Origin of the sequence: Phaeobacter sp. JH204B (assembly GCF_048055755.1) — a bacterium.
In the GTDB taxonomy this organism is placed as follows: Bacteria; Pseudomonadota; Alphaproteobacteria; order Rhodobacterales; family Rhodobacteraceae; genus Phaeobacter; species Phaeobacter bryozoorum.
Window position 1 is genome coordinate 56,774 of record NZ_JAYMXF010000010.1, and the last position, 55,749, is coordinate 112,522.

General features: G+C 60.1%; 56 protein-coding genes (2 of these 56 only partly in view). 26 read left to right on the forward strand and 30 right to left on the reverse strand.

The annotated features are described in order from the left end of the window. The 3 genes from VXL81_RS05835 to VXL81_RS05845 all read right to left on the reverse strand — a co-directional run. Window positions 1-171 carry the beginning of a DUF427 domain-containing protein gene (locus VXL81_RS05835; RefSeq protein WP_416553289.1) on the reverse strand. Its footprint begins 1,407 nt before the window's first position, so 171 of the gene's 1,578 nt are visible here — the first part of the coding sequence; the start codon lies at window positions 169-171; the stop codon falls past the left edge of the window. A gap of 175 nt (window positions 172-346) precedes the next feature. Further along, complete coding sequence (locus VXL81_RS05840; protein ID WP_340546961.1) at window positions 347-1,048, reverse strand: winged helix-turn-helix domain-containing protein; 702 nt, start codon at window positions 1,046-1,048, stop codon at window positions 347-349. Next, on the reverse strand, window positions 1,020-1,325 hold the full coding sequence (locus VXL81_RS05845) for a hypothetical protein (protein ID WP_340546960.1): 306 nt from the start codon (window positions 1,323-1,325) through the stop codon (window positions 1,020-1,022). Before VXL81_RS05845 ends, VXL81_RS05840 begins: the two co-directional genes overlap by 29 nt. Before the next feature lie 167 nt (window positions 1,326-1,492). Here VXL81_RS05845 and VXL81_RS05850 point away from each other — a divergent pair, with 167 nt between their 5' ends. The 4 genes from VXL81_RS05850 (at window position 1,493) to VXL81_RS05865 (ending at window position 5,488) form a co-directional block, all read left to right on the forward strand. Then, the gene (locus tag VXL81_RS05850) at window positions 1,493-1,990 is read left to right on the forward strand and encodes a hypothetical protein (protein ID WP_340546959.1); all 498 of its coding nucleotides are present in this window, start codon (window positions 1,493-1,495) and stop codon (window positions 1,988-1,990) included. 110 nt (window positions 1,991-2,100) lie between these two features. Further along, window positions 2,101-2,718, forward strand: coding sequence for a ribonuclease HII (locus tag VXL81_RS05855; protein ID WP_416553291.1), 618 nt, complete (start codon window positions 2,101-2,103; stop codon window positions 2,716-2,718). 110 nt (window positions 2,719-2,828) lie between these two features. Beyond that, complete coding sequence (locus VXL81_RS05860) at window positions 2,829-3,932, forward strand: site-specific DNA-methyltransferase (protein WP_416553293.1); 1,104 nt, start codon at window positions 2,829-2,831, stop codon at window positions 3,930-3,932. Window positions 3,933-4,111: 179 nt separating this feature from the next. Beyond that, window positions 4,112-5,488: an adenylate/guanylate cyclase domain-containing protein gene (locus VXL81_RS05865; RefSeq protein ID WP_416553295.1), complete on the forward strand. Its 1,377-nt coding sequence runs from the start codon at window positions 4,112-4,114 to the stop codon at window positions 5,486-5,488. Between the two features lie 7 nt (window positions 5,489-5,495). On the opposite strand, the gene VXL81_RS05870 is transcribed toward VXL81_RS05865, so the two are convergent. Then, complete coding sequence (locus tag VXL81_RS05870) at window positions 5,496-6,659, reverse strand: alkane 1-monooxygenase (RefSeq protein WP_416553297.1); 1,164 nt, start codon at window positions 6,657-6,659, stop codon at window positions 5,496-5,498. Between the two features lie 73 nt (window positions 6,660-6,732). Further along, window positions 6,733-7,797 carry an A/G-specific adenine glycosylase gene (gene mutY, locus VXL81_RS05875; protein WP_416553299.1) on the reverse strand — a complete coding sequence of 355 codons (1,065 nt, stop codon included), beginning with the start codon at window positions 7,795-7,797 and terminating at the stop codon, window positions 6,733-6,735. 84 nt (window positions 7,798-7,881) lie between these two features. On the opposite strand from mutY, the gene VXL81_RS05880 reads away from it, so the two are divergent. Together VXL81_RS05880 and VXL81_RS05885 are read left to right on the forward strand one after the other, a co-directional pair. Next, a complete protein-coding gene (locus tag VXL81_RS05880; RefSeq protein ID WP_416553301.1) occupies window positions 7,882-8,409 on the forward strand; it encodes a DUF721 domain-containing protein in 528 nt (175 codons plus the stop codon). After that, a complete protein-coding gene (locus tag VXL81_RS05885; RefSeq protein WP_416553303.1) occupies window positions 8,406-9,077 on the forward strand; it encodes a DsbA family protein in 672 nt (223 codons plus the stop codon). Before VXL81_RS05880 ends, VXL81_RS05885 begins: the two co-directional genes overlap by 4 nt. Before the next feature lie 114 nt (window positions 9,078-9,191). Here VXL81_RS05885 and lpxK read toward each other — a convergent pair whose 3' ends face one another. The 5 genes from lpxK to VXL81_RS05910 form a co-directional block, all read right to left on the reverse strand. Continuing rightward, the gene (gene lpxK / locus VXL81_RS05890) at window positions 9,192-10,196 is read right to left on the reverse strand and encodes a tetraacyldisaccharide 4'-kinase (protein WP_416553305.1); all 1,005 of its coding nucleotides are present in this window, start codon (window positions 10,194-10,196) and stop codon (window positions 9,192-9,194) included. Next, complete coding sequence (locus VXL81_RS05895; protein WP_340546950.1) at window positions 10,183-11,379, reverse strand: 3-deoxy-D-manno-octulosonic acid transferase; 1,197 nt, start codon at window positions 11,377-11,379, stop codon at window positions 10,183-10,185. The genes lpxK and VXL81_RS05895 overlap by 14 nt, the downstream gene beginning before the upstream one ends. A 29-nt stretch (window positions 11,380-11,408) precedes the next feature. After that, entirely contained in the window at window positions 11,409-12,212 is an 804-nt protein-coding gene (locus tag VXL81_RS05900) for an inositol monophosphatase family protein (RefSeq protein ID WP_416553307.1), read from the reverse strand. Beyond that, window positions 12,199-13,545 (reverse strand): TldD/PmbA family protein, encoded by a 1,347-nt coding sequence (locus tag VXL81_RS05905; protein WP_416553309.1) that lies wholly within the window; start codon window positions 13,543-13,545, stop codon window positions 12,199-12,201. The genes VXL81_RS05900 and VXL81_RS05905 overlap by 14 nt, the downstream gene beginning before the upstream one ends. Before the next feature lie 123 nt (window positions 13,546-13,668). Continuing rightward, window positions 13,669-15,192, reverse strand: a complete 1,524-nt coding sequence (locus VXL81_RS05910; RefSeq protein ID WP_416553311.1) for a DUF2125 domain-containing protein — start codon at window positions 15,190-15,192, stop codon at window positions 13,669-13,671. 132 nt (window positions 15,193-15,324) lie between these two features. Between VXL81_RS05910 and VXL81_RS05915 the strand changes: the two genes are divergently transcribed. Both VXL81_RS05915 and VXL81_RS05920 read left to right on the forward strand, forming a co-directional pair. Then, complete coding sequence (locus VXL81_RS05915; protein ID WP_416553313.1) at window positions 15,325-16,074, forward strand: SDR family oxidoreductase; 750 nt, start codon at window positions 15,325-15,327, stop codon at window positions 16,072-16,074. After that, window positions 16,071-16,688: an enoyl-CoA hydratase/isomerase family protein gene (locus VXL81_RS05920; RefSeq protein ID WP_416534460.1), complete on the forward strand. Its 618-nt coding sequence runs from the start codon at window positions 16,071-16,073 to the stop codon at window positions 16,686-16,688. The genes VXL81_RS05915 and VXL81_RS05920 overlap by 4 nt, the downstream gene beginning before the upstream one ends. A gap of 11 nt (window positions 16,689-16,699) precedes the next feature. Here the strand turns inward: VXL81_RS05920 and VXL81_RS05925 are convergent, their stop codons facing one another. Further along, on the reverse strand, window positions 16,700-17,008 hold the full coding sequence (locus VXL81_RS05925; protein ID WP_340546944.1) for an HNH endonuclease: 309 nt from the start codon (window positions 17,006-17,008) through the stop codon (window positions 16,700-16,702). A 90-nt stretch (window positions 17,009-17,098) separates the two neighbouring features. Between VXL81_RS05925 and VXL81_RS05930 the strand changes: the two genes are divergently transcribed. Then, window positions 17,099-18,322: a TIGR03862 family flavoprotein gene (locus tag VXL81_RS05930; RefSeq protein WP_416553315.1), complete on the forward strand. Its 1,224-nt coding sequence runs from the start codon at window positions 17,099-17,101 to the stop codon at window positions 18,320-18,322. Here the strand turns inward: VXL81_RS05930 and VXL81_RS05935 are convergent. The 5 genes from VXL81_RS05935 to VXL81_RS05955 form a co-directional block, all read right to left on the reverse strand. Then, a complete protein-coding gene (locus tag VXL81_RS05935) occupies window positions 18,295-18,885 on the reverse strand; it encodes a glutathione S-transferase family protein (RefSeq protein WP_416542623.1) in 591 nt (196 codons plus the stop codon). The genes VXL81_RS05930 and VXL81_RS05935 overlap by 28 nt on opposite strands. Window positions 18,886-19,004: 119 nt before the next feature. Continuing rightward, a complete protein-coding gene (gene holA / locus VXL81_RS05940; protein WP_416542622.1) occupies window positions 19,005-20,033 on the reverse strand; it encodes a DNA polymerase III subunit delta in 1,029 nt (342 codons plus the stop codon). Continuing rightward, a complete protein-coding gene (gene lptE / locus VXL81_RS05945) occupies window positions 20,030-20,572 on the reverse strand; it encodes an LPS assembly lipoprotein LptE (protein ID WP_340546940.1) in 543 nt (180 codons plus the stop codon). Before lptE ends, holA begins: the two co-directional genes overlap by 4 nt. Beyond that, window positions 20,559-23,132 (reverse strand): leucine--tRNA ligase, encoded by a 2,574-nt coding sequence (leuS, locus tag VXL81_RS05950; protein ID WP_340546939.1) that lies wholly within the window; start codon window positions 23,130-23,132, stop codon window positions 20,559-20,561. Before leuS ends, lptE begins: the two co-directional genes overlap by 14 nt. A 105-nt stretch (window positions 23,133-23,237) precedes the next feature. Continuing rightward, complete coding sequence (locus VXL81_RS05955) at window positions 23,238-23,726, reverse strand: DUF3576 domain-containing protein (protein ID WP_340546938.1); 489 nt, start codon at window positions 23,724-23,726, stop codon at window positions 23,238-23,240. Between the two features lie 280 nt (window positions 23,727-24,006). On the opposite strand from VXL81_RS05955, the gene VXL81_RS05960 reads away from it, so the two are divergent. After that, the gene (locus tag VXL81_RS05960) at window positions 24,007-24,951 is read left to right on the forward strand and encodes a porin (protein WP_340546937.1); all 945 of its coding nucleotides are present in this window, start codon (window positions 24,007-24,009) and stop codon (window positions 24,949-24,951) included. Between the two features lie 112 nt (window positions 24,952-25,063). Continuing rightward, a complete protein-coding gene (locus tag VXL81_RS05965) occupies window positions 25,064-25,720 on the forward strand; it encodes a YggS family pyridoxal phosphate-dependent enzyme (RefSeq protein WP_416542620.1) in 657 nt (218 codons plus the stop codon). Between the two features lie 19 nt (window positions 25,721-25,739). On the opposite strand, the gene VXL81_RS05970 is transcribed toward VXL81_RS05965, so the two are convergent. Together VXL81_RS05970 and ribA are read right to left on the reverse strand one after the other, a co-directional pair. Continuing rightward, complete coding sequence (locus VXL81_RS05970) at window positions 25,740-26,231, reverse strand: L,D-transpeptidase family protein (protein WP_416553392.1); 492 nt, start codon at window positions 26,229-26,231, stop codon at window positions 25,740-25,742. A gap of 35 nt (window positions 26,232-26,266) precedes the next feature. Beyond that, window positions 26,267-27,355, reverse strand: a complete 1,089-nt coding sequence (gene ribA / locus VXL81_RS05975; protein ID WP_416542619.1) for a GTP cyclohydrolase II — start codon at window positions 27,353-27,355, stop codon at window positions 26,267-26,269. A gap of 194 nt (window positions 27,356-27,549) precedes the next feature. On the opposite strand from ribA, the gene VXL81_RS05980 reads away from it, so the two are divergent. From VXL81_RS05980 to VXL81_RS05990, 3 genes are all read left to right on the forward strand, one after another. Further along, a complete protein-coding gene (locus VXL81_RS05980) occupies window positions 27,550-28,236 on the forward strand; it encodes a response regulator transcription factor (RefSeq protein ID WP_340546934.1) in 687 nt (228 codons plus the stop codon). A 283-nt stretch (window positions 28,237-28,519) separates the two neighbouring features. Further along, window positions 28,520-29,308: an exodeoxyribonuclease III gene (locus tag VXL81_RS05985; protein ID WP_416553317.1), complete on the forward strand. Its 789-nt coding sequence runs from the start codon at window positions 28,520-28,522 to the stop codon at window positions 29,306-29,308. Between the two features lie 127 nt (window positions 29,309-29,435). After that, entirely contained in the window at window positions 29,436-30,023 is a 588-nt protein-coding gene (locus VXL81_RS05990; RefSeq protein WP_340546932.1) for a transglycosylase SLT domain-containing protein, read from the forward strand. A gap of 78 nt (window positions 30,024-30,101) precedes the next feature. Here the strand turns inward: VXL81_RS05990 and VXL81_RS05995 are convergent, their stop codons facing one another. The 4 genes from VXL81_RS05995 to VXL81_RS06010 form a co-directional block, all read right to left on the reverse strand. Further along, on the reverse strand, window positions 30,102-30,689 hold the full coding sequence (locus tag VXL81_RS05995; RefSeq protein ID WP_416553319.1) for a LolA family protein: 588 nt from the start codon (window positions 30,687-30,689) through the stop codon (window positions 30,102-30,104). A gap of 67 nt (window positions 30,690-30,756) precedes the next feature. Then, window positions 30,757-33,891, reverse strand: a complete 3,135-nt coding sequence (locus tag VXL81_RS06000; protein WP_416553321.1) for a DNA translocase FtsK — start codon at window positions 33,889-33,891, stop codon at window positions 30,757-30,759. Between the two features lie 115 nt (window positions 33,892-34,006). Beyond that, window positions 34,007-35,185: an aminotransferase class I/II-fold pyridoxal phosphate-dependent enzyme gene (locus VXL81_RS06005; protein WP_416553323.1), complete on the reverse strand. Its 1,179-nt coding sequence runs from the start codon at window positions 35,183-35,185 to the stop codon at window positions 34,007-34,009. A 108-nt stretch (window positions 35,186-35,293) separates the two neighbouring features. Then, window positions 35,294-36,622 (reverse strand): amidase, encoded by a 1,329-nt coding sequence (locus VXL81_RS06010; RefSeq protein ID WP_416534468.1) that lies wholly within the window; start codon window positions 36,620-36,622, stop codon window positions 35,294-35,296. Window positions 36,623-36,711: 89 nt separating this feature from the next. Here VXL81_RS06010 and VXL81_RS06015 point away from each other — a divergent pair, with 89 nt between their 5' ends. Continuing rightward, complete coding sequence (locus VXL81_RS06015) at window positions 36,712-37,938, forward strand: FAD-dependent monooxygenase (protein ID WP_416553325.1); 1,227 nt, start codon at window positions 36,712-36,714, stop codon at window positions 37,936-37,938. A gap of 97 nt (window positions 37,939-38,035) precedes the next feature. On the opposite strand, the gene VXL81_RS06020 is transcribed toward VXL81_RS06015, so the two are convergent. From VXL81_RS06020 to VXL81_RS06030, 3 genes are read right to left on the reverse strand one after another with little or no spacing between them, the layout of a single operon-like run. After that, a complete protein-coding gene (locus VXL81_RS06020) occupies window positions 38,036-38,242 on the reverse strand; it encodes a Trm112 family protein (protein ID WP_340546926.1) in 207 nt (68 codons plus the stop codon). Continuing rightward, window positions 38,239-38,880, reverse strand: a complete 642-nt coding sequence (locus VXL81_RS06025) for an LON peptidase substrate-binding domain-containing protein (protein WP_416534470.1) — start codon at window positions 38,878-38,880, stop codon at window positions 38,239-38,241. Before VXL81_RS06025 ends, VXL81_RS06020 begins: the two co-directional genes overlap by 4 nt. A gap of 27 nt (window positions 38,881-38,907) precedes the next feature. Then, complete coding sequence (locus VXL81_RS06030; protein ID WP_340546924.1) at window positions 38,908-39,843, reverse strand: tetratricopeptide repeat protein; 936 nt, start codon at window positions 39,841-39,843, stop codon at window positions 38,908-38,910. A 246-nt stretch (window positions 39,844-40,089) separates the two neighbouring features. Here VXL81_RS06030 and hspQ point away from each other — a divergent pair, with 246 nt between their 5' ends. Beyond that, on the forward strand, window positions 40,090-40,416 hold the full coding sequence (gene hspQ / locus VXL81_RS06035) for a heat shock protein HspQ (protein ID WP_340546923.1): 327 nt from the start codon (window positions 40,090-40,092) through the stop codon (window positions 40,414-40,416). 100 nt (window positions 40,417-40,516) lie between these two features. On the opposite strand, the gene VXL81_RS06040 is transcribed toward hspQ, so the two are convergent. From VXL81_RS06040 to VXL81_RS06050, 3 genes are all read right to left on the reverse strand, one after another. Next, entirely contained in the window at window positions 40,517-42,091 is a 1,575-nt protein-coding gene (locus VXL81_RS06040) for a gamma-glutamyltransferase family protein (protein ID WP_416553327.1), read from the reverse strand. Window positions 42,092-42,348: 257 nt separating this feature from the next. Then, on the reverse strand, window positions 42,349-42,795 hold the full coding sequence (locus VXL81_RS06045; RefSeq protein WP_340546921.1) for an ATP-binding protein: 447 nt from the start codon (window positions 42,793-42,795) through the stop codon (window positions 42,349-42,351). 35 nt (window positions 42,796-42,830) lie between these two features. Continuing rightward, a complete protein-coding gene (locus tag VXL81_RS06050) occupies window positions 42,831-43,175 on the reverse strand; it encodes an STAS domain-containing protein (protein ID WP_340546920.1) in 345 nt (114 codons plus the stop codon). Between the two features lie 93 nt (window positions 43,176-43,268). Between VXL81_RS06050 and VXL81_RS06055 the strand changes: the two genes are divergently transcribed. From VXL81_RS06055 to rarD, 9 genes are all read left to right on the forward strand, one after another. Beyond that, on the forward strand, window positions 43,269-44,441 hold the full coding sequence (locus VXL81_RS06055) for a thiolase family protein (RefSeq protein WP_416534473.1): 1,173 nt from the start codon (window positions 43,269-43,271) through the stop codon (window positions 44,439-44,441). 95 nt (window positions 44,442-44,536) lie between these two features. Beyond that, the gene (locus tag VXL81_RS06060; RefSeq protein ID WP_416553329.1) at window positions 44,537-44,995 is read left to right on the forward strand and encodes a GAF domain-containing protein; all 459 of its coding nucleotides are present in this window, start codon (window positions 44,537-44,539) and stop codon (window positions 44,993-44,995) included. Between the two features lie 189 nt (window positions 44,996-45,184). Beyond that, window positions 45,185-45,754, forward strand: a complete 570-nt coding sequence (locus VXL81_RS06065; RefSeq protein ID WP_416553331.1) for a helix-turn-helix domain-containing protein — start codon at window positions 45,185-45,187, stop codon at window positions 45,752-45,754. Continuing rightward, on the forward strand, window positions 45,754-46,383 hold the full coding sequence (locus tag VXL81_RS06070) for a LysE family translocator (protein WP_416553333.1): 630 nt from the start codon (window positions 45,754-45,756) through the stop codon (window positions 46,381-46,383). Before VXL81_RS06065 ends, VXL81_RS06070 begins: the two co-directional genes overlap by 1 nt. After that, window positions 46,380-46,751: a GFA family protein gene (locus tag VXL81_RS06075; protein ID WP_416553335.1), complete on the forward strand. Its 372-nt coding sequence runs from the start codon at window positions 46,380-46,382 to the stop codon at window positions 46,749-46,751. The genes VXL81_RS06070 and VXL81_RS06075 overlap by 4 nt, the downstream gene beginning before the upstream one ends. Before the next feature lie 15 nt (window positions 46,752-46,766). Further along, complete coding sequence (locus VXL81_RS06080) at window positions 46,767-49,214, forward strand: GcvT family protein (protein WP_416553337.1); 2,448 nt, start codon at window positions 46,767-46,769, stop codon at window positions 49,212-49,214. Next, window positions 49,195-50,223 (forward strand): GlxA family transcriptional regulator, encoded by a 1,029-nt coding sequence (locus VXL81_RS06085; RefSeq protein ID WP_416546603.1) that lies wholly within the window; start codon window positions 49,195-49,197, stop codon window positions 50,221-50,223. Before VXL81_RS06080 ends, VXL81_RS06085 begins: the two co-directional genes overlap by 20 nt. Before the next feature lie 95 nt (window positions 50,224-50,318). Further along, window positions 50,319-52,769 (forward strand): GcvT family protein, encoded by a 2,451-nt coding sequence (locus VXL81_RS06090; protein ID WP_416553339.1) that lies wholly within the window; start codon window positions 50,319-50,321, stop codon window positions 52,767-52,769. Window positions 52,770-52,948: 179 nt separating this feature from the next. After that, complete coding sequence (gene rarD / locus VXL81_RS06095) at window positions 52,949-53,842, forward strand: EamA family transporter RarD (protein ID WP_416553341.1); 894 nt, start codon at window positions 52,949-52,951, stop codon at window positions 53,840-53,842. Here the strand turns inward: rarD and VXL81_RS06100 are convergent. Next, complete coding sequence (locus VXL81_RS06100) at window positions 53,803-54,522, reverse strand: SGNH/GDSL hydrolase family protein (RefSeq protein ID WP_416553343.1); 720 nt, start codon at window positions 54,520-54,522, stop codon at window positions 53,803-53,805. The two genes, rarD and VXL81_RS06100, sit on opposite strands and share 40 nt — an antisense overlap. Window positions 54,523-54,566: 44 nt before the next feature. Then, a complete protein-coding gene (locus VXL81_RS06105; RefSeq protein ID WP_416542605.1) occupies window positions 54,567-54,980 on the reverse strand; it encodes a nuclear transport factor 2 family protein in 414 nt (137 codons plus the stop codon). Between the two features lie 132 nt (window positions 54,981-55,112). On the opposite strand from VXL81_RS06105, the gene VXL81_RS06110 reads away from it, so the two are divergent. Further along, on the forward strand, window positions 55,113-55,749 hold the 5' portion of the coding sequence (locus VXL81_RS06110) for an RluA family pseudouridine synthase (protein ID WP_416553345.1). Its footprint extends 17 nt past the window's final position; 637 of the gene's 654 nt are visible here — the first part of the coding sequence; the start codon lies at window positions 55,113-55,115; the stop codon falls past the right edge of the window.

The following is a 55,749-nucleotide window of genomic DNA, read 5'->3' on the forward strand; positions in this document are numbered from 1 at the left end:
GATATCGTCACGGGGAAAATAGATGGCAGCAGGTCGGCGGGTCTCATACATCACCTTGGCACGGGTGCTCTGGGCGATGATCCTGCCACCTAGCCGCGCCGTAACCGGGCCGCGCAGCTCCTCTACCATAATTCCATATGCGGGTCTTGCGGTGCTGGCGCGCATGTTCATGAGGGCTGTTCCCGGGTGGACTGACAACAAGGGATCCATGTTGCCTGGTTTTCTACTATGTGGTGGTTTCCCGGCAAAATGCCAGAGCTGCACAGGGAATTGATCCATTGGATAAGGGCAGAGGGCCCTGTCAGTATGCGGTGGCGGGATTGGTGACCTCCCTGCGCACGGGGGGTCACACCATGCGGATCACATCCTTGCTGATCGACAGGACATAGCCGCGCTTGGCGATATTCTTGACCAGAAGCTCGCTGACCATCTGATTGCCCAATGTATCGCGCAGCCGCTTTATCCGTGTCGCTCCTGCGGCCTCTTCGCAGTCAACAGAGGGGCGGCCAGATATCATCGCCTCGATCTCCGCACCGGAGAGGACATCGTCATCAAGCCGGGCCTCGGCCAGAACTGCGAGCGTTTCCATCGCTGCGGCGGTCAGTTTGAAGCCCATGGTATTGAGGTAGACGGTGTTTTCTTCGCGGCTGATCAGCAGTTCAGTCACTTGGATGCCTGCGCGTTCGATCTGGACCATGCGCCGGTTCAGCATGACCAGCATGGCCAGAACCACCAGCGCAGCCACCATCATCATGGTGGCAAAGACCATCAGCACAAAAATTACCATCCGATAGCTGGTCAGCGTATCGGCAAAGGCCGTGCCGGACTGGGCGAGGATCTCAAGCAGCTTGATCTCGGCCTGCGTGGTAAGGTCGTTTTCCACAAAGACCCGCTCGACCCTTGCGTTGAAAGCGTTGGCATCGGGAAGCGTCAGCAGCAGCACGGTACCGGCAATCGCCAGCAAGGCAACGATGGCAGTGATCCCCAATGCGATGACGCGGCTTCCCGCCGCGCGCACCTCAGAAACGGAGAAAATAGGGTCCGGCATCTGTTTTCCTTTGTTCCAGCCCGTCGGGACCAAAAATGGACAGAACATTGAGCAAGGTCCAGCCCGCTGCCAACAGCCGGTCGGAGATTTCGGCCTTGGCGGCCGGCTTGCTGCAGCCGCCGCCAAGCTGGATCACGCCGTAATGCAGCCGCAGCGGGGCATCCTGTTTCGCCTTGTAATCGGCGTAACACTCGGCCGCTGCGGCCGGGCTCGTATCGCTGAGCATACCAATGGCAAGACCGGCAATCAGAGCTGTGGAGATAAGGAGGTTTTTCATACCCTCACACTGCGCATTTGTCGCGGGATATTCAATAACAACAGGCGATTGCGGGTGGTGATATTCGATAACAAGGCGCCGTTATTGCCTGTCCGCACGGTTCCGAACCAGGCTGATTGCATCGGCCATTTGGCCTCATGTTTTCAGAACTTCAGGAAGGACATCCCATGTTTCGCAGCAGTCGCATTGATGTAAATGCCAAACCGCATCGCAAATTCATCACGCTGATCGTTGCCGCAGCAGTCGCGGTGACCGGGTTTTCCGCGGCGCCTGCACGGGCGGATGAGGATGTTGCCAAGGTGCTGGCGGGTCTCGCCGTGCTTGGCATCATCGGTGCAATCGTGAAGAACAATCGCGATGATGATCAGCCACAGGTCACCCGTCCGCATCGTCCGTCACATGGCAAGCCGTATCGGCCTCATCATCCCAGACCGCTTCCGCCGCATGTGGCGCGCTATGATCTGCCGGCACAATGCGTGCGCTATTTCCCGCGCTACAGCCAAAGCCGGACTTTGATGGGGCAGGGCTGTCTGCGCAAACAGTACGGATTTGAGCACACCCTGCCGCGCGCCTGCCAGGTGACCTTCTGGAATGGCAAACGCAATCGTGTCGGCTATCGCCCGGATTGCCTCAAGGACCGCGGCTATCGCATTACCCGTCGCTGAGGTCGGCGGGACCTGGGTTCGAGCAGACTTGGGGGCTTCGGCCCCCTCTTTTTTGCGCGGTATATGCGGTCGGACTTGAAACCCGGCTTAAAACCCGGTCAGACCAAGGGATGGATTATCCCGATTACACATTGGAAGCGGCCGCCCGTGCGCGTGGCCATATACGTATTGCAGGCGTGGATGAGGTTGGTCGTGGCCCGCTCGCCGGACCGGTGACCGCCGCCGCGGTCATCCTGGACGCCGACAATATTCCCGAGGGGCTGAACGATTCAAAGAAGCTAAGCGCCAAGCGGCGCGAGGCGGTCGAAGCGTCGATCTTTGCGCAGGCCGAGGTTGCGATTGCTCATGGCAGCGTCGAAGAGATTGATTCCCTGAACATTCTGCGCGCCTCGCATCTGGCAATGGAGCGGGCCGTTGCAGCCCTGGATCCGGCGCCGGATTATTTGCTGATCGATGGCAATCTGATCCCCAAGGGTCTGCTCCAGACGTCGGAGTTCGTGATCAAGGGAGACAGCAAATCAGTCTCCATCGCGGCGGCATCCATCGTGGCAAAACTGGCCCGTGACCGGATCATGGTGGATTTGGCGCAACAGTTTCCCGGCTATGGCTGGGAGAAAAACGCAGGCTACCCGTCCAAACAGCACCGCGACGCCCTGGTGAACCTGGGCGTGACCCCACATCATCGGCGTTCCTTTAAGCCTGTCCACAACATATTGTATCAAGAGTGAACCTCATCACCTTGTTCTAAAAAACAAATTGACCTCGAATCCACGATGACTCATCCTGTGGACAACCAAAATGAGCGCAAAAATGCGCCGTGGTTATCGAGGCAGAGCAAATGAACAAAACACTTACACGGGGCGCCGCGGCGCTCCCGCTAAACGCGATCCTTGACGGTGACTGTATCGACGTGATGTCCGGTCTGCCGTCAAATTCGATTGATCTGATTTTTGCGGATCCCCCCTATAACCTTCAGCTGAAGGGGCAATTGCATCGTCCTGACAACAGCAAGGTCGATGCGGTCGATGACCACTGGGATCAGTTTTCCAGCTTTGGCGTCTATGACGAGTTTACCCGTGCCTGGCTTAAACAGGCGCGCCGTATCCTGAAGCCAAACGGCTCCATCTGGGTGATCGGATCGTACCACAACATCTTCCGAGTCGGCACAGCGGTGCAGGACGAAGGCTTCTGGATCCTCAACGATGTGATCTGGCGCAAGTCGAACCCAATGCCGAATTTCCGGGGCAAGCGTTACACCAACGCGCATGAGACGATGATATGGGCCTCAAAATCCGAAGGCGCAAAATATACCTTCAACTATGAGGCGCTGAAAGCGCTGAACGAAGGTTTGCAGATGCGTTCGGATTGGGTCATGCCGATCTGTACCGGCCATGAGCGGCTGAAGGATGAGGCCGGCAATAAGGCGCATCCGACGCAGAAACCCGAGGCGCTGCTGCACCGCATTCTCGTTGGCTCGACGAATCCGGGTGATGTGGTGTTGGACCCGTTCTTTGGCACCGGCACTACGGGCGCCGTGGCAAAGATGCTGGGCCGTGAATTTATCGGAATCGAGCGCGAAGCCGCCTACCGTGAAGTTGCCGAAAAGCGCATCCAATCCGTACGCAAGTTCGACCGCGAAGCGCTGCAGGTCTCTGCCAGCAAACGTGCCGAACCGCGCGTCCCCTTTGGTCAGCTGGTCGAGCGCGGCATGTTGCGCCCGGGCGACGAGCTTTATTCGATGAACCGTCGGCACAAGGCAAAAGTGCGCGCAGACGGCACGCTGATCGGCGACAATATCAAGGGATCAATCCATCAGGTCGGAGCGCATCTGGAAAACGCGCCCTCCTGCAATGGCTGGACCTACTGGTGTTTCAAGCGGGACGGAAAGACCGTGCCCATCGACGTGCTGCGCCAGCAGATTCGGGCAGAATTGCAAAACTGACCCCACCCTTTCACAACCTGTGTGAAACCGCAGGCGCTGTCGCATTGTCGACGGCGCCAACCTTGCCCCGCCGTCATGGCGGGGTCTTTTCGTTTCAGCGCTGTCGGTTCAAGGGGTGCATCCGTTGGCAGCTGCCGTTAGTTTGACGCAAGACCGGCGCCAATGGATGGATACATATCATGGCAGTAACCGCCTCCGCCCCCGCTCCTGCCTTGGATAGCGACGAAGCCATTTTCAGACAGGAGAGCCCATATGCGCTGGATGCGCTAACAGAGCACAAACGCAATGGGCTGGAGCTTGCGGTGCGGGCGCGCTGGATCGCCATGGCCGTAACGGCGGTTTTTCTGATCTATGTGAACCCCAAATGGGATGTGCTGTATTATCACTTTATCCTTGCGTTGCTATGTCTGAACGGCTGGCTGATCCGCCGGGTTGGACGGGTTGGGCAATCACGGCTTGAGATGCTGCTGATTTTTGCCGATCTGTCGATCATGACCATCGGAATGGTTCTGCCAAATCCGCTGAGTGTCGACGATACGCCGCTGCCAATTCAGTATCGGTTTGGAAATTTCATCTATTTTTTCATCATACTTGCCGCGGGGACTCTGGCCTATTCCTGGCGCACGGTGGTTGCCATCGGCATCTGGACCGCAGTCATCTGGCTATTTGCGGCGATCATGGTCTGGTGGCTGACGGATCCGGTGCCCGGCCTAACCGAACGGGTGCTTGAGGTTGTGGGCTATGATCCGACCATGGCTGAATTTCTCGATCCGAACAGCTTTCTCCTGCATCAGCGCCTGCAGGAGGTTATCGTGTTCTTTCTGGTGGCAGTGACGCTGGGTATATCCTCAAAACGGCTCTACGCGCTGATCCAGAATAATGCTGGTCTTGAGCGTGAACGGGCCAATCTGTCACGGTATTTCTCGCCCAATGTGGTGCAGCAGCTGTCGCAAAATGATGAACCGCTGAAGCAGACCCGCCGTCAGGACGTGGCCATTCTGTTCATTGACATTGTCGGGTTCACCCGCCTGGCGGCCGAGCGCGACGCCTATCAGGTGATTGACCTCTTGCGCGATTTTCATGGCCGCATGGAAAAGGAGGTGTTCCGTCATCACGGCACGCTGGACAAGTATCTGGGCGATGGTTTGATGGCGACCTTTGGTACACCGCTGGCTGGTCCGAGGGACGCAAGTAACGCCCTGGCTTGCGGGCGGGCCATGCTGGCGTCGGTAGCGGAATGGAATGCCGAGCGACGCGGCTACGGCGAGGCAGAAATCCGCGTTGGCATCGGTGTTCACTATGGTGAGACGGTGATTGGCAATATCGGCGCAAACCGGTTGGAATATGCGGTGATCGGTAACGCGGTGAATATTGCAGCCCGACTGGAGGAGCGCACCCGCGAGATGAACGCTCAGATGGTGATCAGCGAGACCCTGCGGCAGCGTGTGGAGGACGAAGGCGGGGCCAGAGATCTGCAGGCAGGTTTCGTGCAGCACGGCGCATCTGAACTGCGTGGGCTGACCCGACCGATGACACTATGGGCGCTGCCCCGCTAGGTCTCAGCTAGGCGCGCGGGCCTGCCGGTGTCGGGTCGGGGCGGTCTTCGGGGCAACGGGCCGCATTGTAGGCGCTCCAATCGGTGATGTCAGGATAATACATCTGCCGCCAGCGCCGCACTCGCGGGTTCATGATCCGCCGCCACAGCGGTGGTATCATCGCCGCAACTGTCATGACCGGATAGCCGTAGGGTAGCTGGGGAGCATCGGCTGATGTGTGATTCTGAAGCAGGGGAAAGCGACGATCGGGTTTGTAGTGGTGGTCGGAATGGCGTTGCAGGTTGATCAACAGCCAGTTTGACGCCTTATGGGCTGCATTCCACGAATGGCGCGGCATCACAGGCTCAAATTTGCCCCCGCCCAAGTATTTGCGCGTAAGACCGTAGTGTTCAACGTAGTTCACCAGTTCCAGCTGCCAGATCGCGACACCCGCCTGGACCAGGAACAACCCAACGCCGAGCATCCCGCCCAGCACAAGGGCCATCAGCAGAAACGCGGCTTGCAGCGCCCAATAGCGAAAGAACGGGTTGCGCCGGTCAGTCCAAGGTAGGTTGCGGCGCGCCAGTTGTGCTCTCTCAGCCCGAAACGCAGACCGCCAGCATTGCCACAGAACACGCGGATAGAAACGATGGAAGCCCTCGTTGTAGCGCGCTGTGACCGGATCGCGGGGTGTGCCGACATGGCGATGATGCACGAGCAGATGCTCGGATCTGAAGTGAGAATAGAGCACCATTGCCAGCAGGATATCCGCCAGCCAACGCTCCAGTCTGCTCTTCTGGTGCATCAATTCGTGGCTGTAGTTGATCCCTATTGTGCCGCTGAGGACGCCAACACCGAAGAATACCCCGAATTTCTCCGCACCCGAGAGATGATCGGCGCCAGGCACGTAGATTAGCATGGCAATCAGGAGCAGGACCTGCACCGGAACCCAGGCAATGGTCAGTGAAGAATACCAATGAAGATCTTCTTCGGGTGTGAGCGGATCCGCGTTTTCAAGATTAAGCCCGAAGACCCCGTCCAATGCCGCAAAGAGATACCAGGTGACGAAGGGCGGCAGCAGGATGAGCCAGCCACCATAAAGAGCGGCGAGCCCCACCAGCGGCACCAGCAGAAAGGACAACCAAAAGGGCAGGGCGGCCTGCCAGCTGCGCAGAGTCTTGGCGGATATCATTCCAGTACAGCCTCATTCAAGTCGGGCGCGTTCGTGGTCGACTATGCGCCCTGCCCGGATAAAAGAGAAGGCATCAGCGCCCCTTCCAGAGATCGAAGGCCTTGCGCATCACCGTCGGCAGGTCGGTGGGTTTGAAGTCATGTCGTTTTATCACGCGCTGACTGTCCTGCGGTGTGAAACCCGGTGGCAGCTCCGCCAGCATGACCTGCAGGACCAGGTGAAAATGGGTGAAGGTGTGACGCACCTCCGCCCCCAGATCCTGCCAATCGGCCTCAAACGGTGGGATTGGGGCCGGATCGTCGTTCCAATCACTGCCCGGCCAGCCCAGCATACCGCCCAGCAACCCCTTGTCCGGGCGCTGCTCCAGCAACCAGTCGCCATCGCAGCTGCGTGCCAGATAGACGATGCCAAGGCGGGTTGGCTTGGGTTTCTTGGGGGTTTTCTTTGGCAGTTCCAGAGCTGTGCCAGCCGCACGGGCAGCGCAGGGGCTGCGCCATGGGCAGATGCCACAGGCCGGATTGCGCGGTGTGCAGATCGTCGCGCCGAGATCCATTACCGCCTGAGCGTGGTCGCCCGGGCGCATTGCTGGGGTCAAGGCTGCAGCTTTCTCTTTCAGCTGGGGTTTGGCCGCTGGCAGGGGAGTATGGATATCGTAAAGCCGCGCCATCACCCGCTCGACATTGCCGTCCAGCACGGTTTCCGGGCGGTCAAATGCGATCGCCGAAATGGCGGCGGCGGTATAGGGGCCGATGCCGGGTAGGGCGATCAGCCCGTCATAGGTATTCGGAAAGGTGCCACCGTGTTCCTCGGCCACGACGCGCGCGCATTTCAGCAGATTGCGTGCCCGTGCGTAATACCCAAGACCTGCCCATTCCCCCATGACATCTGCATCCGCCGCCGCCGCGAGATCTGCCACCGTCGGCCAGCGGCTGGTGAACCGGTGGAAGTAGTCCTTGACGGCAGCCACAGTGGTTTGTTGCAACATGACCTCGCTCAGCCAGATGCGGTAGGGATCGGGCCAGATACCGGCGGCGCGATCCGACGGGCTGACACGCCAGGGCAGGCTGCGCGCGTGCTGGTCGTACCAGTCCAGCAAATCACGGCTCTGCGGGTGGCTCTCGCTGTTGAGGTCACGCATTCTTTATCCTTTATGGCCCGGTTTCGCTGGTTCTCGCTTGGCAGCCCTTTACAATAGGGCGAGCAGTCTAGCAAAACCACGGTCATGGCAGTGCAACGGACAAAATCTCGCGGGTTCAAGCGAACATCGCAGCTTCTGAACGATCAGATTCGCAAAGCCGGCGAAAGCCGGGGCTTTGCGGTGTCGCGCCTGCTCACCCATTGGGAAGAAATTGCCGGTCCCGACATCTCCTCTATCGCGCGCCCGGTCAATGTGCACTACGGGCGCGGTGGATTTGGAGCGACGTTGACGTTGTTGACCACCGGTGCCCATGCGCCGATGCTGGAAATGCAGAAAGAGCCTCTGCGCTGCAAGGTGAACGCGGTTTACGGCTATAACGCAATTTCCAAGGTCCGGATTACCCAGACCGCGCCCACTGGCTTTGCCGAGGGGAAGGTTTCCTTTAAATACGCTCCGAAGGTCCGCAAACCCCAGGCGCCTGATCCGAAGGACGTGGCGGCGGCAGCCGAGGCTGCGACCGGGGTCGAAAGTGATGAATTGCGCGCAGCGCTTGAACGGCTTGGGCGCAACGTGCTGACGAAACAGAAAACTCTTAGAAAGGGGTATGAATGACCCGTTTGATGTCCGGCATCTTTGCCTCCGCTGTCGTTGCGGCGGGTATCTATGGTTATGCCGCATTGCAAGGCGGCACCTCTCTGCCCGGCAACCCGCTGGTTGGGGCGGCCTACGCGCAAGATGCAGAGGTTGATACCTCCACCATCGTCGAGATGGTGCAAGGTGCCGAAGATGCTCCGGTAACGCTGATTGAATATGCGTCCTATACCTGTCCGCATTGCGCGAATTTCCACCAGGGTGCGTACAAGCAGCTGAAGCAGGATTACATCGACACCGGAAAGGTGAAGTTCATCTACCGCGAGGTCTATTTTGATCGCTATGGCCTTTGGGCGTCGATGATTGCGCGCTGTGGAGGACCTGAGAAGTTCTTCGGGATCAGCGACCTGATCTACAAGGGGCAATCTGATTGGGCCCGAGCGGGTGGCGCGACTGAAATCGTTGATGCGCTGCGCAAGATCGGGCGGCTCGCAGGTCTGGAAGAGGAACAGCTGGAGGCCTGTCTTCAGGATGGGACCAAGGCCCAGACCCTCGTCAACTGGTATCAGGAAAATGCGACAGAGCATGGCATCGAGTCCACGCCGTCGTTCATCCTGAACGGCAAGAAAGTGGAAAATCAGTCTTATGAGGCGTTCAAAGCGCTGATCGACGCCGAACTCGACGGCTGATACCCCTTCCTTTGGGAAAATGCAGATAGGAAAACCCGCCCGGTGACCGCGGCGGGTTTTTTGCAATCTGCTGCCAGACTGGATGAGAGTGCACCGCGTCTTCTTGCCCGAGTGTTATGGAGGCGGTGGAGCGACCTTGCGGATTTGGGCCAGAAGCGCGTCATCCTTGTCGATCTGCAGGCGCACCGGTAGCGTGATCACCTTGTTGCGAAAACTCTCCGGCAGCCGGACCGCGTCTTTTTCGGTGGTGACCATCTGGGCACCGATCAGCTTGGCTTCGGTTTCCAGCCGGGACATCAGGGCAGTGGACAGGGGTTGATGATCGTCCAACGCTTCACTACGGCGCAGATCCGCGCCAAGGTCACGCAGCGTCTCGAAGAATTTCCGTGGATGACCAATTCCTGCGAATGCCAGCACCGGCGTCCCCTGCCAGGGCATTCCGGTTTTCAAAGGCTCCAGTGCGCCGGAGTAATGTGGGCATGTCGTCAGGGCATCGCTCCAGGCTGACTGGAACCGTGCCTGCGCCTCGGGTCGGCCCAGCGACAATACCAGATCGGCGCGCGCAAGGCCCGTCGCCACCGGCTCACGCAGTGGACCGGCGGGCAGGCAATGGCCATTGCCAAACCCACGCTCCGCGTCGACGACGACCACGGAAAGATCCTTGTGAACACTCGGGTTCTGAAAGCCGTCATCGAGCAGTATGACGGTCGCACCCGCCGCGGCAGCCGCCTGCGCACCAGCGGCGCGATCCTCAGCTTTCCAGACCTCTCCAAAGGCCGCCAGGAGCAGGGGTTCGTCGCCAACCTGACTGGCGCGATGACGGCCCGGATCGACCTGCACAGGACCGGACAGAGAGCCGCCATAGCCACGGGTCACCACATGTGGCTCATGCCCCATATCCCTGAGCCGTTCGAGAAACCAAATGACCGTTGGCGTCTTGCCGGTGCCACCGGCGTTGATGTTGCCGACACAGATCACCGGAACAGCCACCCGTAGCGCGGCGCCCTGCGCCAGGCGTCTGGCGGTGGCATATGCGTAGATCCGGCCAAGCGGCGCCAGCAAGGTCTTGCGAATATCGAAGTCTCCGGCGGGCTTGTGCCAGAAGTCAGGAGCTTTCATATCGGTCCTCTCGCTTGTCCAGCAACTCCTGGACGCGATCCATAAGGTGGTCGGTCATATCGGCGCCTTCTGTGACGATCTGCCAGCCGGCAAGCGCCATCTCCGCCGCCCGATCAGGGGCCGACAGGCTGAGCACGCCCTGCGCAAGATCTTCGGCATCGTTGATTTTCAGCGCGGCACCAACCTCTGTCAGCCGCTCATATAAGGCGGCATATGTGCCAAGACCCGGCCCATGCAGGATCGCCGACCCGAGTGCTGCGGCATCCAGCGGGTTCTGTCCGCTTGCGTGGCGGGGCAGACTGCCGGCCAGCAGACACAGCGGCGAAAGCCGGTACCAGAGACCGGTGTCTTCGGAAGAGCTGAGCAGGACTTGAGTGTATTCATCAGGCTCTTCGCCGCTGTCCCAATCGGCCAGCTGTAGGCCGCTGGCGATGATCGCATCGCGGGCCTCTGCGAGGTCCTGTTCATCGCGGATCGCGATTACCAGAAGCAACCGATGCAAAAGCCGCAGTACGCTGCGATGTGCCGTCAGGATGGTTGGTAGATCACCCAGCTCGGTCTGCGCAGAGAACCAGACCGGACGGCTCCCCAGCTGGGCCTGCATATGGGTAAGCTCATCGCTGTTGCAGCCAGGGGGCGTGGCGGACAACCGCAGGGGATTGGTCTGTTGGATCCGATCTGCAGCGACACCGAGCCGGAGCATCTGCGCTCGGGCCTCATCCGACGGGGTCATGATTTCGCTGAAGCGGTCGAAAAGCCGACGGCGCTGGTCCGGCAACCAACGACTGGTGCGATCGGGTAATTCTCTCGCTTCGATATCAACCAGTAGGCTGTCGATCTGACGTTCGCTCATCTGGCGCATCAGTCCACGACGGAGGTCTCCCCCCGACCAGATAAGCAGATCGGGGCGCCAGTGATCGAGAAACATCCGCACGTCGGCCGGGGTGTCATCTGGCGGTGGTCCCGCAGCGAGGTCGCAGCCCTCGACCAGTGGCCTGTTCGTGATGTCGCGGCTCCACGTCACCAAAACAGACAGATCGGGTCGAAGCGATTTCATACGGTTCCCGACATCGCCGAGAGCCATGTAGCGCTCTGTCGTGGAAGCGTGGATCCACAGCACTTCGCCTGCGGGACGGGCAGGCCAGCGGAGGCTGCGGTCGGATGCGGCGGAAGGTCTCGACATGGCTACGGTTTTCCTGCTGCGCGCGGCTGTCAGAGCGGGCGAAGGCCGGGACCCTTCGGATCGAGCGCGGCAATCAGTTGTTCGTGCAGTCGCGGCGGCGCAGCGACAACGCCGTTGAGCGTAGGGTGAGGGTTGTTGAACCGCAAGCCGACGCCGAACCTGTCGCTGCACAGCCCTCCGGCCTCGCGCAGGATCAGGTCACCCGCTGCGATGTCCCATTCCCAACTGGGGCGGAGGGTCAGCATGGCATCAAAGCCCGCATCCGCGACCCGCGCCATTCGGTAGGCAAGCGAAGGGCGATGACTGCGATTGAACGCGGGTACAATGCCATTGTGCCAGTGTTCGGGGTCCTGCAGCGGTCTTGCCGCCAGAACATTTGCGGCGTTGAGGTCATCCTGTCGGGAAACCTCGACTGCTGTGCCATTGCAGGTCGCGCCTTGTCCAAGTGCTGCGCAATACATCAGCTCGCGCTGGGGCAGGTAGATGACTGCCGCCGTGATCGTCCTGTTATGCGCAACCGCCAGCGAATGGGCCCAGGTCCGAGATCCTTCGGCGAAACTGCGGGTGCCGTCGATAGGATCGACGATAAAGATCTTTTCACGGTTCAGACGTGTGCTGGTGTCTTCGCTTTCTTCAGACAGCCAGCCAAAATCCGGGCGGGCGCCGGGCAGCACGTCGGCAAGCAGCTCGTTGACGGCGATATCAGCTTCCGTCACTGGCCCGCCACCGTCTGGTTTCTCCCATTTCTGCGCTTCGGGCCCAGAGTAGCGACAGGCGATATCGCCTGCCTGCTCTGCTGCGCGGATCAGCAGGGAAAGATCAGTTTCCGGCAAGGGTCATCCCCTCGACCAGCAACGAGGGCACAATGCGGGACAGATGGGTTCGCGCGTCATTGGCTGGAACAATACCGCGCAGCATGTCGCGCAGATTGCCTGCAATCGTGCATTCATTGACGGGATAGGCAATCTCACCGTTTTCCACCCAGAAACCGGCGGCCCCGCGAGAATAATCGCCGGTATTCGGGTTGATGGTGGATCCAATCATCGACGTGACCAGAAGGCCGGTGCCCATATTGGCAATCAGATCGGCGCGGCTATCGGGACCTTGGGTCAGCGCGATATTCCACTGCGATGGGGATGGCACCGAGCCGACACCGCGTGCAGCGTTGCCAGTGCTTTGCATTTCCAGCTTGCGGGCCGATGCGAGATCGAGCGTCCAGCCGGTCAGCATCCCGTTGTCGATAATGGCGCGGCGCTGCGTCGGCAGGCCTTCGCCATCGAAAGGGCGCGATCCGGCAATCCGGGGGCGAAAGGGGTCTTCCGTGACGCTCAGATGCGTCGGCAGAATCTGATCTCCCAGAGCGTCCTTCAGCCAGGAGGACCCGCGGGCGATGCTCGCACCGTTCACCGCAGCCAAAAGATGGCCGATCAGAGAGGACGAGACGCGTTCGTCGAACAAAACCGGGTAGCTGCCGGTTTCCGGTTTGCGAGCGCCCAGCCGTTCGACTGCGCGCTCACCAGCCTGTCGTCCGATGTCGTCAGCCGGCCGCAGATCTGCCTGGAAGGTTCGGGAGTCGCCGTCATAGTCACGTTCCATGCAGGTCCCGCTTCCTGCGATGGCGGTGCAGGAGATCGAGCGGCTGCTGCGTTGGTAGCCACCGGAAAACCCGTTGGTCGCGGCCATATGGACCTTATGGCTGCCGTATCCGGCCGCCGCAGATTGTACCTGGGTTACCCCCGAAACGCCGAGGCCGGTCGCCTCAGCCGCCAGTGCATCCTCTTGCAAGGTGGCAGGGGCCGGTTCGTCGCTGGGATCAAAGAGCTCCAGCGCGGCGAGATCCCAATTCTGCGCAAGCTGGTGCGGTTCGGCCAGACCGGCATAGGGGTCCTCGGGGGCCTCGCGTGCCATGGCGACAGCGCGTTCCGCCATGGCCGTCAGGGTTTCGTCCCGCATGTCCGAGGCCGAAACGCAGGCCTGACGTTGCCCGACAAAGACCCGCAGGCCCAGATCCACCCCTTCGGACCGCTCGGCATGTTCCAGCGTGCCCTGACGCACTTCGATGGAGAGAGAGCTGCCTTCTGCCACCATCGCGTCGGCGGCATCGGCCCCCGCCTTGCGGGCGGCATCAAGAAGAGCGTGGCTTAGGCTTTCGGGGGTCTGGGTCATGGGCACCTACATGGGTTGAACATCACCTAGAGCTAGCCAGCGCAGCGAGAGGCTGCAAGGGCGCAGACAAAAAAAGGGGCCGCAATTTGCGGCCCCGATCATCCAGTCAGTCAGGTGCTGTGGTTACTTGATGCGCTGGCCGTTGGCCTTGATCTGACCATCCTCTGACACTTCGATCTTGGAGGTCAGCGTGTCCTCGCCATCGCCGGGAACCGCCAGCATGCCCATCATCATGCGCGCGCCCATGGCGTCGCTGTCCGAAACCAGACCCATTCCGATCAGCTTGTCCAGCAGCGTGTTGGCGCCCGTCAGCGTCAGGTTTGCCTCACCAGAAGGTGCCGGCATGCCGTCGAAGCTTTCCAGATCGTCATTGTTGAAGGCAAAATCCCCGGTGCCGGTCAGTTTTGCGCCTGCTACGGAGACTTCGAGCGCATTGACGGTCAGCGCGTGCAGCTCACCCGGCGCCTGTTCGCCGTTTTCCACCTCAGCCATGGCCTTCGGGTCAAAGAAATCGAAGGCCAGTTTTGCCTTGCCTGCCAGATCCAGTGCAACGGTTGCGGGATCGTGAGGCAGGGCACCGGTGGGATCCACCATACCCCAGAGCATTTCCGGCACGTCAAAGTCGCGCAGCAACACACCGAGGGCGAAATCCTGCTCTTCGTCGGATTGAGCAATCGGCATGGTCAGTTTGAAGGCGGCTTCGGCCATGGACAGCGCCAGCGGGAACGGCAGGTCCGAGCTGGTGATATTGGTTTCGGTGCGGTTCTGTTTGACGTCATAGGTCAATCCGTCGAGACCCATGCTGAAGCCAATTGCTCCGCCTTCGGAGTTGCTATCCAGCGCAAAGGTATCGGTACCATCCTGGCCGCTGATTGCGCTGTTGCCACTTACAAAGTCAAATGTACCTTCGGCGTTGAAGCCACCGCGCAGCAGCGCCGCCATATCGTTGGTTTCCAGCCCTTCGGGAACAATTGTCGTGCCCGCGAAGCGCACACCCTGCATCGCCCCTTTGAAAGAGCCGCCATCGTTGGTTTCAGGCACCTTGATCGTCGCGTCAAAGTTCAGCGATTCACTGGTCATTGTCTGGTTGTAGGCGCGGACGTCAGAGTTGGTCATGACCGTTTTTGTCACAACATCCGCCAGCGTCATGGTCAGCTGTACGGTTTCGGCAGGGATGTCTTCGTCCGGGATCTTCAGATCCGTCAGCGAGATTTTCATCAAGCTGCTGGCATAATCATAGGTCATCTCATCCGCGTCGCCGGAAACCAGCATCGGGCTGCCGTCGTGGGTGTAAACAATGGTCCCGCTGGCGACACCCTCTGGGCCGTCCATTTTGAACATCATCGGCATGTCTGCGGGCAGCATGATATTGACTGTGCCATCACCGTTTTCGACGAACTTGATGTCGGGGAGGATCAGCGTGCCGCTGGTGTTTTCCTCCATGATTGGCATGGCCATCGAGATGTCAGAGACGGTCAGCGTATCGCCGGACATAGTCTCGGTGCCATTCACCGTATAACCGGTGGCCGTCATGTAGGACTTCCAGTCCGACCAGACATCTTTTGCCGTTACATCTGCCAGGGCCGCCTGCGCAGAAAACGCCATAATAATCGCAACACCGCTGCTGCGGGCGAGGAAAACGGACATAAGTATACCTTTCGTGGTCTATTTTGCGCCATGGTTGGCCGGAGGAGGTGCCGGGTCAAGGGGGCATCCCACTGGACCGTTCCCCCTAACCAGTCTACCACATTTCAAAACAGGGATTTGGAGATTAATAGTATGGAGATCAAGGGCAAGACAGTTGTGATAACCGGCGCGAGCCGGGGTGTCGGTGCCGATACGGCCCGTGTGTTTGCCGCTGCCGGGGCCAATGTGGCCTTGCTGGCAAGGAGTGAAGACAGCCTCGCCGAGCTGGCAAAAGAGATCGGCGGAAAGGTGCTGACCTTCGCCTGTGACGTGGCCGACTACCAGGCTGTAGCGGCCGCTGTCGCGCAAACCGAGGCGCAGTTTGGGCGGATTGATATACTGATCAACAATGCCGGTGTGGTCGATCCGATTGCCCGTCTTGAAGCGGCCGATCCTGACGACTGGGCCCGGCTGATCGACATCAATGTGAATGGTGTATTCAACGGAATGCGTGCGGTCCTGCCGGGGATGAAAGCAGCGGGTGGTGGAACAGTCCTGACCGTCAGCTCGGGTGCTGCGCATAACCCGGTGGAAGGCTGGAGTGCCTATTGCGCCTCCAAGGCGGCTGCCGCAATGCTGACCCGGTCCCTGCATCATGAAGAAGCGGCAAATGGGATTCGCGCCATGGGGCTGTCTCCGGGCACCGTAGCAACGGAAATGCAGCGGGTGATCAAGGCCAGCGGCGTCAATCCAGTCAGCCGGTTGGATTGGTCAGATCATATTCCGGCCGAGTGGCCGGCACGGGCTCTGCTGTGGATGTGCAGCGCGGCGGCGGACGACCTGGTCGGAACCGAAATCTCGTTGCGTGATGAGGGCATCCGCAAGCAGGTCGGCCTGACATGATCGACCTCGACATCGGAGAGGACGGTCTTTGGACGGTCACCTTGAACCGGCCGGACAAGGCCAACGCATTGACCGTTCAAATGCTGGAGCAGCTCTGCGATATCGCGGCCCGCGCGCAGGGCGCGCGTGGGCTGATCATCACGGGGGCTGGCCGTGTTTTCAGCGCCGGTGCGGATCTGGATGCGGCGCGGGCCGGTCTCGCCACATCGCCATTGTGGGAGCAGCTGTCGGGAGCCATTGCCGACCTTCCCTGTCTTACCATTACGGCGTTGAACGGCACTTTGGCGGGCGGGGCAAATGGGATGGCACTGGCCTGCGATCTGCGAATCGCCGTGCCAACTGCGAAGGTGTTTTACCCGGTCATGAAGCTTGGCTACCGCCCGCAACCCTCTGACGCGCGGCGCATGTCGGCGTTGATCGGTCCGGCGCGCACGAAGCTGATCCTGGCCGCTGGACAGAAGATCTCCGCCGAGGAGGCGCAGCAGTTTGGGTTGATAGACCGGATTGTGCAGCCTGAGGACTTGATGGAGACAGCCCGTGACCTGATGGCGGATAGCCTCGCCGCCGAGATGGATATGGCGCAGGCGATCCTGTCCGATTGCACACGAGTCTAAACGCCGGCTAGTCAGCGTTTCCGCCGTCCTCCCGGTACCCGCGACTGAAAGGACGGCGGGCGTTTTTGCACCCAGGCGATGAATTTTGCCAGCCGGGGATGTTGGCGCAAGGCTTCGACCGTATGGAAGGACCGCGCCAGTTCCGCTTCGCTGAGTGCTGAATGGATTTCCTTGTGGCAGATGTGATGCAGCAAAACCGTTGGTCCGCCCTTACCGCCCTTCAGCTTGGGGATTAGGTGATGCAGGCTTTGTGCGACCTCTCTTGGGATCGGACGGTGGCACAGCGGGCATATGGGATCGGCGTCGGCAGACGGTGACATTGGCGCAGTCTCTGAGTATGGCTGGTTCAACCGTAGGACATGCGCCTGTGTCGGTCATCGGCAAGGGCAAGCGCGCAAGGAACCGTCTATTTGGGACAGGAACTGGAAAACTGGGACGCCGTGATCATCGGTGCTGGACCTGCGGGTTTGCGGGCTGCCGAAGAGCTCGGGGCAGCTGGTCACCGGACGCTTATAGTTGATGCCAAACCCTCGGTTGCCCGAAAATTCCTGATGGCCGGTAAATCGGGCCTCAACCTGACGAAAGACGAACCACGTTCGATGCTGCTCAGCCACTACGGCGCGGCGGCGGACTGGCTGGCGCCGATGATCGCGGAATGTGATGCGGCAGAGGTGATGGATTGGGCGACGGGGTTGGGCAGCACCTTGTTCACGGGCACCACAGGACGGGTTTTCCCCAGCGAAATGAAAGCCTCTCCGCTGCTGCGGGCGTGGCTGGCCCGGTTGGACGGATACGGGGTGGAGCGCCGCACCCGCTGGCGCTGGCTGGGGTGGCAAGGTGACGCTCTGCAGTTCGACACACCGGACGGCCTGCGGCAGGTCACGGCCGGGGCGACAGTTCTGGCCATGGGGGGCGCCAGCTGGGCACGACTGGGATCCGACGGCCGCTGGGCAGAGACACTGGCCGCCGACGCTGTGCCGCTTGCACCCTTCCAGCCCGCCAATGCCGGGCTCTTGATCCCTTGGTCAGATCACATGGCCCAGCATTTTAGCGCACCACTAAAGGGTATCGCATTATGCGCCGGTGCGGTTCGCACCCGTGGTGAGGCGGTGATCTCCCGGCAAGGGCTCGAAGGGGGAGGGGTCTATATGGTCTGCGCCGCTGTGCGCGAGGGCGCAGCGCTGCATATGGATCTGCTGCCCGATCTGTCGCTGGATCAGGTCATCGCACGTCTGACCCGCCCGCGCGGCAAATCCAGTTTGTCGACCCATCTGCGCAAGGTACTGAAACTGACACCGCCGCGTCTGGCGGTGATGCAGGAATTCGCGCGGCCATTACCAGCGGAGCCCGAGACGCTGGCCCGGCTGGTGAAGGCTGTGCCGATCCGCCATGCCGGGCTGAGGCCGATGGATGAGGCGATTTCCACCGCTGGCGGTGTTCAGGCCCGGGCTGTTGATTCAGGATTGATGTTGCATGCGCGTTCCGGCGTGTTCTGCGCCGGGGAAATGCTCGACTGGGAAGCCCCAACGGGAGGGTATCTGCTGACCGCCTGCCTGGCGACAGGACGTTGGGCGGGGCGGTCAGCCGTCGACTATCTGGCCGGTAGTTACGCTACCGATGCCGCTACCGCCTGAAAGGCGGGACGTGCGCGCATGCGCTTGCTATAGGCCAGAAGGACGTCGCTCTCGATTGGGAACTTGGCGCTATAGGCCCAGTTCAGGCAGTGGGTGCAGATGATGTCAGGTATGGTGAACTCCTCGCCCATCAGAAACGGACCAGCCATCATGTTTTCAAGCCGCGCGAGATTGCGGGAAAATTCCCACTTCAGACTGTCTTTGACCTCGGGCACTCGTTTGTCTTCGGGCAGAATGAAACTGTGGCGCGCCCCGGTCCACAGCAAAGCGTCCAGCTCGTCCAGAAGAAGATGTGTCATTGCATCCTGCTTTGCCCGCGCAATCGTGCCTGCAGGGGCGGTCAATTGCCCGTGCTTGTCCGCCAGATAGGTAATGATCGCTGTCGAATCGGTGATCACATCGTCCCCGTCCTTGAACACAGGGACCTTGCCGGAGGCGTTGAGGGCCAGAACCTCCTCGCTTTGCGGAGAGGCCGGGTTCAGCTCATAGGGCTGGCCCATTTCCTCAAGCGCCCAAAGCACGCGGTAACTGCGGGTCAGCTGTTTGCCGATAACGGTGTACATTTCGATATCTCCCTGCGGTTTCTGTCCGAAACGGAACCGGGTTCCGGCTGTGGGGTCAAGCCATTCTCAAGCAGCCGTGATCTGGACGCAGCGTCTGGACCCGCCCGACAGCCAAGGGCTCATCCGACGCGGCTGAGACGCGCCAGTTGGATCAAGGCGCGTTCCATCAACGCAAGAGCCGGTGCGGTCTGTCCGGCTGAGCGCAGCTGTAGATCGGTATCGGTCAGAAGGGTCAGCGCAGTTTCAAGTTTGAAAGCGCCCCAGCTCTGGGCCTGTCGCAGAAGCCGGTCGCGACGTTTTCCGTAGGCCGGCGGCCGCAAGCGCCCGATGCCCTGTGCTGGACCTCCGGGATCGGAGGCAATTGTGTAGAGGGTCCGAAAATGCCGGGTCGCGCCAATGCAAAGCGTTACGGCGTTGGTGCCCTGTGCCTGCAGGCGACCCATGAGCGGGCCAATTTCGGCACCGCGCCCCTCTGCCACGATATTGAGCATGTCATCGACTGCAGCTTCGGTGGATTGCGGCGCGATCGCCTGAATGTCTTCGAGCGTCAGCTGCGTGCTGTCCTCGTATTTGTAGAGTGCAAGTTTCTCAACCATGCGGGAGAAATCACCGGGTCCAATATCATTCGCGATATCGACCAGCGCAGACATACTGTCCACAGGGACGTCACGGATCCGGGCTTCGGTCAGGATACGTTCGATTTCGCTGCGTGATGGCGGATCATCATAGATCCCCGTGGCATAGGCGTTCCGGTGACTTTCAAAAGCCTTGCGCAGCTTGGACGTTGCCTTCAATTGTCCGGCCGTCACCACAATCTGCGCGTCGCCCGGCTGCCAGGCCTCAAGCGCTGCGATAATAGCTGGTGCTGCGGTGTCATTGGCTTCTTCGACAAATACCGCGCGGATGCCGGGAAAGAACCCTACTGCCTTGACCGCATCCATCAACAGGGCTGCGTCCTTGCGCAGATCCGCAGCGGACATCCGCGTCAGACGCATCTCTTCTTCTGCGGTTGGTCCCAGGAGTGCCGCCAGCATCTGCTGTCGCTTCAATGACACCCGCATGGCGTCGGGGCCGTAGATCAACAGGCCTGTCTTCGCCGGATCCGGTTTGGCGAAATATCCGTCCGCCTCGCGCGGGCTCAGTTTCATTTGGAAGCAGCCGGGGTCTGGCTCCCGCCGGTCTGGCCGAGATCAGCCGTGCTCAGTAGATCAGTCGTGATCTGATCCGCGAGGATCATCATGAGCCGCCGGTGAGCATCACGTTCACCGGCAAGAGTTTCAACAGTGGTTCCGGTTGCGGAATAGCCGGTGAAATTCTCCACGTCACCACTGGCGACGATGGTGCCATCGGACTGCCGGGTCAGCACATAGGCTGCCTGCCCGACGATGGAATAGCGGGTGATTTCATTGTCGGCGGTGATCGCCTGACCTTCGCTTCGGGTGCGCAGTTTCAGGTCCAGCGCATAATCTGCACCAGACCCGCGTCCCAACCGGCTTTCGAGATTCTGGACCAGGAAATAGGCGTCGGTATCATCCGTAGCGCCCAGCGTTTCCGGGGCTTGCACCCTTACCGCGCCATAAAGCACGGATCCGCTGCCACCGGGCGCGTAAACCGGAGTGAAACCGCAGGCCGCCACCAACAAAGAAGCGGCCAATGCGATGAGGTATTTTGGCCTACGCCACGACATTCACAATCCGACCCGGCACGACAATCACCTTCTTTGGAGCGGCGCCATTCAGCGCCTTTTGCACAGCTTCATGCGCGAGGGCGATTTTTTCAACCTCATCCTTGCCGAGGTCCTTGGCAACGGTGATTTCACCGCGGCGTTTGCCGTTGACCTGAATCGGCAGGGTGACGCTGTCTTCCACCAGCATCGATTCATCCGCAACTGGCCAAGGGGCAGTTGCGCACAGGCCTTCGCCCCCCTGATGGTTCCAGATGTCCTCAGCCAGATGCGGCGTCATCGGAGACATCAGCTGGGCCAGTGTCATGATCGCCTGTTTCTGCGCGGCAGCCCCGGCCTTGGATTTGGCAAGGGTGTTGGTGAAGCTGTAGAGCTTCGCAATCGCCGCATTGAAACCAAAGGTTTCAATGCTGAGGGTAACATCGCGGATTGCCTTATGCATATCGCGCAGCAGCTCATCGTCGCCCTCACCGCCAGCGCTCGGGTCCATCTCGCCGATGCGATCGCAGAGATTCCAGACGCGGTTCAGGTGCTTATGCGCGGCTTCTGCGCCAGAGGCCGTCCATTCCACATCTCGTTCAGGCGGTGAGTCGGAGAGCACAAACCAGCGTGCCGTATCCGCCCCATAAGACGAGATGATGTGCAGCGGATCGACGACGTTGTTTTTGGATTTCGACATCTTGGCCGAGGGGATGACCTTGACCGTTTCGCCGGTTTCCTTGACCACAACCGCACCGTCGCGCTCCTCGACCTCTTCCGGGTAGTGGTAGATCGGGCGGTCATTCTCAGTGCGGCGTTCCGCGTTTTCATAGATTGCATGTGTCACCATGCCTTGGGTGAACAGCGCGTCAAAGGGTTCCTTGGCCTTCTCGGGCAGGTGACCGCAGATCTGCATGGCACGGGCAAAGAAGCGCGAATAAAGCAGATGCAGAATCGCGTGCTCGACGCCGCCGATATACTGATCGACGTTCATCCAGTAGTTGGCATCCTCCATCCGAGTCGGTGTTTCGGCGTCGGGCGCGGTGAAACGGGCGAAATACCACGACGAATCAACGAAGGTATCCATTGTGTCGGTTTCGCGCTGCGCAGGCTTGCCACAGGCAGGGCAGGCACAGTTGCGCCAGCTGGGATGACGATCCAGCGGGTTGCCGGGGATCGAGAAGTCAATCGCCTTGCCGTCTTCGTCATAGGGCAGCGCGATGGGCAGGTTTTCCTTCTTCTCCGGTACCACGCCGCAGTCCGGGCAATGCACCACGGGAATCGGGCAACCCCAGTAGCGCTGGCGCGACAGACCCCAGTCGCGCAGGCGGAATTTGGTGACACCTGCACCCCAGCCTTCGCGTTCGGCTTTGTCGACGGCGGCATTTACGGCCTCTTCACCAGTTTGCTCATCCGCACCGGCGAAGCCTTTGACATAGCGAACCTTCTCGGCCTTGGTCGGGACATAGGCCTCGGTCAAGGGGCTGTCATCTTCAGGGTTCTGGAACACCGGAATGATGGGCAGGCTGTATTTGGTCGCGAATTCGAAGTCGCGCTGGTCATGTGCAGGGCAGGCAAAGATCGCGCCGGTGCCGTAGTCCATCAGAATGAAGTTCGCGATCCAGACCGGCAGCTCCCAGTTCGGATCCAGCGGATGCTTCACGCGGATACCGGTGTCATAGCCCAGCTTCTCGGCGGTCTCGATGGCCTCTTCGGTCGTGCCCCCCTTGCGGCATTCGGCGACAAAGGCGGCGACTTCTTCCGAGTCGGCTTCCAGGGCCTTGGCAATCGGGTGATCGGGAGAGATGCCCACGAAGGATGCGCCGTTCAGCGTATCGGGGCGGGTTGTGTAAACCTCGATCGGATCGCCGCCATCGCTGCGGGTAAAGCTGAACTGAAGGCCGCGGGATTTTCCGATCCAGTTCTCCTGCATCAGACGCACCTTGGCGGGCCAATTTTCCAAAGTGTCCAGCGCGGTCAGCAGCTCATCCGAATAATCGGAGATCTTGAAGAACCACTGCGTCAGCTCGCGGCGCTCGACCAAGGCGCCGGAGCGCCAGCCTCGGCCGCCTTCGACCTGCTCGTTCGCCAATACGGTCATGTCGACCGGATCCCAGTTCACCACGGCATTTTTGCGGTAGACCAAACCTTTTTCGAGGAAATCGAGGAACAGAGCCTGCTGCTGGCCATAGTAGGATTCGTCGCAAGTGGCGAACATCCGCGACCAATCCAGCGACAGGCCCAGCGGTTTCATCTGTTCGACCATCGTGTCGATATTCGCGTAGGTCCAGTCCTTGGGGTGACCGCCGCTGGCCATCGCGGCGTTTTCAGCGGGCATACCAAAGGCATCAAACCCCATCGGGTGCAGTACGTTATGGCCGGTCGACAGTTTGTAGCGCGCGATCACATCGCCCATGGTGTAATTGCGCACGTGCCCCATGTGCAGTTTGCCCGATGGATAGGGGAACATCTCCAAGACGTAATACTTCGGTTTGTCAGCGGAGCGTTTCGCCTGAAAGATCCCGGCTTTTTCCCATGCGTCCTGCCAACGCGCTTCGATTTCCGGGGCAACATAACGGGGCATCAGAGCTGTCCTTCGTAGATAAAAACGCCAGGTTTGGGGCCTGGCGCTTGTGATAGTGATGTTTGCCCGCCTGTTCCAGAGGGCAGAAGAGGGGGATGCGCCGGGTTAAAGCTTGCGGTCGGCGATGCGCAGCTGGCGGGCCCGAGAGAGAATCGCATCCTCGATCGCGCGTGCTGTACTGGCGCTGACCGGGCCGTTGCGGGTCTGAAGCGACACGTTTAGCGAGCGGGCATCCAGTGCGGGATCCTTGATATGAACCGTTGCGCGATAGGCGCGCCCGCCACCCGGGGGAGTACCGTAACCTGTGACGATCACACCGGTGTAGGGTTCGACGGTTTGCAGCGGCAGGAAGTCCAGCACATCCAGCGTTGCGGTCCAGAGGTAACGGTTCACCTGAACAATCTGTTCGGCCTTCGTGGGTTTGAAGGCATCCCAGATTGTCGTGCCTTCTATGTTCTCCGGGTTCCGCGGGTTGCCGCCAATGACGTTTTCATTATAGGCCGACGGGCCGCCGCGGTTCTTGCCGCCGAATGCGCCACAGCTGGCGGTGACAGCCAGAAGCGAGATGAGTCCAAGTTTCGTGAGCCAGCGCATGATGGGCAAGATCCGTTGCTATTCCGGTTGCGGACTAGTCCTAGCCAAGCGATAGGGCGGCAACAAGCCTATTCTTTAATAGACTCTCTCTGTGCGAAGCCGTTGATGCCGCTCGGGTTAAGATACTGTGACATGGTTGCATCAACTTCGGGCCGAAAGGATTTGCCGCCTGCGCCCAAGCTTGCGTAACGACCCCAAAAAGAGCGAAACGGAGGGCGTACTCAGACTTGTGCCACTCAGCGCCTGTTTGAGCTTGGACATTTAAACCCGAGGGAAAAACATGAAAAAGATTCTCTTCGCTTCGACTGCGCTGGTCGCCACCGCTGGTGTTGCAGCAGCAGACGTTTCGTTCGGTGGCTACGGCCGCTTTGGTATCGGCTACGTTGAAGATCGTACCGTTGGTGGCACTTCCGACACCGTGATCGTCAGCCGTTTCCGCATGAACATCGATGGCTCCGCTGAAACCGACGCAGGCGTGAAGTTCTCCGCTCGCGTTCGTATGCAGGCTGACGAAGATGCAGCTTCCGGCGAAGCAAACGCAGCTGGCCTGAACGGCGCGCGTTTCTCGGTTGAGTACGGCGGTCTGCGTGTTGACGTAGGTAACGTTGCTGGCGCAATCGACAACCTGCCCAACTACTACGGCAACGAGCCGGGCCTGGAAAACTTCGTTGGTCAGTACTCCGGCGTTAACTACGACTTCGTTGGTTACTCCTCCGGTGGCGCAGGCGTGAACGGCGTTTACGCTCGTTACGCAGTTGGTGACTTCGCTGTTGCTGCGTCCTACGACCAGGCGGCAAACGGTGGCGACGGCGACCGTTTCGACATCCACGCTGCTTACACCTTCGGCAACATCACTGCCGCTCTGGCATACGGTGAAACCGACAACGGCGCAGCAGACGACGACGACATCGTTGTTCTGTCGCTGGGCGGCACCTGGGGCGCATTCTCCGGCACCCTGCTGGTTGGTGATGAATCCATCGCGGGCAACGTTGCTCAGTCCGACACCTTCTACGGTATCTCTGCTGCTTACGACGTAAGCTCCGCAACTACCCTGACCTTCGCTTACGGCGACGGTTCCGGCGACGGCGACACCCGCAACGTTGGTCTGGGCGTGATCCACGACCTGGGCGGCGGTGTCTCCCTGCGCGGTGGTATCGGCGAGAGCAAAGTGGGCAGCGCCGACGGCCAGATGCGTGCCGACTTCGGTGCTCAGTTCAGCTTCTAAGCTGACCTGAACCACTACGGTTCTTGGGGCGGGCTCTTACGAGCTCGCCCTTTTCTTTTGTGCAGAAACCGTGTTTGTCTGCGGCAACATCTGACCATAGTGAGACTGCCCCATGTCGCTTCAGGAGATCCAATCCCGCATTCATACCGCCGAAGAAAAAGCTGGCCGCCCTCGAGGGTCGGTGCAGCTGATCGCGGTATCCAAGGTTCAACCCAACGACAGGGTCGCGGCGGTTCTGGAAGAGGGGCATCGCTGTTTTGGCGAGAATCGTGTGCAGGAAGCCGCCGGAAAATGGCCGGACTTCTCGACGCGCTACTCGGAACTGGATCTGCACCTGATTGGCCCGCTGCAGACCAACAAGGCGCGGCAGGCGATGGATCTGTTTCAGAACATTCATACTGTTGACCGCGCGAAACTGGCCAAGACCATCGCGCGGCTGGCGCAGGAACTGGGCCATTGTCCAAAGCTGTTCGTACAGGTCAACACCGGCGAGGAGCCGCAGAAAGCCGGGATCCCTCCGGGTGAGGCAGATGCCTTCATCCGCGAATGTCAGGATATGGATCTGCCCCTCGAAGGTCTGATGTGTATTCCGCCCGCAGCTGAGGAACCGAGCCTGCATTTTGCTCTTCTCCGCAAGATCGCAGAGAGAAATGGCCTAACGGGCCTGTCGATGGGCATGAGTGGTGATTTTGAAACTGCTGTTGCGTTAGGCGCGACCCATGTGCGTGTTGGATCGGCCATCTTCGGTGCGCGCGCTTACGAGCTCTGATAGCCTGCGCGGCAACTTCTCAGCGCGCCAGCGGTGGCACCACAAGGCGTGTACCGGGCAGAACCAGTTTGGCCAGCCAGTGTAAATCCTGACGCGAAAAAGCGATGCAGCCCTCGGTCGGGTAGCCGGGGCGCCGCCACTGATGCAGGAAGATTGCCGACCCACGGCCGGGCTCGGCAACCGGCCAGTTCCAATCCGTGACCAGGACCAGATCATACAACGGGTCAGCACGTCTGAGGGCTTCATGGCTGTCGGAGTATGGCGCGCGGACGTGTTGGTTGTAATCCTCGGCGTCGGAAGCGTCGGACCACAGGTCGCCGGGCCCGATCGGCTCAGCCCAATCGGTTGGTGGTGCCATTCGGTCCGGTCGATAGAGCATACCGACGACAAGATGGCAGCCGATTGGCGTTGCACCATCGCCCTCGACCTTGTTCGGACTCAGCCCACCGCGCCCGATTGAACAGGGCAGGGTGCGTCCAGCAAAGCGCAGACCCCTTGGGGTGAGCAGCATATCGGTTGACCGCAGGTCACGCGGGATGCCCGATCTCATAGCATGTGGCCGGATTTGGCGGCTTTTGTTGCGAGATATTCGCGGTTGAACGCGGTCTCCCCGACCTTCAGCGGTACCCGTTCGGTGACTGTGATGCCGGTTTTTTCCATCATGGAAATCTTGTTGGGGTTGTTGGTCAGCAGTCTCACCGAAGAAAAGCCCAGCTCCTTCAGGATTGCGGAGCCTAGGCGAAAATCTCTCTCATCATCTTCGAACCCAAGGCGATGATTGGCCTCAACCGTGTCAAACCCCTGATCTTGCAGGGAATATGCGCGCATTTTATTAGCAAGGCCAATGCCGCGCCCCTCCTGGTTGAGGTAGAGCAGTACGCCCTGTCCTTCGGCGCCCATCTGGTTCAGCGCTCCATGCAGCTGGGGGCCGCAATCGCATTTGAGCGAGCCAAGAACATCGCCTGTGAAACACGCGGAATGCAGTCGGGCAAGGACTGGAAGGCTACGGTCAGGTTTGCCGATTTCGATGGCATAATGTTCTTCCGCGCCATCTTCCGGGCGAAAGATGTGCAGCCGCCCGGCTTCGGCTGCAGCGATTGGAAGACGAGCCGCGGCGACGGGATGAAGCGGCGAACTTTCGACCATCAGCGGTGCAACTGCGGCGAGCGGCAGGGTTGTCAGCCCATGGCTCTGGGCGAATTGTGCGGGATGTTGCAGGGGGCAAACCACCGCGGCAGGCAACAGGCGGGCCGATTTGGCCAAGGCAATGGCCAACCGGTGCAGCTCTGCATTGCCTTCGCGACCGCTTTGCAGCGGGCCCTTCATCGGTGTGCTCAGATCGTCAGCGGGGTCGGCAACGGCCTGAAGCCAAGACAGATCCGCTGAATTTGGAACGCTGATGCGGGCAACATCGCCATCATAGGCACGGGCCTTCAGAGTACTCGCTCGCCGGGCTGTCACGGCCAATGTCAGTGGGCCAAGCGTGCGCAGGCTCGCCAGTCGGGTGCTGTCCAATGGTTCGACCGCGACGGCCAATACCGCCTGATCGGGCGTGGTCAGGACGACCGGCAAGCCCATACGCAGGTCCACCCGCGCGCGGGCCAGTAGGTCGATCATCGTGGGCATCAGACTCATGCGGAAATCCTGTGGGTCATTGACGTCTTGGGGCGCGGCACCGCTGCGGTGAACAGTATTTAAGTAGTCATAAACTGTGGGAAAGTGAAACAATTCCCGCCCCATGGACACGTCGGCGTGAAACTCTTGCAGCATAACTTGTGATCGGGCGGCGGACTGCGCATCTGTTGTGCACGGCACAGGAGGACAAGGTTATGGCCCAACTGAAGAAAATTCTGCTTGTAGACGATGATGAAGATCTGCGCGAAGCCCTGAGCGAGCAGCTGGTTATGACCGAAGACTTCGACGTGTTCGAAGCCGAGAACGGTCAGACAGCTATGGAGCGCGCAAAAGAGGCGCTTTATGACCTGATCATCCTGGATGTTGGCCTCCCCGATACCGATGGCCGCGAACTCTGCCGCCTGATGCGCAAACAAGGTGTGAAAGCACCGATTCTGATGCTGACCGGGCATGACAGCGATGCGGATACGATCCTCGGGCTGGATGCCGGGGCGAATGACTATGTTACCAAACCGTTCAAGTTCCCGGTCCTGCTGGCCCGGATCCGCGCGCAGCTGCGCCAGCATGAACAATCCGAAGATGCCGTATTTGCACTTGGTCCTTATACGTTCAAACCGGCGATGAAACTGCTTCTGACCGAGGACGATCGCAAGATCCGCCTCACCGAGAAGGAAACCAATATCCTGAAATTCCTGTACCGCTCTAACGAGGGGGTTGTGCAACGCGATGTGCTGCTGCACGAGGTCTGGGGCTACAATGCCGGGGTTACAACCCATACGCTGGAAACCCATATCTACCGACTTCGCCAAAAAATTGAACCAGATCCGTCAAATGCACGTATACTAGTCACAGAGTCGGGTGGCTACAAACTGGCCATCTGACACCTCAGCGCCACAGAATCGCCCGGACTGGGAGGGATGGTGGTGATTGAGACAAGTGCGACGGCACTGACGAGAGATCCCGTGCATGTCCGGGTTATGACATGTTCCTCCCTGTTGGACTGCCGGGCCTAGTGCCCGGCTTTTTTTCGTTCATAGCAGCGCGAATGATGAAGACACGGCGATGATTTCGCCGTTCTCTCGATGCCATTTGTGCTCTGGTATCACCGCGCCAGAGCGGGCAGTATCCGGCCAACAGCACAGACATTTGAGAAAGAGGCGCGCGATGTCGTTTACCCTAGCCACCTGGAATATCAATTCGGTTCGCCTGCGAGAGCCGATTGTCTGCAAGCTGTTGGCAGAGGAGGGGCCGGATGTACTCTGCCTGCAGGAGTGTAAGAGCCCGGTCGACAAGATTCCCTTGGAGCAATTTGCCGAGCTGGGCTACGGCCATATGATCGCCCGCGGCCAGAAGGGTTACAACGGCGTCGCAATTCTCTCCCGGCTGCCGATCGAGGATGTCGGTGACAAGGATTTTGCCGGTCTTGGCCATGCCCGCCACGTCGCGGGCCGTCTCGAAAACGGCGTTACCATCCATAACTTTTATGTCCCCGCTGGCGGCGATGTGCCTGACCGCGAGGTCAATGAGAAATTCGGCCAGAAGCTCGACTATCTTACTGATATGCGGGATTGGTTTCACTCTGAGCGGCCGGAGAAATCCATCCTTGTCGGAGACCTCAATATCGCGCCACGCGAAGATGACGTCTGGGATCACAAGAAGCTGCTGAAAGTGGTGAGCCACACTCCGATTGAGGTCGAACATTTCGCCGATGTCATGGAGGCGGGTGGCTGGTCGGATGTCACCCGCAATGATATCCCGGATGGGCGGCTCTACAGCTGGTGGAGCTACCGTGCCAAGGATTGGGATGCAGCGGACAAGGGGCGCCGACTGGACCATGTCTGGGCCAGCTCCGACATCAAAAACTCCTCCCATTCCAGTCGGGTAATGCGGGATGCGCGTGGATGGGAGAAACCAAGTGACCATGCGCCTGTCTTCGCGACATTTGACCTCTGACCGCCGATGATCGGTGGCGCTGGTCCGGGACAGGTTGTCGGCGCCACGGAATAGTGATTTTCACGCCGCTCGCGATTAGCTACACTGCCGCCAAAATACGCCCAGTGATTTACAAGAGGCAGAGGCAATGAGCAGAATCATAGGCGCCATGATCCTATTGCTGATCGTGGCATCCTGCGGAGGTGGCGGTGGCTCACCGCCGCGCAATCTCGACAATGCGTGCAGCATCATCAAGCAACGGCCCGAGTATCTGAAGGCGTTCCGCGCCACAGAGAAGCGCTGGGGAGTTCCCATGCATGTGCAGATGGCCATCATCCATCAGGAAAGCCGTTTCCGGTCCGACGCGCGCACACCGCACCGCTTTGCGCTAGGGGTGATCCCGATGGGACGGCAGTCCAGCGCTTATGGCTACAGTCAGGCGCTCGATGGCACCTGGGACGATTATCGCAAATCTGCCGGCCGCCGCGGCGCCAAGCGCAACCGGATCAAGGACGCCACCGATTTCATGGGCTGGTATATGAACCAGACGCGGGACCGCAACGGTGTTTCGCTCTATGATGCGCGCAACCAGTACCTAGCCTACCATGATGGCCATACCGGTTTCGCCCGCGGAACCTACCGATCCAAACCATGGCTGCTGCGGGTTGCTGCCAAGGTACAGGCGCGGGCTGAGATGTATCAGACACAGCTTGCCACCTGTCGCCGCGCACGCTGACTGTTGCGATCATTACGACATGAGACCCCCCGTCCGATTGTTCGGGCGGGGGGGGCTCTTGTCTGACGTCGCCACTCTTTAGCGTGACGGGGCTGAACTGGTGTTGAACAGTTTGGAGGACAGCTTGACCCCGGTTTGCAGCCCGCCAAGGATCACCGTGGTCTTGCCGCCGGAACCATCGTGGATCACCCATTTCCGCAGCTCAACCGGGTTGTCGGTGAACATCATTTCGATACTGCCATATTCCGGGTTTTTAGGATCCTGCGCGCGGATAATCGTGGAGGTGCCATCGAAGCCGTGACCCACCACCATATTGGCGCGGCCCAGGTTCACATTGCGGGCCAGGATCAGCGAAAGTGGCGTCCGGTTGAGTGGATAGGTCTCGGGCGGCTGGTTTGACTTCGGATCCTGAATCAGAACAGCGCCCGCGCCTGCAACCACAACCCCCTTGTTGGGTGGATCATATTCGAACCGCATCCGTCCGGGCCGGTGCAAATAAAGCTTGCCGGTAGAGAGGCTACCATCGTCATTAATCTGGCTGAACGGGGCTGTCGCAGTAGAGATCCCGTTCAGATATTGCGAAACGTCGTTCAGGCTCAGTTTCTCGGCTGCCCATGCAGCCGGGGCACAGAGCGTCAGCGCTAGGGCGTAGGCAAGTTGTTTCATGGTTTCTAAATAGGGAGACATTGGCAAATGTGAAGAGGCGGGACCAATTGGCCCCGCCGTGAAACGACTACTGCTCGGGAACCAGAATTTCCCTTTTTCCGACGTGGTTTGCAGGAGAGACGAGCCCTTCTTCCTCCATCTGCTCAACAAGACGTGCTGCCTTGTTGTAGCCGATGGCCAGTTTTCGCTGGATATAGGAAGTCGAGCATTTGCGATCCTTGATGACGATCTGTACCGCCGTATCGTATAGCGCGTCCTCGGTATCGGTATTGCCACCGGTAGAGAGACCCAGCACCGCATCAATATTGTCGGCCTTATCGTCATCCGGGCCGTCAAGCACATTGCCGATATATTCGGGCGGTCCGAATTGCTTGAGGTGGTTGACCACCTCTTCGACTTCTTCATCTGACACAAACGGGCCGTGGCAGCGGGTTATCTTCGCGCCGCCCGCCATATAGAGCATGTCGCCCATACCCAGCAGCTGCTCGGCGCCCATTTCGCCGAGAATGGTCCGACTGTCGACCTTGGAGGTCACCTGGAACGAAATCCGCGTCGGGAAATTCGCCTTGATCGTACCGGTGATCACGTCAACCGAGGGCCGTTGCGTGGCCATGATCAGGTGAATGCCCGATGCCCGGGCCATCTGCGCCAGACGCTGGATGCAGGCCTCGATCTCCTTGCCTGCAACCATCATCAGGTCGGCCATCTCATCGACGATGACCACAATATAGGGCAACGCCTCGGGCGCGAATTCTTCGGTTTCAAAGACCGGTTCGCCCGTGTCGTCGTCAAATCCGGTTTGAACGGTGCGGCTGAACATCTCGCCTTTGTTAAGCGCTTCTTTCACCCGGCCATTGTAGCCCGCAATATTCCGCACGCCCATTTTCGACATCTTGCGATAGCGATCTTCCATTTCGCCGACTACCCATTTCAGGGCGACGACGGCCTTTTTCGGATCCGTCACCACAGGCGAGAGAAGATGCGGAATGCCATCATATACGGAGAGTTCCAGCATCTTAGGGTCGATCATGATCAGACGGCATTCTTCGGGCGTCAGCTTGTACAGCAGCGACAGGATCATGGTGTTGATCGCCACCGATTTACCCGAGCCGGTGGTCCCTGCGATCAGTAGGTGAGGCATTTTCGCAAGGTTGGCGACCATGCTGTCACCGCCAATATCCTTGCCAAGCGCCAGTGGCAGCGCATGGGTGCCATCGCCAAAATCGCGTGACGCAAGAATTTCGCGAAGGACAACTTTTTCACGCTTGTCGTTGGGCAGTTCGATACCGATCACGGTGCGACCCGGCACGGTAGAGACCCGCGCGGATAGTGCGGACATGGAGCGTGCGATGTCATCGGCCAGACCGATCACGCGGCTGGCCTTGAGACCCGGTGCCGGCTCCAGTTCATACATGGTGACAACAGGACCGGGGCGCACCGAGACGATGTCACCCTTGACGCCATAGTCATCCAATACCGATTCCAGCATTCGCGCGTTTTCTTCCAGCGCCTCGTCACTCAGGTGGTGGCGTTCGATCTGTGCCGGGCTGGTCAGCAGCGAGAGCGGCGGCAATTCGAAATCACTGCTGGCATCTTCAAAGGCCAAGGGAGGCTGTGCTTCGGCCTTTGCGCGGGCCGATGGCTGCGGCGGCTTGCGGACTGGCTGCTCCACGACAGCCCGACGTGGCTCTGCCACCGGAAGTGTCACAGGGGGCGTTACGGGCGGGGCGACCGTCGCCGCTGCCGCATGAGATGCGGCGGCGCTTTCTGCGGTACGGCGCAGAACCTGCGCACCGCTGGCGTCTGGAATCGGAGCGCTTGGCAGCCCTTCGGAGGCGACATGGTCGACGAACCCAGCGGACGCCGGATGCTCATATGCAGCACTATAGTACCCCTGGTGCGGCTCAGCATCGGGGGAATATCCGGCCTCTGGTGCGGGTGGAACAGGCGGTACCGTTCTCATCGCCGCCTCAATAGCGTCCATCGACGCACCGGTCAGCGGTGGTTCGGGCGGCAGACCTTCGACGTTGTGATTAGGGTTAAAAATCAGGGGTTCCGGTCGACGTCCACGGCCCTTGGTCAGCGGGAAATCCACTTCGGGTGCCACATCAGCAGCGCGGCGCACGCGTACGGCACTGGCAATTTTTTCGGCGATCCGCTCATCGCCGGGAAGGGTGTCCAGATCCGCTGCCCTGCTCGCCTCACTCAGGACGGGTTCAACAAGTTCCGGTTCGGGCATCACTGGTTCGGCCCGGCGGATGAGGTTCGGCACACGGGCAAACAGGCCAGTCTTTTCCTTGACCGGTTCGGGCTCATCTTCGTGGCGCATGTCAAATGCCGGTTCTACCCGGCCATAAGGGGCGGCTGCCGGCCCAAGCACCGGAGCACCAAGCGGCGGCGCTGCTGTGGGTCCGTCGTCGAACTCCAACGGCTCGAACATCTGCGGGTCGGTTTCGGTGCTGTCGACGACATCTGCCATCGCGACCGCTGCTGCTGTACGTTCGGCGCGGCGGCTTCGATAGTTGAGCGCTGCCTGCATGCCGCTTGCTGCACCCCGGCCAAGGACACCGGCGATCGCACCGTAGATCAGAATGAGACCGACCAATACGAACCGCAGACCACGGGTGACTTCAGCGCGGGTAAAGCCGAGAACGGTGGCGCCCAGGCCCAACATTCCAAGCGCGGTGAGGAGTGAGAGGAATTTGACCAGAAAGATCAGCCCAACTGGCAGCAGGGCCAAGAGCATCCCCAGAAAGGTATATCCGATCATACCGCCGAGACCGAAGGTATGCGCCGATTTCCAGGCGTCGGATGGGACCAGCGTTTCCAGATGCAAGGAGACCAACAGCAGCCAGGGCAACGATAGTAGCAGCGGCCACAGGAACCGGTCTTCGCCGCGATGCAAGATGCAGCGTCCACCCCAGACGGTCAGGAAGAGCGCGATCGCCCAGCTGGCCTTGCCAAAGAGCGTGATCAGAATGAAGGCCAGCGATGCACCGGTGCGACCCAGCATATTCTGGACCGGTGCGTCAGTCGACACCATCCAGTTCGGATCATCCGCCGAATAGCTGCCGATCATCAGGGCAACCATCAGGCCGAGGCCAATCAGCAGTGCGCCAATCAGTTCCTTGCCACGCTTCTCGATGGCCGCCTGCATGTTGCTGTCCAGCAATGGATCGCGGCTGCGCGTCTGAAATGCCATGCCTACCTCGTTTCATCTTGTCCGTCGGGGCGTCCCGCTTCTTATGCGCGGATTTGGGCCCCATGGCTTTTTTATTTTGGCGCCGCTCGTTGAAAGGGGCGCATCGAATGGGTCATCAGTAGAGGCAGTTGCGCAATTTGCGCAGGGCTACCTCGGTCTGATCTGCGGGGGCGACCAGTGCCACCCGAATATAACCGGCGCCCGGGTTCTTGGTGCCGTTGCCCTGGGCCAGATAAGATCCGGGCAGCACCCGTACGCCGGTGTCCAGCCACAGTTTCAGTGCTGCCGCCTCTCCGTCCTCGACCGGTAGCCAGAGGAAAAAACCTGCCTCAGGTGCCATGTAACCGTCCAGCCCGTCAAAAACCTGATCCGCAATCCGGTATTTTGCCTGATAAAGCGCGCGGTTCTCCACGACATGCGCTTCATCCGCCCAAACTCGGGCTGCAGCGGCCTGTAGCGGTGCGGGCAGCGGGGCGCCGGAATAGGCGCGCAGCTGATGCACCCGCTTCAGCGTTTCCGGTCCGCCGGCGATGAGGCCCGAGCGGAGACCAGCAAGATTGGAGCGCTTCGAGAGCGAATTGAACAGCACCACCCGTTCTGGGTCCGCACCCATTTCTTGTGCGACGCTCAGGGCACCGACCGGTGCGCTATCCCGGTAGATTTCAGAATAGCATTCATCGGCAAATATGCGGAAATCATACTGCTCGGCCAGTTGGATAAGCCGGGTCCAGTAGTCCCGGCTGGCTACGGCACCCTGCGGATTGGCGGGCGAACAGATATAGGCGACAGCAGTGCGGTTCAGCACCTCGGGCGGCAGGCTGCTATAATCGGGCAGATGACCCGTCGCAGCCGTCGCGGGTACAAAAACCGGCTCTGCTGCAACCGAGATCGAGGCAACCATATAGACCTGATAGAAGGGGTTCGGGATCAGCACGACTGGTTTCTGGCCGTTTTTCTGTTCCGGGCAGAGCGCCATCGCTGCATTGTAGAGCCCTTCTCGGGTGCCGTTCAGCGCCATGACCTGTGTCATTGGGTCGACGCTGACATCATAGCGGCGCTTGATCCAGTCGCTGATGGCGCCGCGCAGCTCGGTGCTACCCTCGTTGGGAGGGTAGCTCTGAAAGCCGGCGGCGTTTTCGACGATCACATCCGTCACCCAGGCCGGGAAATCATGTTTGGGTTCGCCAATGGTCATATGCACCACATCGCCGCCCGGCGTGTGATGGTCCAACAGGGCCCGCAGTCGCGGGAACGCGTATGGCGGCAGGTTTGAAAACCGCTCCGGAAAATTCATGTGTTTGGCCTCAGGTCCGGGATCGTTAATGCCCCGTTCACAAACAAACTACAGAGCGGATCCCCCTGCGTCCAGCCGCGCGAAGGTGGGCTTGGCAAAATGTGGCTTTCACGCCAATGCCCGCTCCACAGCTGCGCCGACGCGCAAGAGGGCCTCTTCGCAGTCAGGTTGCCCCAGGATCTGCAGGCCACATGAGGGGGCTCCAGTGGGCAGTGACAGGCCACACAGTCCCATCAGATTGCCAATCCGGGTGTTGCGCAAGGCCATCAGATTTGAATGGATGTAGTAGTCGTGATCGTTCTGAAGCCGTTCGACATCAGGTGGCAGGATCGGAGAGGTCGGGCAGAGCACACCGTCAAACCCTGCGGTGGCCAGATCCCAGTCCATTCGATACTGCTCCAGCTTGGCCCAGGCGGCGACATAGTCCGGACCGCTGAAACCGGCCCCGGAGCGGAACCGCTCCAGAATCTCGGGAAACATCAGATGTGGTGCTGCCTCGATCACATCTTTCCACAGGCCGTAGGCCTCCGCTGTAAAGAGGATCGCACTGAGCGACATGGCCTCCTTCAGCACAGGAACCTCCAGCGGGACAATATCTGCTCCGGCTGCGCGTAGTTTATTCAGGGCGTCGCTGTAGGCCTCGGCAATCTCAGGGGCCAGATCCTCCTGCGCCACGGTCCGCAGGTCGGCAAAGCGGCGTCCCTCCAAGGTGGTTCCGCGCAGATCGGGGCCATGGGTGCCCTCCAGCATACCTAGATAAAGCGCGGCGTCCTCGACCGATCGTGCCAGAGGGCCGACGGTATCAAACCTGAGGCAAAGCGGGACAACCCCTTCCAGGCTGATCCGGCCGGAAGTCGTCTTTAGTCCGACAAGATCATTCCAGGCCGAGGGAATTCGTACAGATCCCCCTGTATCAGAGCCTATTCCACAGGCCGCCAGACCAAAGGCGACGGAAGCTGCCGCACCGGAGGACGATCCGCCAGGGGCTGCCTGATCGTCATGGATGCAAGGCGGTGTTGCCTTCACCGGATTGAGACCGAGCCCGGAGAAGGCCAGCTCGCTCATATGTGTTTTGCCGAGGCAGACAGCGCCCATTGATGTTGCCGTCTGCAGAACCAGCGCATCGCGTTCGGGGACCCGCTCGGCTAGCAGATTGGACCCGGCTTCGGTTGTGATATCAGCGCTGTCAAAAAGATCCTTCCAGCTGATCGGAACGCCGTCTAGCAGCGACAACCGCTGTCCCTGCGCCGCGCGCAGCTTCGCCGCCTCGGCCTCGGCAAGGGCGCGGTCATGGGTGACGATGGTGTAGATCCTGTCGCGCTTGGGATGGGCGTCAATGGCCTCCAAATAGGTTCTGGTCAAGGCAACCGGGCAGATTTCACCTGCCTCAATGCCACGGCCCAGATCCGCTGCGGTCTGCGTCAGCCATTCTTGCATGTGCGCCTCTCCAAATTGCTCGGGATGAGGCGACGGTAGCGGCACCGCGCCCCATGGACAATCCCAATCGCAGGCGCATATTGCGGGGCATGAAAAACACAACCGACATCCTGATTGTGGGCGGTGGCCTGAATGGTCCGGCCCTGGCATTGGCGCTGGCCCAGACAGGCCACACGGTGACGCTGATCGACGCGCTGCCGCGGGATCTGCGCGACGATGACGGCTTTGATGGGCGCAGCTATGCGCTGGCGCTCGCATCACAGCGGTTGCTGGAGCAGATTGGCGTCTGGTCGCAGGTCGCGGACAAGGCCCAGCCGATGCTGGACATCAAGGTCACCGATGGTCGCGCGGGTCAGGGACCATCGCCGTTCTTCATGCATTTCGATCATGCCGAGATCGAAGATGGTCCTATGGGATACATGATTGAGGATCGCTATCTGCGTCGTGCCCTGCGCCGCGCGATGGAGGCGGATTCGGCAATCACGCTGGTGGATGAGCAGACAGTCGTCGCGCAGCATGTCGACGCCACTGGTGTGACCCTTACGCTGGCCTCTGGTGACGCGCTGCGTGGGGGAATGATCGTCGGGGCGGATGGTCGGCGCAGTGGCACCGCAGCACGCGCAGGTATCAAACGGACCGGCTGGGATTATGGTCAGACGGCGCTGGTTTGCGCCATTCGACACGAGGCGCCGCACAACGGCGTCGCCCATCAATTTTTCATGCCCGCTGGCCCATTGGCGATTTTGCCGTTGCCGGGCAATCGGTCTTCCATCGTCTGGAGTGAACGGAGCCGGGTTGCTGAAGCGATCCAGGCCCTGGACGAGGCGGGCTACCTTGCGGCGCTGCGCCCCCGATTTGGCGATTTTCTGGGCGAGATCAGCTTGGCCGGTGACCGTTTCACCTACCCTCTGAACCTGACCCTCGCCAATGCGTTTGTGGCTGACCGGCTGGCGCTGGTTGGCGATGCCGCCCATGGGGTCCACCCGATTGCAGGGCAGGGGCTGAATGCAGGGCTTCGCGATGTCGGCGCATTGGCGGAGGTGCTGACGGAGGCAAAGCGCCGGGGCGAAGATATTGCCTCTCCGCTTGTGCTTGCGCGTTATCAACAGTGGCGTCGCTTCGATACCGCCAGTCTGGCGGCAGCTACCGATGCGTTCAACCGGCTGTTTTCCAACGATAACCCGCTACTGCGCTTGGGGCGCGACGTTGGGATGGTCGTGGTTGGCGCCTTTCCGGGGCTGCGCCGCACCTTTATTCGTGAGGCAGCCGGACTGACCGGGGATCTGCCGAGATTGCTTCAAGGGCTGCCGATCTGAAGCTGGCCATGGTGCGGGTGCAAATCAAATTGGCCGGACAAAACTTGCCCGGCCACATCAAGATTTCAGCTTCAATCGCATTGCGGCAGGTATCGGCCTAGTCCAGAACGCGCGCCTCGCCCTCAAGCATGACAGGAATGCCATTGCGGATCGGAAAGGCCAGATTGGCCGCGCGCGATATCAGCTCCTGCGCTGAGGCATCGTATTCAAGGACCGTCTGCGTGCGCGGGCAGACCAGTGCCTCAAGCATCCGGCGGTCAAAGGGCGCCTCACTGGCTCCGGTGGAAGACGGTTCAATGCTCATTGCAGAATTTCCTCATGCGAGCCGCCGCGAAGGGCGAATTCGATCAATGTGATTAGGGTCTCGCGCCTTGTGGCAAGGCAGGGCGCTTCGAGCAAGGCCTGTTTGTCTTCGGGGTCGAAGTCGAGCATCATCGACAAGGAGTTGATCAGTAGCTCATCCTCGGCGTCCTTCAGGGCATCCCAATCTGTCGAAAGGTTGCGCGATTCAAAGAAACGTTCGAGCAGCTCTAGAAAGCGGGCGCGGTTGAAATCGTCATCCGCCTCAACCCGGCCCAGATCGCGATGAAACCCGTCCCAGTCGACATCGCACCGCCGATATGGCGTGAACCCATTGATCTCGGTCTTGATCCGAAACCGTGAGACGCCGGACAAGGTAATCAGATAGCGGCCATCTTCGGTTTCCGAAAACTGCGTCACCCGTCCGGCGCAGCCGATGCTGTGCAGGCTACTGTCGCCGGTTTTCGACGGGAACGGCTGTATCATGCCGATCATCCGGTGTGGCGTCTTGAGCGCATCCTCCAGCATTTGCAGATAGCGCGGTTCGAAAATGTGCAACGGCAGTCGCGCCCGGGGCAAGAGCAACGCCCCGGGCAGCGGAAACACCGGCAGAGTGTCGGGCAGATCAGCAACCTGTATCATGCTAGGGACTGTAGCGCTGGCGCCGCCCTAGGCAAATATGATGGAGCTGAGTTTGCGTCGGCCATTGAGGACAATCGGATCGTTTGGCTTCAGAGCGTCGAAAATTGTGAACAACTGTGCTTTGGCCGCGCCGTCGTTCCACTCTTGGTCCTTGCGGAACAATGTCAGGAGTTCATCCACTGCGGCTTGGGTGTCGCCAGCTGCGTGCAGGGCCTGTGCCAGATCAAACCGGGCCTGATGGTCCTCGGGGTAGGCGTCCACGGTTGCGCGCAATTCCGTCACGGGACCTGCATTCTCGGCCTGACGAGCCAGGGCGATCTGGGCATGAGCGGCCTCGATTTCTGCGGCATCGGAGATATCGGCAGGTGCGCCATTGAGCACCGCCTCCGCCTGGTCGAGATCTCCCATGGCGACGTGGGCGCGTGCCAGCCCCCCGTAGGCGGCGGCGCTGTGATCATCTTCGCCAAGCACGGCGGCGAAGGTCTGCGCCGCATCCGCGAAATCACCATCGGCTAGCATCTGCTCGGCCGCTTCGACAGCTTCGCCCAGCCCGCCGTCCGCGCTGCCACCGGCTGCTTCGATTGCACGTTTGATGAATGCGTCGATTTCAGACGGCGCTACCGCGCCCTGAAACATGTCAATGGGCCGCCCCTGAACAAAGGCGACAACCGTCGGGATTGACTGCAAAGGAAGTCCTTGCTGCGAGAGGGCCTGAACCAGACGTTGGTTCTGATCCACGTCGATCTTCGCCATGGTGACGGCGCCTTTTGCCTTGGCCACGGCAGCTTCCAGCGCGGGTCCAAGTGTTTTGCAGGGGCCACACCAAGGAGCCCAGAAATCGACGATCACCGGCGCGTGCATCGACGCATCGACAATGTCCTGCATGAATGTTGCCTCGGTCACGTCTTTGACCAGATCACCTGCGGGGGCCATATCTCCCGCGCCGCCAAGAATATCGATCATGCGCTTGCTCTCCATTTCCAACTTGCCCCCTATATGAAAGCTGGCTGCCCAGAAACCAAGGGTTCATCTGCGCAAAGCCCTGCACCCGAGCGCTATCGCGGCTGTTTGCCGAGGGCTCAGAAGGCGCAGGTATATGGCGACAGCATTGTTCTATCGTGAATGACACAGTGTTTCCGGCGAAACCGGGCCGTGGATTCGACATTTTCCCTTGTCGCAGAGTATCATGAGGCGATAGGAACAGCATTCATGCTTAGAACGCGCGCAAAATATAATCTGGGACAGGTTGTCCGCCACCGCAAACATCCCTTTCGCGGAGTTGTGTTCGACGTCGATCCAGAGTTTGCCAATACCGAGGAATGGTACGAGGCCATTCCCGAAGACAGCCGCCCGGTGAAGGACCAGCCGTATTACCATCTGCTGGCGGAAAACGATCAGACCTACTACGTGGCCTATGTGTCGGAACAGAACCTGATCGCCGACTATTCCGGCGAACCTGTGGGGCACCCCGATATTCCAGAGATGTTCGGCAGTTTTGACGAAGGCAGCTATGAGCTGCATTATCAACTGAACTGATATAAGCGGCAGGCGTCTGGACCTCAGCCTTATGAACTCCGCACAGGCGCGGCCAAAGTGCGAAGATCCATTTCTCTCAATCGCCGTCTTGTCGTGCGGTTTAATACCCCAGAGCGCAGCCATCTTTCCGAGGGTCGCTGGCACCTTCCAGCACACCTGAGCGATGAATCTGGATCGCCTGTGCTCCGCCAATTGCGGTCTCCGGTATCGCGATGTTGTGTCCCATATCCGCGAGCTCTTGTCTCACCGCATCGCTGTAGCCGCGTTCGACCTTCAGGGTGGCGCCATCGGCAAAGGCGCGGGGCAAATCGATCGCCGCCTGGGGATCCATGCGAAAATCCGTCATGTTAGAGACGAATCGCGCGTGACCATTGGGCTGGTAGGCACCACCCATCACGCCAAAGGGCATGGTGACCGCGCCTTCCTTGCACAGCATTCCCGGAATGATGGTGTGCATTGGCCGCTTGCCGCCTGCCAGCATGTTGGGGTGGCCCTCTTCCAAGGTGAAACCTGCGCCGCGGTTTTGCAACAAAATGCCAAACTTGTCGGAGGCGATCCCCGATCCGAAACCGTGGAAGATCGAATAGATCAGCGAAACGGCCATGCGGTCCTTGTCGACGACGGTGATATAGATCGTGTCTTTATGCACTGCCTCACTGATCGGAGCAGGTGCAGCCATCGCGCGCTTCGGATTGATCAGCTCGGCCAGGCGCACCGCCGTTTCCGGCGCCAGCATATGGTCCAAACGGACCGTGTGATCTGGATCCGCAATGAACCGGTTGCGCGCATCATAGGCGAGCTTTGCGGCTTCGGCTTCGATGTGAATACGTTCTGCGCCAACTGGGTTCATGCCTGCCATATCGAAATGCTTCAGGATATTCAGCATCAGAATAGCGGTGGCCCCCTGACCATTTGGCGGGTGTTCGACCAGCTCGATATCCTTGTAGCTGCCGACAACTGGTATGGTGACGTCAGCCTGTGTAGCGGCAAAATCCTTGCTGCTTTGCAACCCGCCGCGGGCTTGCAACGCAGCAATCATATCTTCGGCGACCTCGCCCGTATAAAACGCATCACGCCCGTCTTTGGCGACGCGCCGCAATACCTCGGCTTGACCTGGAGCGCGAAATATCTGCCCGATCCGCGGTGGCTCACCATCAAAAAGATACTGGTCGCGGGCGCTGCCCTGAAGCGTGTCGGCATCGTTCTGCCAGTCAAAGGCCACTCGCGGAGCCACCGGAACCCCAACTTCGGCATAGTGGATAGCAGGGGCAAGGATGGCATCCAGCCCCAACCGCCCTTCGGTATCGGAGAGTTTGCAGAAGGCATCGATTGCACCGGGTATGGTCACTGCATGTGCGCTGGTTAGGGGAACCGCGCTCAACCCATCCGCCCGCAGCCCGTCCGCGTTGGCGGCCGCGGCGGCACGCCCCGATCCGTTCAGGGCCATAACCGGCGAGCCGGGGCGGGAGTAAAGAACAAAACAATCGCCACCAATCCCGGTCATTTGCGGTTCACAGATGCCAAGCAGCACCGCGCCAGCGATTGCGGCATCCATCGCGTTTCCGCCGCGTTTCAGAATGTCTATGGCCGCGCCCGCCGCCAGCGGATGAGATGTGGCGCAAAGACCGTTTTCGGCAAAGACCGCCGACCGTCCGGGGAAGTGAAAATCGCGCATGGTGCCTCCTGTAACTGGAAGGCAGCTTAGGTCGCACGGACGCAAAGGCAACGACAAAGGAGGATGAAAGAGTCGCCGCTGTCGCTATGGCGCAATGCGGCAAGGCGCCGTTCCGGCGCAGATTATCTGCACTGGCGCCGCCTGTAGCCCGATGAACCGAGCGATAAAGAGGAGAGAGGAGGTCTGGTGTTCGCCGCCGGGTGGCCAATGTGCCGTCCGCATGGTGGCGCTGGATGCCGGAACTCGTGCGCTAGACGTCACGCGCTATTGGCGTTGCGCATCTGAATTTCGAAACACAGGGAAAGGTTGTTGCCGCTGTCATCTCGCTTGTATTGCACATCTGAGGTGAGTTCGCGGATCAGCAGCCAGCCAAAGCCGCCTTCTGGCAGCTGGTCGGTCTCAACAGTCAAGTCATGCGCGGTCGCGATCGGCAATTCGCCATCCTTGAACGGAGCGCCTCCGTCGCCAATCGAGATCCACAGCTGGTCAGGGTGCAGATTGCACCGTATGCGAACATCCCCGATGTCCATGCCGGCATAGGCATGTTCGACAACGTTGTTCACCGCCTCAGTCAAGGCGATCTGCACCTCATCCGCCCGGGCTTCCGGGATGCCCATTTTGCGCAGCCGCGCCACAACATCCTGTACACCGGATCTGGCATCCAGTTCCGTTGCCGTGAACGTGCAGGAAAAGGTTTCTACCATAGTCTTTTCGCTCCGCGTTACAAACACGCGTGGGGTCAAGAATCGATGCGGGTGGCAGTCGTTGCGTCGCTCAGTGACGCATACAAATCAAAAACAGTATCCATTCGCGTCAGTCGAAACACCTTGTCGACCATCGGCGTCAGCCCGGCGAGGTCCAGTTTTCGGCCCTGTCCGAGCTGCTTCATAGCAGCTACAATAGCACCAAGACCGCTGGAATCGATGAATTTTACTTCGGACAGATCAAGAATGACGCGATCAGGGCCATTTTCGGTGGTCGCGCGCATGTCTTCTTTGAATTGGATGGCCATCGCTGCATCAATGCGTTCGGCATTGACGGTCACGATCTGTGTACCATCTGCTGTTGTGCTCGTCAGGCTCATGAGTGTCCCCGCGTCAATATGTGTTGACGATCAAACTAGACGTCAATCCTTACGATTTTGTATGCACTATTTCGAGATTAGGAGGAATATTAGATGAAAAATGTAGTGATCGCAGGCGCGGCCCGAACCCCGATGGGAGGTTTTCAGGGCATGTACGACGGCGTCGCGGCCGCCGACCTCGGCGGCGCTGCAATCCGCGCAGCTCTTGAGGGGGCAGGCGCCAGCACGGTGGATGAGGTCCTGATGGGCTGCGTCCTTCCGGCGGGCCAGGGCCAGGCGCCCGCGCGACAGGCCGGGTTTGCGGCTGGCCTCGGAGAAGAGGTGCCTGCAACGACGCTGAACAAGATGTGTGGCTCCGGGATGAAGGCCGCGATGATTGCTTATGATCAGATCGCGCTTGGGCAGACCGATACCATGGTTGCGGGCGGTATGGAGAGCATGACCAATGCGCCTTATCTTCTGCCGAAGATGCGCAATGGCGCGCGGATCGGGCACGGGCAGGTGGTTGATCATATGTTTCTCGACGGCCTCGAGGACGCCTATGACAAGGGCCGCCTGATGGGAAGCTTTGCCGAGGATTGCGCTGAGACCTATCAATTCACCCGTGAAGCGCAGGACGAATACGCGCTGACATCGCTATCCAATGCGCTGGCCGCACAGGAAAGCGGTGCGTTTGACGGTGAAATCGCGGCTGTCACCGTAAAAACTCGAAAAGGCGAGGTCGTGACGGATGCCGATGAGCAGCCAAAATCGGCGCGCCCCGACAAGATCCCGACGCTCAAACCGGCCTTCCGCAAGGATGGCACCGTAACGGCAGCAAATGCCTCCTCGATCTCCGATGGCGCGGCGGCCTTGGTTCTGGCCTCGCAGGAGGCTGCCGAGGCGCAAGGCTTGACCATACGCGCCCGGATCATGGGGCATGCAAGCCACGCACAGGCGCCGGGTCTGTTCACAACTGCTCCAGTCCCAGCAGCGAAGAAGCTGATGGAGAAGATCGGCTGGACCACCGATGATGTCGACCTGTGGGAGGTGAATGAAGCCTTCGCAGTTGTGCCAATGGCCTTCATGCGTGAAATGGGGCTGCCGCGCGACAAGGTGAACGTGAACGGCGGTGCCTGCGCGTTGGGGCATCCGATTGGGGCCTCCGGTGCGCGGATTATTGTGACCTTGCTCAACGCGCTGGAAAAACGCGGTCTCAAACGGGGGATCGCTGCCATCTGTATCGGCGGCGGCGAGGGAACGGCAATCGCGATTGAGCGGGTGTGAATGTCACCTTTACCAAAATACTCTCGGGGGTGAATTGACCTGAAGGTCAAGAGGGGGCAGACAGCCCCCTCTGCTACACTTGAGGAGGGCTGCTCTTGCAGGTCGAGTACGAAACACTTGCCAAGACTATCGCTGCACTGACTGAGGGCGAGACTGACGAAGTTGCGCTGATGGCAACCGTGACCTGTGAGGTCCACCACAGCGATGATCGGTTCAACTGGACTGGGTTTTATCGGGTAGTGGCGCCGCAATTGCTGAAGATTGGCCCCTATCAGGGTGGTCATGGATGTTTGCAGATCCCGTTTTCACGCGGCGTCTGCGGAGCAGCGGCGCGCAGCGGTGAGGTGCAGCTGGTCGCCGATGTTGACGCCTTTCCGGGCCATATCGCCTGTGCGTCATCGACACGGTCCGAGCTGGTGCTGCCGGTCTGGAACCGCGACGGAGCGCTGATCGGCGTGTTTGATATCGACAGCGATCAGCCGGATGCCTTCACGCAAGAAGACGCAGAGCAGCTGACGCTCATATTGAAGCAGGTCTTTAGCCGCGCCGATTGATTCGGTGATTAAGGGGCGTTGCCCCTCGGCCTGACGGCCTCACCCCAGAGTATTTCTGGAAAGATGACGAAGCCGGGCGCCTTTATGGCCCCGGTTTTTGTTTGTCAGGGCCGTTCATGAAAAAAGGCTTTGAAATTTCACAAAGCCAGTGCATCGTGAAAAAATGACCCGCTTTTTCATGGAGCCCCTGTGACAGATCAATCACCATATCACGCAACACTCGGTGCGGATCTGCGCGCCTTGCGTAAGGCGCGTGGTGCGACGCTTGCCGATCTTGCGGGGCGTCTTGGTCGGTCTGTTGGCTGGTTGAGCCAGGTCGAGCGGGATATGTCGGAACCGTCGATTTCTGATCTTAGAGCGATTGCCAGCTCGTTGGATGTGCCGATGTCGATGTTGTTTGCCCATTCGGCGGCGCCGGTTTCAGAACAGGGGTACATTGTCCGCGCAGGCGCGCGCCGTCCGATGGGGTCGGGCGACGAAGGTCTGATCGAAGAACTGCTGTCGCCCGATCTGACCGATGACTTCGAGATGGTGCACTCCACCTTTCGTCCGCATTCGCGGATGCAGACCCCCGCCGACCGCCCGACGCAGGAGGTTGGCTACATGATTTCAGGCCGGTTGGACCTGCTTATCGGGGGGCGCAGTTTCACCGTGGGGCCCGGCGACAGTTTCCGGATCAAGGAAGAGCCGTACCAATGGGCCAACCCCTATGACACGCCGGCCGTCGCGGTCTGGGTTATTGCTCCACCGGTGTACTGATGAGTATTGATGCCTGGATCATATTTGCGTTGTTCTGGGCTGTCTTCGTGACCACACCCGGGCCGAATGCGGTGAATTGTATCTCCAACGGAATGGCCTTGGGGTTTGGGCGTGCAATGGTCGGTGTTCTGGCGATCCTGACGCAAGCGACGTTGTTCCTATTGCTGTCGGCCCTGGGGGTGACGACTCTGATCGCAGCCTCGCCCACCGGATTTCTGGTGGCCAAGCTGATTGGCGCCGGGTTTCTGATTTATCTGGGTTGGCGTGGTTGGCGCAACGCGACACGCCCGGTTCCGGCCACTGTCCGGCCCGCCCGTCACATCTACCTGCACGCCTTGGCGGTGGCCGTGATCAATCCGAAGAGCGTGGCGGGTTATCTCGCCGCGTTCTCGCAGTTCATCCAGCCGGACGTGCCGGTCTGGGACCAGATGCTGATGATCGTGCCCACTGCCTTGGGCCTGACCACTCTGAGTTACACCGGTTTTACCCTGCTGGGTGCCGGCCTGGGAAAAGCTGCGATGAAAGCCGTCTTCAGCGTCTGGATCCGTCGCCTGCTGGCAATTTGTTTCATTGTTTACGGCGTTCTGCTCGGCGCGAGCAGCGCTCCCAACCTGGAGGTTGCAAGATGATCAGGGGGTCCTGTCTTTGCGGGGGTATTCATTATGAGACATCCGCCCAACCGCAGGGCGCCTCGATGTGTCACTGCGGCCAATGCCGTCGGCAATCCGGGGGTATATGGTCGTCGGCTCGCGTGCCGGAGGCAGAGCTGATGATCTCCGGCGAGGTGAGCTGGTACGCGGCCAGTCCGGTGGCGAAACGGGGTTTCTGCGCCCGTTGCGGATCGTTTCTGTTCTGGAAAGCTGAAGATGGGGACGCGATCTGTTTTTCGCTTGGCTCGATCGAGGCACCTACCGGTGTCTCCCTAGAGAAGCATATCTTTGTTGCGGACAAGGGCGACTACTACGACATCGCGGACGGCGTGCCGCAAGAGGACTGACATCAGGGAGCAATCATGTCCGATTTTCCATCCAAGGCCCGTGTGGTCATCATCGGCGGCGGCGTCGTCGGCTGTTCGGCACTCTATCACCTGGCCAAGAAGGGCTGGACCGACAGCGTGCTCCTGGAGAAGAACGAGCTGACGGCAGGCTCGACCTGGCACGCGGCGGGCAATGTCCCGACATTCTCGACCTCTTGGGCGATCATGAACATGCAGCGCTACTCGACCGAGCTGTATGCCCGCCTCGGTGAAGAGGTCGACTATCCGATGAATTACCACCAGACCGGCTCGATCCGTCTTGCCCATACCAAGGAGCGAATGCAGGAGTTTGAACGCGCCTGCTCCATGGGCCGCTATCAGGGCATCGGGATGGAGATATGGACGCCTGAGCAGGCCAAGGAGCGTTATCCGTTCCTGGAGACCCACGACCTGAAAGGTGTGCTGTGGGATCCGTCAGACGGCGACATCGACCCGGCGCAGGTGACGCAGGCGCTGGCCAAGGGCGCCCGCGACATGGGCGCGAGGATCATCCGCTTCTGCCCGGCAACCGGTGTCAGCCAGAAGGAAGACAAGACCTGGATCGTGCATACCGGGAAGGGCGATATTGCCTGTGATTATGTGGTGAACGCCGCCGGTTATTATGCCCAGCGTGTCGGAGAGTGGTTCAAGCCCTATGGCGGGCGCACTGTGCCGATGATGGTGATGAGCCACCAGTATCTGCTGACCGAACAGATCCCCGAGATCGAAGAGCACACCAAGAAGACCGGCAAGAAACTCCCGCTGATCCGCGACGTGGATGTGTCCTATTACCTGCGTCAGGAAAAGAACGGCTACAACCTCGGGCCATATGAGCCGAACTGCAGGGGCCACTGGATGACCGAGGACGACCGGATGCCGGACGATTTTTCGTTCCAGCTGTGGTCGGACGATCTGGACCGGATCGAGGATATCGTCACCGACGCGATGGAGCGGGTGCCGCTGATGGCGTCCACCGGCGTCTCCAGCGTGATCAACGGCCCGATTCCCTATGCCCCCGACGGTCTGCCGCTGCTGGGCCCGATGCCGGGCGTGGACAACGCGTTCGAAGCCTGTGTCTTTACCTTTGGCATCGCCCAGGGCGGCGGTGCCGGCAAGGTGCTGGCGGAGTGGATCGCCGACGGCCAGACCGAGTGGGACATGTGGTCCTGCGATCCGCGCCGTTACACCGACTACACCGACCAGGATTACTGCGACAAGAAAGGCATGGAAGTCTACGGCAACGAATACGCCATGCACTTTCCGCATCACGAATGGCCGGCAGCGCGCGACAAGAAAGTCAGCCAGGTGCATTGCCGCATCAAGGAGCTCGGCGGCCAGATGGGCGCCTACAACGGCTGGGAGCGCGCCAACTGGTTTGCAAAGGATGGTGACGACACCTCCGAGGAGGCCACCCATACCTGGGGCCGCTCCGGCCCGTGGCAGCAGCGGATCAAGGAAGAATGCGAAGCGGTCCGCGACGATGTTGGCGTGCTGGACCTGCCGGGTTTCTCCCGTTTCAACCTGGACGGTGAGGGCGCAGCCGAGTTTCTGCGCGGGATGATCACCGGGGGTCTGCCCAAGGCGGGCCGGATGAACCTGGTCTACTTCGCAGATAACCGCGGCCGTATCCTGACGGAGATGTCCTGCATCCGTCATGGCGAGGACCACTTCACCCTGATCACCGCGGGCTCGGCCCAGTGGCACGACTTCGAGATCCTGAAGAAGGCGCTGCCCGAGGGCCTGACCCTGACCGACCGCACCACCGAATTTGCAACCATGATCGTCACCGGCCCGAAATCGCGGGAGCTGCTGGCGGGCATCTCGGATGCCGATCTGTCGCTGGGCTGGCTGACCCATCAGGAAGCCACGGTCGCGGGCAAGCCCGCCTTCCTGGCGCGGGTGTCCTTTGCTGGCGAACTGGGCTGGGAGGTCCATTGCGCCAACGCGCATCAACCGGAGATTTACGAGGCCCTGCTGGCGGGCGGCGCCAAGCCGTTTGGCATGTACGCGCTGAACGCCCTGCGCATCGAAAAGGGCTACCGCACCTGGAAGGGTGACCTGTCCACCGACTACTCGCTGCTTGAAGGCGGGCTGGAGCGGTTCGTCAAGCTGGACAAACCGCAGGATTTCCCGGGCAAGGCCGCGATCCAGGCCGAAAAGCAGCGCGGGGTGAAGAAATCCTTTGTCACCCTGATTGTCGATGCCGGGGAGGCGGACGCGCCCTATATGTCCTGCATCTGGAAGGATGACGAGATCGTGGGCGAAACCACCTCTGGCGACTGGGGCTACCGTGTGAACGCCTCCATCGCGCTGGGCATGGTGCGACCTGAGTTGGCGATGCCCGGAACCGAACTGGAGATCGAAATCTACGGTGAGAAATACCGTGCGGTGGTTCAAAAAGACGAACCACTGTGGGATCCGGGCAATGACCGGCTCCGGGCCTGACCCTCGCGCGACCTCCGGGGGCCCCGCCCCTGGGGAACGTCGGTGGCAGGTTGATATCCTGCTGAGCGAAGGTTTCGTCTTGACGGAATTTTCCGCCGTGGTGGAGCCGTTGCGCCTGGCCAATCGGGTGTTGGCGCAGCCACCGTTCTCCTGGACCCTTCGCTCCGCAGCGGGTGGTCAGATCGGCTGCCGGGCGGGTGCCTTTGTCGAGACGGAGCCTTTTGCAAGCCGCGCCGAGGCGGATTGTGTTTTTGTTCTTGGCAACACGGATCCCGATTGCCCTGCGCTGTCGATGGGGCCGCTGATCAGCAAATACCGCGCGCGCGGAGCCAAAGTCTATCTGCTGGCTGAGGCGGCAAGCCGGTACATCCGCGACAGCGGAAAGCAGGGGGGGCTCCACACGACACATTGGGAAAACGCCACTTTGATGCGCGAACGTATTGGATTGTTTGACGCCAACTTCGCGCTTGCAAGCGAGGATGGTCAGGTTGTGACCTGTGCCGGAATGGGGTCGACGGTGGATATCGTTCTTGCCTTGATTGGACAGCTGACAACGGCCGCCGCCCAGGTGACGGTTGCCAATATCCTGCTGCATGACAAGATACGCGATTACGCATCGCTGCAACCCTTCTCAGGTGTGAAGCCAACGGTTACCGGTGATGCTGACCTTGATCAGGCCATTCGCGTGATGCAGGAGCACATCGAAGACCCGTTGCCGATCAACGAGATCGTGGATCAACTGGGGATTTCGACCCGATCGCTGGAGCGCAAGTTCAATACTTTTCTGGGCACCACTCCAAACGGGTTTTACCGCGAAATGCGGCTGAACAAGGCGAATAATCTGCTGCTCAACACCACTATGAGCGTGCGGGAAATCGGATTGGCCTGCGGATTCTCCAACGGGTTTTCGACCCTGTATAAGGCTTTTTTCGGCATTACCCCTTTTGCCCTGCGAAAGTCACGACGCGCTTCCCAGTCCATGGAGCGACGTCGGAAACCCGCCCATTAGCGACGGAGAATACAGCGGCAAGATTGGCGTTTTTCATACATTTGCTGTCGCCTATCTGTGGCAGGGTCTGATCAAACGAGATCAGGAGACACAAGATGAGCGATCTTCCCAACAAGGCCCGTGTTGTCATTATCGGCGGCGGCGTGATCGGCTGCTCGGTAGCTTATCACCTGACCAAGCTCGGCTGGAAGGATGTGGTGCTGCTGGAGCGTAAGCAGCTGACCTCCGGCACCACATGGCATGCCGCGGGGCTGATCGGCCAACTGCGCGCGTCCTCCAACATGACCAAACTCGCCCGCTATTCGGCCGAGCTCTATTTGGGGCTTGAGGCAGAAACCGGAGTCGCGACGGGTATGCGTCAGGTGGGGTCGGTGTCCGCTGCCCTGACCGATGAGCGGCTTGAAGAGCTTTACCGCAACGCCGCCATGGCGCGCGCGTTTGGCGTGCCGGTGGAGGAGCTGTCGCCCAAGGAGGTGAAGGAGCGCTACGAGCACATCAATCTGGACGGCGTGACCGGCGGCGTCTGGCTGCCGACTGACGGGCAGGCGGATCCGGCCAACATTGCGCTGGCCCTGGCCAAGGGCGCCCGCCAGCGCGGCGCGCTGGTCAAGGAGCGCATCAGGGTCACCGGCATCTCCAAACAGGGCCGCCGCGTTACTGGTGTGGACTGGGCCAGCGACGATGGCGGGGCGCAGGGCCATATCGAATGCGACATGGTGGTGAACTGCGCCGGCATGTGGGGCCATGAGGTCGGCCGCATGGCAGGCGTCAACGTTCCGCTGCATGCCTGCGAGCACTTCTACATTGTCACTGAAGGTATCGAAGGCCTGACCCAGATGCCGGTGCTGCGGGTGCCGGATGAATGCGCCTACTACAAGGAAGATGCAGGGAAAATCCTGCTCGGTGCCTTCGAACCCAATGCCAAGCCCTGGGCAATGAACGGCATCCCCGACAGCTTCGAATTCGACCAGCTGCCGGAGGACTTCGATCATTTCGAACCGATCCTGGAGGCCGCCTGCAACCGGATGCCGATGCTGGCGGAGGCAGGTATCCACACCTTCTTCAACGGCCCGGAATCATTCACCCCGGATGACGCCTACCACCTGGGCCTGGCGCCCGAGATGGACAACTTCTGGGTCGCCGCAGGCTTCAACTCGATCGGCATCCAGTCCGCAGGCGGCGCCGGCATGGCGCTGGCGCAGTGGATGGAAGACGGCCAGAAGCCGTTTGACCTCGGCGATGTGGACATCTCCCGGATGCACCCGTTCCAGGGCAACAAGCATTACCTGTTCGAGCGTTCAAAAGAGACCCTCGGCCTGCTCTATGCGGACCATTTCCCCTACCGCCAGAAGGCCACGGCCCGCGGCGTGCGCCGCACCCCGTTCCACTACCACCTCAAGGAGCAGGGCGCCGTATTCGGCGAAATCGGTGGCTGGGAACGCGCCAACTGGTTCGCGAACGAAGGCCAGGAGCGCGAGTACCAGTACAGCTGGAAACGCCAGAACTGGTTCGAAAATTCTGCAGCTGAACACCGCGCTGTCCGTGAAAACGTCGGCATGTACGACATGTCCTCCTTTGGCAAGATCCGCGTCGAAGGCCCGGATGTGGAGAAGTTCCTGAACTACATCTGCGGTGCCAATGTCTCGGTTCCGGCGGGCAAGATCGTCTACACCCAGTTCCTGAACAGCCGCGGCGGGATAGAGGCGGATGTGACCGTCACCCGTCTGAGCGAGACCGTCTATCTGGTGGTGACCCCGGCGGTGACCCGCCTCGCCGATCAGACTTGGATGATGCGCAACAAGGGCGGTTTCAACGTCGTACTGACAGACGTCACTGCTGGAGAGGGCGTTCTGGCCGTCATGGGCCCGAACTCCCGCGAACTGCTGCAGAAAGTGTCGCCCAATGATTTCTCCAATGAGGTGAACCCCTTCGGCACCGCGCAAGAGATCGAACTTGGCATGGGGCTCGCCCGTGTGCACCGGGTGACCTACGTGGGTGAACTTGGCTGGGAAATCTACATCCCGGCGGAAATGTCCGGCCATGCCTTCGAAACCCTCTGGGAGGCGGGCCAGGACATGGGGCTCAAGCCCTGCGGCATGCACATGATGGACAGCTGCCGGATCGAGAAGGGGTTCCGCCACTTCGGCCACGACATCACTTGCGAAGACAATGTGATCGATGCAGGGCTTGGCTTTGCGGTTGCCGTCGGCAAGGACGACTTTATCGGCAAGGCCGCGGTGCTGGAGCGCAAGGAGAGCGGTCCTAAGAACCGCATGGTTCAGTTCAAACTGACCGATCCCGAGCCGCTGCTGTTCCACAACGAGCCGATCATCCGCGACGGCAAATACGTGGGCTATCTCAGCTCCGGTAACTACGGCCACACGCTGGGTGCCGCCATCGGCATGGGCTATGTGCCCTGCGAGGGGGAAAGCGCAGCGGATGTGTTGGGTTCGGTCTATGAGATCGACGTCTGCGGCATGAAAGTGAAAGCCGAAGCTTCCCTGAAGCCGATGTATGATCCGAAATCGGAGCGGGTGAAGGCATAGGACACCTCTAAGGATCCCAGGGGGGCGAGATCAGCGGGAGAATATGTGCGCCGTTCGCGCACTCTTTCCCCGCCGATCCGATAAGGCCGTCTACCATCGCCGACAGCAGTGTTTTTTGTGCTTCCGCTCTGTCAATTGCGCGCTGAGCTGTCATAAACGCGGCTCAGGGAGATTCCACGATGACCTCATCAGTTGAGAACAAAGACACGCCGCAGGGCCTTGCCTTTGCAGTTTCCGCCTATCTGATGTGGGGATTTCTGCCGATCTATATGAAAGCGCTGGCACATATGCCCGCCGCCGAAGTTGTCGCGCATCGGGTAATCTGGTCGGTGCCCGTGGCGGGTGTGCTACTCATTATCCTGCGTCGAACCCGTGATCTGCGCGCGGCGCTGACCTCGCCCAAGGTCTTGATGATGGGGGCGGTGACAGCGGCGCTGATCTCAGTGAATTGGGGCATCTATGTGTGGTCGATTGCAACCGGGCATGCGCTTGATGCGGCGCTGGGGTATTATATCAACCCGCTGTTCAGCGTCATGTTGGGTGCACTTTTGCTGGGAGAGAGATTGTTGCCGGCACAGCTGGTCGCAATCGGTCTGGCGGCACTGGCGGTGATGGTGCTTGCCGTTGACGCCGGGCGCCTGCCGTGGGCTGCCATTGGTCTTACTCTCAGCTGGGGGTTCTATGCGTTCTTCAAGAAATCCCTGCCGGTCGGCCCCAATCAGGGTTTCATGCTGGAAGTGCTGATCCTGACCCCTCCGGCGCTGGGATATCTGCTCTATCTTACGGCCTCCGGTGACGCGCATTTCGCGGGAGCGTTCAGCGACACCGCGTTGCTGCTGGGCTGTGGTTTGGTCACAGCGGTGCCGCTGATCACCTACGCCAATGGCGCCAAACTGCTGCGGCTCTCCACCATCGGTATCCTGCAATATATTGCTCCGACGATGATATTTCTGGCAGCGGTGTTCATTTTTGGCGAAGACTTCGGTCGCGCGCGCATGATCGCCTTTCCGATGATCTGGCTGGCGCTGGTGATCTACTCGGTCTCATTGGTGCGGCAGATGCGCCGGACCTGAGGGGCGGGCCGGGATGTGCAGGACAGTTCCGCGTTGATGGTCTCTGCTAAGGTTTCAGCCCAAAGAGAATAGGCGGCTGCCGACGGATGATAGCCGTCCTGCGCTGCCAGCGCTGGGTCGGGCGCCATCGTGAATGGCAGGTGGATGACATCGTGATTTCCTGCGGCCAAGTTGGATAGAACCCGGTCCAGCCGCGCCGCGTGGCGACCCAGGACCCAAGCCAGCGGTTGGGGAAGGGCTGGAAAATATGCCATTGGTGGCACTCCTGACAAGACCACGAGCCTGACACCAAACCGGTCCCGCAGGAGCTTGATCAGCGCGCACTGTTCCATGTGAAACCGTCGCCGCCGCGCAAGCCGGGTCACGTCATTGACCCCCAATGCCAGAACCGCAACGTCAAAGGTCTGCGGCGGCAGCGCACGCACCCGCGCCAGAGCATCTGCGCTGCGATGCCCGGTTGTGGCCTCCAGCCGCCAGGTCAGATGCCGACCTTGCGTCAGGCGCGATGTCAGTTGACCGGAGAGCGCATCGTTCTGGCGACCGACACCGACACCAGCAGCTGAGCTGTCGCCGACAATCAACAGCCGTAGCGGCGTGCCCTGTCCCTGTTGGCCGAACCGAGGCCCCGAGGGTTCCGGCAGGTTCAGCGCCCTTCGCCGGACGTTAACTGCCTGCACCACCAGAAGCGGCAGCAGGACAATGCGGGCGATATGATCGATGCCGATCAGCTGAGCGCCTTTTGATATTGCAGAAATCGTGGGTCGGTGGTGACCCGTTCCATGATTGCGGCGCGCAGCACGCCGACGCTTTTATAGGGGCGCATGACCACCTCGAAATGGCTGATCAGGCCGTGCGAATTCAACGTGATCAGGTCAACGCCCACAGCATCGAACTCGCCGATCTTGCACTGGAACTCCAACGCCCAGTCGTTTCCGTCCCCCATGATCCGACGATAGCGAAAGTCACTGAATACCTGACCGACATGACCCAGAATCGCCGCCACTGGTGCGCGACCGGTCCAAGTTTTCCAATAGGTCGGGGGCAGGAACTGCACATCCTCCGCCAGGAGATCTGCAATCTGGCTGTCGTCGCCTTTGGCAACAACCTCTTGCAGCCTGTTGATGGTCGGATGTGTCATGCTGCACCTCTCAGAACAGGGAGCCCGCGGTGAGGCAGGGGTTGCCGCCACCCTGACGCTCCGCCAGATCCCGGGCAAGCACGACGTAGCGATACCTTGCCCTGCGGGCGCCGGATCGCTAGGGACGCGGGCATGACTGTTTCTAGCGATTATACCCCGCCGACGGATCCATTGGATATCCTGCATCATGACGCGCAGCTATTGGTGGTGAACAAGCCCCATGGTCTGCTGAGCGTACCGGGGCGCGGAGAACACCTTGCGGACTGTCTGCTCACCCGCTTGCAGGCAGTGTTTCCCGAGGCGTTGCTGGTCCATCGACTGGATCGCGATACCTCCGGCGTAATGGTGTTTGCGGTCACTCCGTACGCCCAACGCCATCTCTCGATGCAGTTTGAAAAACGTACCGCAAAGAAAGCCTATATCGCGCGCATCGGTGGCAGGCTAGAGCCGCGCAGCGGGACCGTCGATTTGCCGCTGATCGTCGATTGGCCAAACCGCCCGCGCCAGATGGTCTGCCATGACACTGGCAAGGAGGCGGTGACCGATTGGCGGGTGATAAAATATGAAGAGGCCGCGACACGTGTGCGTCTGACGCCAAAGACAGGTCGCTCGCATCAGTTGCGTGTGCATATGCTCTCGCTCGGACACGCCATTCTGGGCGATCCGCTTTACGCTCAGGGGGCTGCACTGGATCATCCACGCATGATGCTGCACGCAGAAGAGCTGCGTATCAAACATCCCGACAGCGGCGAATCGATGAAGTTCCGCG

Bases quoted from the DNA above. Each gene is read 5' to 3' on its own strand.
- VXL81_RS05870 (WP_416553297.1), bottom strand. From the start codon at position 6,659: ATGATATCCGCCAAGACTCTGCGCAGCTGGCAGGCCGCCCTGCCCTTT.
- VXL81_RS06000 (WP_416553321.1), bottom strand. From the start codon at position 33,891: ATGGCATTTCAGACGCGCAGCCGCGATCCATTGCTGGACAGCAACATG.
- VXL81_RS06075 (WP_416553335.1), top strand. From the start codon at position 46,380: ATGATCAGGGGGTCCTGTCTTTGCGGGGGTATTCATTATGAGACATCC.
- VXL81_RS06020 (WP_340546926.1), bottom strand. From the start codon at position 38,242: ATGAGCATTGAACCGTCTTCCACCGGAGCCAGTGAGGCGCCCTTTGAC.
- VXL81_RS05935 (WP_416542623.1), bottom strand. From the start codon at position 18,885: ATGTACACCGTTATCGGCAAACAGCTGACCCGCAGTTACCGCGTGCTT.
- VXL81_RS05855 (WP_416553291.1), top strand. From the start codon at position 2,101: ATGGATTATCCCGATTACACATTGGAAGCGGCCGCCCGTGCGCGTGGC.
- VXL81_RS05985 (WP_416553317.1), top strand. From the start codon at position 28,520: ATGTCGTTTACCCTAGCCACCTGGAATATCAATTCGGTTCGCCTGCGA.
- VXL81_RS05915 (WP_416553313.1), top strand. From the start codon at position 15,325: ATGGAGATCAAGGGCAAGACAGTTGTGATAACCGGCGCGAGCCGGGGT.
- VXL81_RS06090 (WP_416553339.1), top strand. From the start codon at position 50,319: ATGAGCGATCTTCCCAACAAGGCCCGTGTTGTCATTATCGGCGGCGGC.
- VXL81_RS06055 (WP_416534473.1), top strand. From the start codon at position 43,269: ATGAAAAATGTAGTGATCGCAGGCGCGGCCCGAACCCCGATGGGAGGT.
- VXL81_RS05850 (WP_340546959.1), top strand. From the start codon at position 1,493: ATGTTTCGCAGCAGTCGCATTGATGTAAATGCCAAACCGCATCGCAAA.
- VXL81_RS05970 (WP_416553392.1), bottom strand. From the start codon at position 26,231: ATGCTGCTCACCCCAAGGGGTCTGCGCTTTGCTGGACGCACCCTGCCC.
- ribA (WP_416542619.1), bottom strand. From the start codon at position 27,355: ATGAGTCTGATGCCCACGATGATCGACCTACTGGCCCGCGCGCGGGTG.
- VXL81_RS05885 (WP_416553303.1), top strand. From the start codon at position 8,406: ATGACCCGTTTGATGTCCGGCATCTTTGCCTCCGCTGTCGTTGCGGCG.
- VXL81_RS06005 (WP_416553323.1), bottom strand. From the start codon at position 35,185: ATGAATTTTCCGGAGCGGTTTTCAAACCTGCCGCCATACGCGTTCCCG.
- VXL81_RS06040 (WP_416553327.1), bottom strand. From the start codon at position 42,091: ATGCGCGATTTTCACTTCCCCGGACGGTCGGCGGTCTTTGCCGAAAAC.
- VXL81_RS05980 (WP_340546934.1), top strand. From the start codon at position 27,550: ATGGCCCAACTGAAGAAAATTCTGCTTGTAGACGATGATGAAGATCTG.
- VXL81_RS06015 (WP_416553325.1), top strand. From the start codon at position 36,712: ATGAAAAACACAACCGACATCCTGATTGTGGGCGGTGGCCTGAATGGT.
- VXL81_RS05905 (WP_416553309.1), bottom strand. From the start codon at position 13,545: ATGACCCAGACCCCCGAAAGCCTAAGCCACGCTCTTCTTGATGCCGCC.
- lptE (WP_340546940.1), bottom strand. From the start codon at position 20,572: ATGTCGTGGCGTAGGCCAAAATACCTCATCGCATTGGCCGCTTCTTTG.
- VXL81_RS05860 (WP_416553293.1), top strand. From the start codon at position 2,829: ATGAACAAAACACTTACACGGGGCGCCGCGGCGCTCCCGCTAAACGCG.
- mutY (WP_416553299.1), bottom strand. From the start codon at position 7,797: ATGCGTGACCTCAACAGCGAGAGCCACCCGCAGAGCCGTGATTTGCTG.
- VXL81_RS05910 (WP_416553311.1), bottom strand. From the start codon at position 15,192: ATGTCCGTTTTCCTCGCCCGCAGCAGCGGTGTTGCGATTATTATGGCG.
- VXL81_RS06010 (WP_416534468.1), bottom strand. From the start codon at position 36,622: ATGCAAGAATGGCTGACGCAGACCGCAGCGGATCTGGGCCGTGGCATT.
- rarD (WP_416553341.1), top strand. From the start codon at position 52,949: ATGACCTCATCAGTTGAGAACAAAGACACGCCGCAGGGCCTTGCCTTT.
- VXL81_RS06045 (WP_340546921.1), bottom strand. From the start codon at position 42,795: ATGGTAGAAACCTTTTCCTGCACGTTCACGGCAACGGAACTGGATGCC.
- VXL81_RS05995 (WP_416553319.1), bottom strand. From the start codon at position 30,689: ATGAAACAACTTGCCTACGCCCTAGCGCTGACGCTCTGTGCCCCGGCT.
- VXL81_RS05895 (WP_340546950.1), bottom strand. From the start codon at position 11,379: ATGTCGAGACCTTCCGCCGCATCCGACCGCAGCCTCCGCTGGCCTGCC.
- VXL81_RS05990 (WP_340546932.1), top strand. From the start codon at position 29,436: ATGAGCAGAATCATAGGCGCCATGATCCTATTGCTGATCGTGGCATCC.
- VXL81_RS06085 (WP_416546603.1), top strand. From the start codon at position 49,195: ATGACCGGCTCCGGGCCTGACCCTCGCGCGACCTCCGGGGGCCCCGCC.
- hspQ (WP_340546923.1), top strand. From the start codon at position 40,090: ATGCTTAGAACGCGCGCAAAATATAATCTGGGACAGGTTGTCCGCCAC.
- VXL81_RS05960 (WP_340546937.1), top strand. From the start codon at position 24,007: ATGAAAAAGATTCTCTTCGCTTCGACTGCGCTGGTCGCCACCGCTGGT.
- VXL81_RS05955 (WP_340546938.1), bottom strand. From the start codon at position 23,726: ATGCGCTGGCTCACGAAACTTGGACTCATCTCGCTTCTGGCTGTCACC.
- VXL81_RS05865 (WP_416553295.1), top strand. From the start codon at position 4,112: ATGGCAGTAACCGCCTCCGCCCCCGCTCCTGCCTTGGATAGCGACGAA.
- VXL81_RS06070 (WP_416553333.1), top strand. From the start codon at position 45,754: ATGAGTATTGATGCCTGGATCATATTTGCGTTGTTCTGGGCTGTCTTC.
- VXL81_RS05925 (WP_340546944.1), bottom strand. From the start codon at position 17,008: ATGTCACCGTCTGCCGACGCCGATCCCATATGCCCGCTGTGCCACCGT.
- VXL81_RS06105 (WP_416542605.1), bottom strand. From the start codon at position 54,980: ATGACACATCCGACCATCAACAGGCTGCAAGAGGTTGTTGCCAAAGGC.
- lpxK (WP_416553305.1), bottom strand. From the start codon at position 10,196: ATGAAAGCTCCTGACTTCTGGCACAAGCCCGCCGGAGACTTCGATATT.
- VXL81_RS05840 (WP_340546961.1), bottom strand. From the start codon at position 1,048: ATGCCGGACCCTATTTTCTCCGTTTCTGAGGTGCGCGCGGCGGGAAGC.
- VXL81_RS05845 (WP_340546960.1), bottom strand. From the start codon at position 1,325: ATGAAAAACCTCCTTATCTCCACAGCTCTGATTGCCGGTCTTGCCATT.
- VXL81_RS05965 (WP_416542620.1), top strand. From the start codon at position 25,064: ATGTCGCTTCAGGAGATCCAATCCCGCATTCATACCGCCGAAGAAAAA.
- VXL81_RS05920 (WP_416534460.1), top strand. From the start codon at position 16,071: ATGATCGACCTCGACATCGGAGAGGACGGTCTTTGGACGGTCACCTTG.
- VXL81_RS06080 (WP_416553337.1), top strand. From the start codon at position 46,767: ATGTCCGATTTTCCATCCAAGGCCCGTGTGGTCATCATCGGCGGCGGC.
- VXL81_RS06025 (WP_416534470.1), bottom strand. From the start codon at position 38,880: ATGATACAGGTTGCTGATCTGCCCGACACTCTGCCGGTGTTTCCGCTG.
- leuS (WP_340546939.1), bottom strand. From the start codon at position 23,132: ATGCCCCGTTATGTTGCCCCGGAAATCGAAGCGCGTTGGCAGGACGCA.
- holA (WP_416542622.1), bottom strand. From the start codon at position 20,033: ATGAAACTGAGCCCGCGCGAGGCGGACGGATATTTCGCCAAACCGGAT.
- VXL81_RS06030 (WP_340546924.1), bottom strand. From the start codon at position 39,843: ATGATCGATATTCTTGGCGGCGCGGGAGATATGGCCCCCGCAGGTGAT.
- VXL81_RS05880 (WP_416553301.1), top strand. From the start codon at position 7,882: ATGGCAGTGCAACGGACAAAATCTCGCGGGTTCAAGCGAACATCGCAG.
- VXL81_RS06050 (WP_340546920.1), bottom strand. From the start codon at position 43,175: ATGAGCCTGACGAGCACAACAGCAGATGGTACACAGATCGTGACCGTC.